Origin of the sequence: Streptomyces dryopteridis, from assembly GCF_049606955.1 — a bacterium.
In the GTDB taxonomy this organism is placed as follows: Bacteria; Actinomycetota; Actinomycetes; order Streptomycetales; family Streptomycetaceae; genus Streptomyces.
Window position 1 is genome coordinate 1440515 of sequence record NZ_CP187114.1, and the last position, 57671, is coordinate 1498185.

Genomic DNA, 57671 nt, shown 5'->3' on the forward strand with positions numbered 1-57671 from the left:
CCCCCACGAACCAGACCGCGCCCTGCAACAGCCCCCAGGCCACCACCGCCGCGATCAGCGTCCGCCCCCACAGCTTCCACTCGTGCACCGCCCGCTCCCGGCCGTACGACGAGCCCGGCGGCTTCGGCCCGCCCCCGAACCGGTACGCGGCGTGCCCGTCCAACCAGTCGATCGTGTACTTGCCGTACGCGACCGTGTACCCGATGTACGCCGCCGCCAGCCCGTGCCGCCAGCTCGGCTCGGCCCCGCCGCGCAGGTCGATCACGCTGACCACCAACAGGGTCAGCTCCAACAACGGCTCCAGCAGCAACACGGCGGCGCCCAGCCGGGGCATCCGGGCGACGTAGCGCAGGCCCAGGCCCAGCGCCAGCAACACCCAGAAGCCGACCTCACAGGCGATGATCAGGGCGACGACCACGACGTACTCCTCTCGGCGGGCCGCCCCGAGGACCCCCGGACGGCACCTCCCCAGCCTCGCCGAGCAGCCCCGCCCACCGCGTCGTCCCGCGTGACGATCCCGCCCGGCCCCCCACTGCATCCTTCGATGTAGCGCCCCGCGAACCGCACCCGCTCAGACCAGGTCGAGCAGGTCCCGGTGCACCCCGCCGAAACCGCCGTCGCGCGCCACCAGGTGCACGTCGAGCACCCAGTGCGCCCGCCGCCCCGCACCGTCCCGACACCGCAACGGCCCGTCGTTCTCCGGCCACAGGTACGCCCCCTCCGGCCCGCCCCCGTACGCCGGCTCCCCGACCAGATGCCCCACGTGCGGCCCGCCCAGCTCCCAACCGGCCTCCGCCGCCCGCGCCGCCACCACCTCGTACAGCCCGCGCCCCGTCAACCCCGGATCGCGCCGGTACGCCTCCCGGCCCGCCGCGTGCACCGCCGGCAGGTCCCGCAGCAGCGCGAGCCGCGCCGGGTTCGCCCCCAGCACGAAGGTCCGCGCGAACCCGCCCTCGTACGCCCCGAGCAGCCGCCCCAGGTCCACGCACACCACGTCCGACTCCGCGATCGGCCGGTCCGCCGCCGGCGCGCCGCCGTCGATCGTCACGGTGTCCGGGCCCGAACGCACCACCCACCGGGGCAACCCGACCGGCACGGGCACCGCCGGCGCCGCCGCGCCCGCCGCGTCGGGCGGGTCGGAGGGACGCGGCACCGGGGCGATCCGCCGGGGTCCGAGCAGCGCCGCCCCCAGGTCCCGTATCCGGTCCGACAACTCCCGCGCGCTCGTGCCCGCCACGACCAGCCCCCGGGCCGCGATCTCCGCGTACAGGCGCTCACCGGCCCGCCGCGCCTCGACGAGCGACAGCGCCCGCAGCTCGTCCTCCATCCGATCCACCGAAGAACCCATGGCCGTGCAGCCCCGCTTCCGCTCGCCGTACGTCGTCACGCCCCGGACGGGACGCCGGCGCCTCCCACCCCCGGCGACGCGGCGACCCCGAAGGGCGGCGGCGGGTCGCGGAGGATCGGGCGCGAGTGCGGCAGGACACCGGGCCGGCGGCCCACGCCGACGGCGCGACCGAACCACTCGCGCGAGCATCCTGCGCCCCCGACCCGGGCCCGCGCAACGTTTCGGACCGGGCCTTGTCACAACCACCATCCGCCGCCCCGGCCGGGCCCCCGGAACTCGGAGAACCCGACAAGCACGTTTGAGTCCGCCCTGCCCGGTCAGACGCGGGAGGAACAGGACGACGCAGGACGGCGGGGAGGTGTCATGGACGTGCGGGTGACGGTCGAGAAGTCCCTCGGGCCGGTGCGGTTGATCCAGTGCGAGGGCGAAGTGGAGCGCGGCGCTCGGACCCTTGGGCGCGATCGGGGAGGAGACCGTGCTCGCGAAGGGCGTCGAACAGCTCGTGCTGGACCTGCGCGGGGTGACGTACGCCGATCCGGAGCTCGTGTCCTGGCTGGTCGAACTGCACCGGATGGTGCCGATCACCCTCGTCGGACCGCTGCCCGGCCATCTGGTGCGGATGCTGGAGGCGGACGGCCCGCAGGCGGGCCCGTTCACGCTGATCGAGGTGGAACCGGAGGACGTGGACGGCATCGGCCCGCCCGAGGCGGGCCCCGACGAGCACTGAGCCCGGCACCCGGGACAAGCCTCGGCGTCACCCGTTCGCGGGACCCGGGGTGCCGTCCCCGCGCCCCCGCACCAGGCTGGAGCCGGGCACGGCGGACGCACGAGCACGGCGGACAAGGCACGGAAACGAGGCAGGCGCGGAGCCCCCGGCCCCGCGCACACACCCGCGAAAGGGAACGAGTCGTGGCGCGAACGAGGATCCTGGTGGTGGGCGCGGGTTTCGCAGGCGTCGAGTGCGTGCGCACCCTGGAGCGCCGGCTGGCACCGGGGGAGGCCGAGATCTCCCTGGTCACGCCGTTCTCCTACCAGCTGTACCTGCCCCTGCTGCCGCAGGTGGCCTCCGGGGTGCTGACCCCGCAGTCGGTGGCCTGCTCGCTGCGCCGCAGCCGCCGACACCGCACCCGGATCGTGCCGGGCGGCGCGATCGGCGTGGACACGGCGGCCCGGGTGTGCGTCGTGCGCACGATCACCGACCAGGTCGTGGACCTGCCGTACGACGTGCTGGTCCTCGCCCCCGGCAGCATCACCCGCACCTTCGACATCCCCGGCCTCGTGGACCACGCGCGCGGCATGAAGACCCTCGCCGAGGCGGCCTACCTCCGGGACCACGTGATCGCCCAACTCGACCTCGCCGACGCCTCGCAGGACGAGGAGGAACGGGCCGCGCGGCTGCGGTTCGTGGTCGTCGGCGGCGGGTACGCGGGCACCGAGACCGCCGCGTGCCTGCAACGGCTCACCCTGAACGCGGTGTCCCGCTACCCCCGGCTGGACGCCCGCGAGATCCACTGGCACCTCGTCGACCTCGCGCCCCGGCTGATGCCCGAACTGGGCGAGAAACTCGGCGCGGTGGCCCTGGAGATCCTCCGCAAACGCGGCATCGAGGTCTCCCTCGGCGTGTCGGTGGCGAAGGTCGACGCCGAGACCGTCGCCCTCACCGACGGCCGGACGCTGCCCAGCCGCACCCTGATCTGGACGGCGGGCGTCGCCGCCAGCCCGCTCATGGCCACCGTGGGCACCGAGACCCTCAAGGGCCGGCTCGTGGTCCGCCCCGACCTGTCCGTGCCCGGCACCGACGGGGTGTTCGCCCTCGGCGACGCCGCCGCCGTCCCCGACCTCGCCGCCGGCGGGGACGCGATCTGCCCGCCCACCGCCCAACACGCCCAGCGCCAAGGCAAGGTGGTCGCCGAGAACGTCCTGGCCCACCTGCGCGGCCGGCCCACCCGGGGCTACGTGCACCGCGACCTCGGCCTGGTCGTCGACCTCGGGGGCCGCGACGCCGTCTCCAAGCCGCTCGGGGTGGAACTGCACGGCACGGCGGCCCAGGCGGTGGCCCGCGGCTACCACTGGGCCGCGCTGCGGACCCCCGTCGCCAAGACCCGGGTGATGACGAACTGGCTGCTCAACGCGGTGGCCGGCGACGACTTCGTGCGCACCGGCTTCCAGTCCCGCAAGGCCGGCACCCTCCGCGAGTTCGAGTACTCCGACGCCTACCTCACCCCGGAACAGATCCGCGAACACACCGCCCCGCTGCGCGCGGCGGCGCCCAAGGGAACCGGCGGGTCCTGACGGGCGCGCGGGCCGGTGCGCTTCCCGGCGGTGTGCTTCCCGCCGGTGTGCTTCCCTGGGAGGGCCCGGGCGCCCGGGCCCGGACCGCAGGAGGACGCGCCGTGACCGACCCCGACCGCCCCCGGCCGCTGCTGCTCGTGGTGTCGGGAGGGCCGGGGAGCGGGAAGACCACCCTGGCGCACGCCCTGGCCGGCGCGTTGGGCTGCCCGGCCGTGGTCCGGGACGAGATCAAACAGGGCCTGGTCGCGGACAGCGGGCCGGGCGCCGCGGGGGACCGGGAGAATCCGGACCTCGTCGCGCTGCGGGCCTTCTTCGACGTGCTGCGCACCCTGCTCGACGCGGGGGTCCGGGTGGTCGCCGAGGCCGCCTACCAGGACCGGCTGTGGCGCCCCGGGCTCGTCCCGCTCGCCGACCGGGCCCGGATCCGGGTGGTGCGCTGCGTCGTGCCCGCCGCCGTGGCGCGGGAGCGGATCGCGGCGCGCGCGGCCCGGGACCCGCACCGCGCGGCCCACGCCGACCGCGCGCTGCTCGCCGCCGTCGACTCCGGAGCCCACGACCTGGACGCCTTCGAGCCGATCTCCCTCGACGTGCCCACGTTCACCGTCGACACCTCCGCCGGGCCCGCCGACCTGGCCGCGCTGCTCGCCTTCGCGCGGGCCGGGGGCGGGCCCGGGGGTGGCCCCGGGGGACGGGCGGGGCTCAGCAGCGGCCTGCCGGACGGGCCCGGGTGACGAGGTCGGTGTGGCCCGTGGTGCCGTCCAGCCAGACGGCCCGGCGGCCGGTGTCGGCGGCCACGCCGAGCTGCTCGCCGCGATTGCACGACAGACGCACGAGGTTCTTGCCGTTCGCGTCCACCTGCACGATCTTCGGCAGCCGCTCGTTGGACCAACGGGGCCCGTCCTGCGGTCCCGTGGCCGGCTGCCACCGCACCAGGTTCACGGCCTCGTCGGTCGCGTCCAGGCTCCAGAAGTGGGCCGCGGGGTCCTGCTCGTCGATCAGGTCGACCAGCCCGGTGCCGTCGACGTTCGCGCGGCGCAGCGCCATCCGGTTGTCGTCCGGGATGTCGTCCACCAGCCAGTACACGTGCTTCTTCGTGACCACCGGGCTCGCGATGCCGTTGAAGCCGCCCTTGGCGGGGACGAGCCGGGCGCGGCCCGTGCGCACGTCGGTGACCTCGACGGAGACCTGCTGCCATCCGTCGGCGTCGGTGTACAGCTTCGCGTAGGCCAGGTTCACGCCGTTCAGCGTCGGCAGCGCCGTCACCACGTCGGCGCGGCCCGCGCCCACCCACCGGGGCGTCCTGTCGCCGGCGCGCAGGTATCCGACGCGGGTGAGCCCCTGCTCGGACACGTGCTGGAAGGCGATCACGTCGCCCGCGATCCGGACGTTGCCGATCCGGCCGTCACCGTTCCACACCGTGCGCACCGGCCCGCCGGTCAGCGACCGGGTCAGCACGGCGACGCCCCGCGGGCCGTACGCGGCCCACGCGGCGGCCTTGCCGTCGGTGTCCGGGGAGACGTGCGCGCGCCCGTCGTCGGGGCTCAGGAGCCTGCGACCGCCGGCGCCGTCGGTGCGGCCGGCGTACACCGAGTAGGTCTCCTCGCCCGATTCGTTCGAATACGAGCTCACCCACCGGCCGCCGCCCGCGCCGGGCTGCGTGCCGGTGGTGTTCACGTCGCCGAGCAGCCGGTCGGAGTCGACGCCGAGGGCCTTCTCCCAGCCGGGCACGATGCCGTGCGCGTCGAAGGCCCGCTGCACGGACCGCAGTCGGGCGCCGGTGACCCCCAGCTCCCTCGCTGCGGCGAGCACGGCGGCCCGGGCCTGCGTGAACCCGTCGAGGGGGGTGAGGTAGGAGGTCAGGGCGCGGTAGACGATCCTGTCGGCGAGGGGGCCGCCGAGGTCCTCGCGGATGTCCCACAGGGCGCCGGAGACGATGGTGGAGTTGAGGTGCACCCCGCCGTTGTCGGTGCCGTAGGAGGCGCCGAGGAAGTCCTTGGCGGTGGTGCGGCCGTCGCCGAGGTCGCGCAGCGCGCAGGCGCGGGGGGCGAGGGTGCGGCACAGGTTCTCGCCGAGCAGGCCGGCGTCCGGGTCGCTCATGGGGGTGCCGGAGGCGGTGACGTCGATGGCGTTGCCGAAGTAGTCGGCGACGGCCTCGTTGAGGGCGCCGGACTGGCCGACGTAGACGAGGCCGGCGGTGTGCTCGACGACGCCGTGGGTCATCTCGTGGCCGACCACGTCGAGGTCCGCCGACAGCGGCCGGTACTCCTCGTCGCCGGTGCCGTACACCATCTTGGTGCCGTCCCAGAAGGCGTTCACGTACGGCAGGCCGTACTCGTCGCTCACGCCGACGAGGGAGTCGATCGGGCCGCCGGCGCCGTCGAGGCTGTCGCGGCCGTGGTTCCTCTTGTAGTAGTCGTACACCTGGCCGGCGGCCCAGTGCGCGTCCACGGCGCCGGAGGCGGTGGCGGCGGGGCCGAGGCTCTTCGTGGCGGAGGAGACGGGGCGGATGCCCTCGGGCCACACGCCGCCCACCTCGTCGGCGCGCTTGCCGCTCGCGTCGTACGTGGTCAGGGGGGTGCGGCCGGGCGGGTTGGTGCGGGCGTGGTCGGCGAGGGTGAACCGGGCGCCGTCGCGCAGCAGGTTGAGGGGGACCTTCTTCCCGTCCAGCCGTGTGCCGTCGCCGACCACACCGGCGGCGGGGGCGGGGGCGGGCTTGGTGGTGGCGCGGTCGGCGGCCTCGGTGACGCTCTGGATGCCGGAGTACGAGAGCACGGGGTACCCGGAGCGGGCGTCCACGTACACCTCGCGTTTGACGGGGGCGCCGGAGGCGGGGCCGGCGCCGGGGCCGGCCTTGCGGGGCGCGGCGCTCGTGCCGGGGCGGCGCGGGCCGGTCGGGTCGGCGGCCGGGGCGAGTTTCCCGGCCGCGAGCTCCTCGCGCACGGCGGCCAGGGCGCGCCGGCCGGCGAGTTCGGGGCCCACGCTCGCCCGGGTGGCCACGTCGAGGCCGGTGAAGTAGCGGCCCGAGGTGCCGGTGACCACGCGTTCGGCGCCGCGTCGTTCCATCCGCACCAGGTACTGCCCGCCCAGCACCGGCACGCCGTGGTGCCGCTGCGCGAACCGGACCGTCTCGGTGTCGCCCTCGCGGACCGTCGCGGCGGCCGTCAGGTCGCGGCGCGGGTCGGCGATGGCGTAGCGGCCCTCGCGGGCGGCGAGGTGGTCGACGGCGGCGTCGGCGGGACTGCCGGCCGCCGGGGCCCGTTCCGCGATGCCCGCCACGAGGGCCGGGGTGGCCGTGTCCCGGCCGGGCACGACCTCGGCGGCGGGCGGGGTCGCGGGCGTGGGCGGCGCGGCCAGGGCGGAGCCCGGGAGGACGCCGGACAGGAGCGCCGCCGCGATCGAGAACGCGGCGGCGCCGCTTATGCGGCCGCCGGGTGTGCGGCCGGTGGGCCGGGGTGTGCTGGACCTGCTCAAGACTGGGGTTCCCCTCCGTGGCCGCGCCGGTCAGGGGGGCGCGGCGGCTGCGGTACGGGCGTGCGCGGGGGCGCACACCGGTGGTCGGTGCCCCATGGAATGTGTTGCGCCCGCGTGGATCAAGGAATAAGCCCTGTTCACAAGTGGGGACGCACACTTGTGGGCAGACCGTACGGACGCCGAGAATCCGGTACATGACCATGAACACGACACTGTGGGCATCGGGTCCGGGGGGAACGGGTCCGGGGGACGACGCGCCGGAGGAGGCGGTGCCGGGGGAGGCGGTGCTGGCGGAGGACGAGGAACGCGTGTACCGGGCGCTGGCCCGGGACCGGTCGGCGGGGGCCGACCGGCTGCGTGCCGAACTCGGCATGCGGCAGCCCGAGTTCACCCGTGCGCTGGAACGGCTGCGGGAGCTCGGGTTCGTGCGCGGCGCGCCGCCCGGCGAACTGCCCCACCCCGTGCCCGCCGACCGGGCGGTGCGCGCCCTCGTGCACCACCGCACCGCCGAACTGCACCGCCGGGCCGCCGAACTGGAGCGGCTGCGGCAGACCGCCGACGCCCTCACCGCGCGGCTCGTCCCGGACCGCACGGCGCTCGGCCCCGATCTGGAACTGTTCACGGGGCGCCCGCACGTGGTGCGGCGGATCGGCGAACTCCTCGCCGCCGCCCGGCACGAGGTCGCCATCCTCGACCGCCCGCCCTACGCCATGCCCACCCGCCCGGAGGAGTACCGCCCCGACGAGGGCATGGACGGGCTGCTCGCGCGCGGCGTCCGGGTTCGCGTGGTGGTCGGGACCGAGGCCCTGGACCGGCCCGGCCGGCTGCGGGAACTCGCCCCGATGATGGCCGCCGGACTGCGGGTGCGCGCCGCTCCCGCCGTCCCCACCAAACTGCTCCTGGTCGACGGCCGCACCGCCCTGCTGCCGCCCACCGGCGACGCCGACCCGGCCGACACCGCCCTCGTGGTCGGCGGCGGTCTCCTCGCCCCCGCCCTCGTGGGCCTCTTCGAGGCGGTCTGGCAGGGCGCGTTGCCCTTCGGCGGCCCGGACGAGGCCCCCGCCGGCGAACCCGGCCGCGAACTGCTCGGGCTGATGGCCGGCGGCCTCAAGGACGAGGCGATCGCCCGACAGCTCGGCGTCCACGTGCACACCGCCCGCCGGCGCATCACGGCGATGCTCGCGGAACTCGGCGCGGAGACCCGCTTCCAGGCCGGCGCCCGAGCGGCCCTCCGCGGCTGGCTCTGACCCCCACCGCCCGGGGCCGCGCGCCGCCCTCGGCCGCGCCGGCGCGGGCGGCTCGGCCCCCGACCCTACGCGCCCCCACCGGGTCCGCCCGGCACACCCGAGGAGTCCACCCGCCCCCCGAACCGCACCGGCACCCCAGGGGACCACAGCACGCTCACCGGCGGTCCCGCGGGCGCGGACAACCCCGCCGCCCGCACCAGGTCCTCCCGGCAGTACAGCAACTCGGCCCGTCGCAACGGCCACCGCGGATGCGTGTTGGGCAGGTACAGGGGTCGGCCGAGCACCGAGGTGTGCATGCCCCAGCGGGCCGTCAGGAAGTGCTCCAGCGGGCTCGGCTCGACCACCGCCTCCCCCGGCCGCACCGCGATCCGACACCGTGCCCCGCGCGGCCCCGGGATCCGTCGCCGGCCGTCGTAGACCACCACGTCCCCGGTCCGCTCCACCGACATCCGCGACCAGGTGTACGGCATCCGGAAGAGGGCCCGCCCGATGGTCGCCGGCAGCAGTCGCGAGGCGTCCAGGGAGCGGAACACCACCCCGCGCCGCCCGTGCTCGTCCACCGAGTACAGCCGCACGTTCGTCTCGGGGAAACTCCCCAGGTACGGCACGCCGGGCCCGCCGAACCACCCCACCCGGTGCATCCGGAACGCGATCAGCCCGACGTACGTCACCCCGTCGAAGGTGTCCGGCACCGTGCCGGCCGGCAGCAGCCGGGCCACCTCCACCGGGTCGGCGGGCCAGTGCAGGAAGGCCAGGTCCAGCCAGTCCTGTGTCAGGTACGCGCGCCGGGTCACCCCGGGCGGTTCCGCCGAAACCCCCTCGACCACGACTGTCGTCCCCGCTCCCTCCCGGCGCGCCCGTGTCACGGCCCGGGTGTCCGCCCGGGTCGGTCCTCCGCGAGGAGGCCGAGGATCACCTCGTCCAGGAACTCGCCCAGTACCCACGCCGCGGAGCGCAGCACGCCCTCGCGCACGAAGCCGTTGCGTTCGGCGGCCCGCAGCATGCCCGTGTTGTCCGCCAGGGTCTCGATCTGGATCCGGTGCAGGCCGCGCACCACGAACCCGTAGTGGCACAGCACGGCGACCACGTCGCTGCCGTAGCCCTTGCCGCGCGCCGCCGGGAAGAGGCCGAGGCCGATGTGCGCGGTCCGGTTGTGGTTGTCGATGCCCCACAAGGTCGCGCTTCCCACCAGGGCCCCGCCCTCCGCCTCCACCACGGAGAACGTCACGTGCGCCGGATCCCCCTCGCCCGGGTCGAGTCGGGAGTCCTTCACCCCGGGCGACACCGGCCGCCAGGGCCGCCCCTCGGCCCGGGACCCGTTGACCACGTCGTCGTACAACTCGGCCCGCAGCGCGGGGACGTCCTCCTCGTGCCGGGCCCGCAACACGACCTTCTCACCTTTCAACATCCGCCCTTCCTATCCACTGCCCCCGGCCCCGGCAACCCGTTTCCCGCGCGGGTCCGTGTCGTGGACGGCCTAGGGTGGGGCCATGACGTGGGACGATGCCGGTGGGGACGATCTCGATGTGCTCGTGCGGACGCGGGTGCGGGCTTTGCGGGTGGCGCAGGGGTGGTCGCTCGCCGAGCTCGCGGGGCGGGCCAGGATCAGCGCGTCCACGTTGAGCCGGATCGAGAACGGGCAGCGCCGGCTGGCCCTGGACCAGCTCGTGGACCTCGCCCGGGCCCTGGACACCTCCCTGGACCAGCTGGTCGAGCGCGCCGACGAGGACGTGATCTCCCATCCCGCGATCGACGCGGCGCACGGGCTGATGCGCTGGCCCGTCAAGGCCGATCCCGGGATGACGGTGGTGCGGCAGCGGATGACGGAGCCGCCGGAGGGGCCGGCCAAGCTGCGGGCGCATCCGGGACGGGAGTGGCTCGTGGTGCTGTCGGGCACCGCGATCCTGCTGCTCGGCAACCGCCGCTTTCGGATCGAGACCAATCAGGCCGCCGAGTTCCCCACCATGCTCCCGCACGCGATCGGCACGGCCGGCGGACCGTGCGAGATTTTGGGGATCTTCGACCGTGACGCGCGGCGCGGGCACCCCGAGGGGGTTTCGGAGCGCACCTGACCTCCCTGGCCCTGACCTCGGCTTTTGCGGATTCGGCAGGGTTCTCGGGCATCGGCTTGCGGATTCGGCAAGGGGTCGTGCCGAATCGGCATTCCGCTCGTACGGTGGCGCCATGACCCAGCACGCTCACGCCCAGCACGCCCACGGCTCGCACGCCTCTCACGCCTCGCACGCTCACCCCGGTCACTCCGGGCACGCGCACGTCGCCGCCGTCGACCACGCCGAGATCCTCGATCTCGACGCCGAGGTCTTCGCCGAGCACCTCGACGAGATCACCGCCGGCCTCCCCCTCGCCGCGCCCCCGCGCCGGATCCTCGATCTCGGCAGCGGCACGGGCGCCGGCACGCTCGCGCTGCTCGACCGCTTCCCCGACGTCCGCGTCACCGCCGTCGACGCCTCCTCCCCGCACCTGGGCCGCTTGCGGGTCAAGGCGCGGGCCGCCGGGGTCGACGACCGGGTGCACACCGTCGAGGCCGACCTGGACGCGCCGTGGCCCGAACTCGCCGTCGACGGCGGCGCCCCCGAACTGGTCTGGGCCTCCGCCTCCCTGCACCACCTCGCCGACCCGCGCGCCGCCCTGCGCCGCGTGCGCGAACTCCTCGCCCCCGGCGGCCTGTTCGTCGTCGTGGAGCTCGCCGGCTTCCCCCGTTTCCTGCCCCCGCACGCCCCCGCCGACCGTCCCGGCCTGGAGGACCGCGCCCACGCCGCGAGCGAGCGCGCCGCCGGCGGGCACCTGCCGCACCGGGGCGCCGACTGGGGGCCGTTGCTGGTCGAGGCCGGGTTCGCCGTCGAGGAGGAACGCGGCATCACGGTGCACGTGGACCCCGAGCGCTCGGCCGCCGTGCGCCCCTACGCCGTGAACAGCCTGACCCGGCTGCGGGCCTCCGCCGCCGAGGCCCTGGACCCCGCCGACCTGGCCGCCCTCGACCGCCTCCTGGACCCGAACTCCCCCGACTCCTTGGGCCTCCACCCCGAACTCGCCGTGCGCACCGAGCGCACGGTGTGGACCGCCCGCCGCCCCTGACGGGCGCCCGCGCGGCGATGGGGTCAAGAGCCGCGAATCGGCCAAGCGGTAGCGGAGGTTCCTATTCGGACATTCGGGGATGCGTTCCGGCCGCGAACAGCAAAGTCGATTGCACGCGGGTTCCGGGGCGCGGGATCGTCACAGGGCGAGCGGGGGACCGGTCGCGAACGGGCCGTCGGACCGACGGGGCCGTGCGTCGTCCCCCGCGCCGTGTCCGCGGCGCGCCCGCCGCGGCCTGCCCGTTCGACACCCGTGTGGAGGAGACCCCGTGATCTCGAAGACGAAGAGGGCCGTGCGTTCGGTGACGGTGGCGGTGGCCGCCGCGGCCGCCCTGACCATGACCGTGCCGGGCAACGCGTTCGCCATCGACCACATCGAATGCCGGGGCGGCGAGAACTACCTGAAGATCTGGTCCCACCTCGACGGCCGGACCAGCGTGGACTGTTACGCCAACAAGGGTCGCACCGACTTCGGCAACTGGTGGGTGGACCGCATCTCCACCGGCAACAACGACCTCATCTACTACGACGCCAACGGCGACTCGGTGCGCGTGAACCGGTGGACCGACATCAGCTTCCCGAACCGCCCGCCGAAGGTGAAGTCCATCGAGATCCTCTGACCCCCGCGGGCACCCCGCCCGTCCCACCGGTGCCGGTCACGCCCACGCGGGCGCGGCCGGCACCGGCCTTCGCGCTTTGCCTGCACCTGCCATCGGGAACGATCGCGGGGCCGATCAGGGGGTCGGGCCGGTCAGGGCAGGACGATCGCCCGCAGGCCGTAGTCCAGCTCCGCGCCGTCCACGAGCAGGGCCTCCACCGCCGGCACCCGCGCGTCGATCTCGGCGACCAGCCCCTCGCCCGCGTAACGCGGATAGCCCGACACCCCGAGCTCCCCCGTGGCCTCCACCACGGCCGTGCGGACCGCCGCGCTCGCCGGCGACGTGCCGCCGTCCGTCAGGTGCTCGGGAACCAGGTGCACGGTGTACCGCCGGGGAGTCGTCGTCATCCCCCCATTCAAGCCGCCCCCGCCCCCGAGACCCGGCAGGCGCCCCGGCGCCGGTCCCGGGACCGTGCCGGGGCGCCCGCCGCCGAGCCGGCCCGCTCAGCCCCTCGCGCGGGCCAGGTCGAAGCGGTCCAGGGTCATCACCTTGTCCCACGCGGCCACGAAGTCCCGCGCGAACTTCTCGCCCGCGTCGTCCGAGCCGTAGACCTCCGCCAGCGCCCGCAGCCGGGAGTGCGAACCGAAGACCAGGTCGACGGCCGTGGCCGTCCACCGCACCGCGCCCGTGGACCGCTCCCGGCCCTCGTACACGTTCTCCTCGGTCTCCGACGCCTTCCACTCCACGTCCGAGTCCAGCAGGTTGACGAAGAAGTCGTTCGTCAACCGGCCCGGGACCTCCGTGAACACCCCGTGCGAGGACTTCCCGAACCCGGTGTCCAGCACCCGCATCCCGCCGATCAGCACGGTCAGTTCGGGCGCCGTCAGCGTCAGCAGGTTCGCGCGCTCCAGCATCAGCGTCTCCGGCGACAGCTTCTCGCCCGCCCGCACCTGGTTGCGGAACGCGTCCGCGGCCGGCTCCAGCACCGCGAAGGACTCCACGTCCGTCAGCTCCTGCACGGCGTCCGTGCGACCCGGCGCGAACGGCACGGTCAGCTCGTGCCCGGCCTCCCGCGCGGCCCGTTCCACCGCCGCGCAGCCGCCCAGCACGATCAGGTCGGCCAGCGAGATCCGCGTGTCACCGGTCTGCTCCGCGTGGAACGCTTCCCGTACCGCCTCCAGCGCGCGCACCGTCCCCGCCACCTCGGGAACCGCGTTCAGCTCCCAGTCCTTCTGCGGCGCGAGCCGGATCCGCGCCCCGTTCGCCCCGCCCCGCTTGTCGGTGCCGCGGAACGAGGAGGCCGAGGCCCACGCCGTGGTCACCAGGTCGGAGACGGAGGGACCGGCGGCCAGCACCCGGGCCTTCAGCGCGGCCACGTCCGCGTCCGAGACCAGCGGGTGGTCCACCGCCGGCACCGGGTCCTGCCACAGCTGCGGCTGCGCCACCCACGGCCCGAGGTAGCGCGACAGCGGCCCCATGTCCCGGTGCAGCAGCTTGTACCAGGCCCTGGAGAACGCCGCCGCCAACTCCTCCGGGTGCTCGTGGAACCGACGCGCGATCGGCCCGTACACCGGGTCCAGCTTCATCGACAGGTCGGTGGTCAACATGATCGGCGCGTGCCGCACCGCCGGATCGTGCGCGTCGGGCACGGTGTCCCGGGCGGCCGGATCCGTCGGCGTCCACTGCCGCGCGCCCGCCGGGCTGGTCGTCAGCTCCCAGTCGTAGCGGAACAGGTTGTCCAGGAAGCCGTTGTCCCACTTCGTCGGCTGGGTGGTCCACGCCCCCTCCAGGCCGCTGGTCAGCGCGTGCGGGCCGACCCCCGAGCCGAAGGTGTTGTGCCAGCCCAACCCCTGCGACTCCACCGGGCAGCCCTCGGGCTCCGGCCCGATGTACTGCGGGTCCACGGCGCCGTGGCACTTGCCGAAGGTGTGCCCGCCGATGATCAGCGCGGCCGTCTCCTCGTCGTCCATCGCCATCCGCGCGAAGGTCTCGCGGATGTCGCGGGCGGCGGCGATCGGGTCCGGATTGCCGTTCGGACCCTCGGGGTTGACGTAGATCAGCCCCATCTGCACGGCGCCCAGCGGACCCGACAGCTCCCGGTCACCGCTGTAGCGGGCGTCCCCGAGCCAGGTGTCCTCCGGCCCCCAGAACACCTCCTCGGTCTCCCACACGTCGGGCCGGCCGAAGCCGAACCCGAAGGTCTTCAGGCCCATCGACTCGATGGCGCAGTCCCCCGCGAACACCAGCAGGTCCGCCCACGAGATCCGCCGGCCGTACTTCCGCTTGACCGGCCACAGCAGCCGCCGGGCCTTGTCCAGGCTCGCGTTGTCCGGCCAGCTGTTGAGCGGCGCGAACCGCTGCGCGCCCGCCCCGCCGCCACCGCGCCCGTCGGCGATCCGGTACGTGCCGGCCGAGTGCCAGCTCATCCGGATGAACAGCGGCCCGTAGTGCCCGTAGTCGGCGGGCCACCACTCCTGCGAGGCCGTCATCACGGCCATCACGTCGCGCTTGAGCGCGTTCACGTCCAGGCCCGCGAACTCCCGCGCGTAGTCGAAGTCCTCGCCCATCGGATCGGCCCGCGGATTGTGCCGGTCCAGGACCGTGAGGTCCAACTGCTCCGGCCACCAGTCCCGATTGGTCCTCGGGCGGCTCGGCGCGGGGGTCGGGGAGGGGATTGCCGGGTTCTCGCTCTCGCTGCCGGACACGTCCGCCCTTCCTGTCGGTGCTGGTGCTGCTCGTACGCGTCGCCGGTGCGCGCACCGGCCCCCGTATGGTCGCGCACCCGCCCGGCGAACGGCCGACGGAACACGCGGGCGGACGCGGCCCGTCCGCGCGATCGCGGCGCCGACCGGACCCGCGCGCCCCCTCGCACGCGGGCCCGCCCACCGGCGCACGCCGCCGGCCGGAGCCTCCCGGAGCCGCGCGGAGCCCGCCGACGCGGCCGCTCAGCCGAACAGTTCGTGCGTGCGGCGGTGCACCTCGTCGGTGTGCCGGCGCACGTCGCGGTGGATCGCCCCCAGCCGCCGGTAGGTCTCGTGCCGCCCCGGATCGGGCGCGAACCGCGCGCCCGTGCGCGTCATCCGCTCCACCGCCTCCTCGAAGGACCCGTGCACCCCCGTCCCCACGGCCGCGCAGATCGCGGCCCCCAGCCCGGCCGCGTCGGTCAGCTCCGGCCGGCGGGCCGGCAGCCCGAACACGTCGGCCAGGATCCCCATCAGCAGGTCCGAGCCGGCGCCGCCGCCCGAGACCACCACCTCCTCGAACCCCGTGCCCAGCTCCTCGCCCATCGCGACCCCCGCGTCCCGCACGGTCAGGGCCAGTGCCTCCAGGATCGAGCGGTACACGTGGAAGCGGCCCTGCCGGCCGTCGAACCCGAGCAGCGCGCCCTTGCGGAAGGGCTTGTCGGCGGGGGCCAGCCAGTCGAGGAGGGTGATCAGGCCCTCGCAGCCGGCCGGCACCTCGGCCGCGCCCCGGTTGAGGTACTCCTCCACCGACAGCCCGGCCGCGCCGGCCTCGCCCGCGACCCCGTCGCCGAGCAGGTCGCGGTACCAGCTGACCGTCCACATGCCGCGCCGCACGCCGTGGCTCTCGTACAGCCAGGCGCCGGGCACGGAGGCGTGGTTGGTCCAGAACGCCTTCGGGTCCGGCACGTCGCACGGGCCGACCGTCATGCCCGCCACGTACGTGCCCAGGGACACCAGCAGTTGGGACCCGGAGCGCAGCCCGCAGCCCAGGGCCTCGACGGCCTTGTCGTTGGCGGTGGCCACCACCGGCAGCCCGACCGGGATCCCGGTGTGGGCGGCGGCCTCGGGGGTGATCCGGCCCAGCACGTCCCCGGGGTCCACGAGCTCGAAGAGCATGTCACGGGGGACGCCGCAGGCCGCGAGGGCCTCCTCGTCCTTCGTCCAGCGCCGGGTGGCGGCGTCCAGGGGCCACATGCCGGCGTGGTTGGCGGAGGTGTCCGCGAACACGCCGGTCAGCCGGGCCCCCAGATACCCGGAGGAGGTGGTGACCCACGCGGCCTCCGGGTTCCCGGGCTCCCAGGGGCGCGAGACCCGCGCGTCCATCCAGCTCATCACCGGCTGCGCGAGGCTCCCGTCGGCCTTCAGCACGGCCCGGCAGAACCGGATCGTGCACAGGCCCACGCCCACGATGTGCGCCGGGTCGCCGCCCCGTGCGGCGAACGCGGCGAGCGCGGCCCGGCTCGCGGAGCCGATCGAGTCCCACAGGTCGTCGTCGGGGTGTTCCACGACGCCGGGGCGCGGGGTGTCGTACGGGCGCAGCGGGGTGCGGCCGGAGGCGAGGGGGCGGCCGTCCTCGTCGAACACGGTCACCTTGGTGCTCTGCGAGCCGTTGTCGATGCCGAGGAGGTAGCGGGGGCGGGCGGGGGTGCTGCCGGTCAAGGTCCACTCCGTTGTGGCGCGGTCCCCGGACGGGCCGGGGGTACGGGGGTCTGGTGGTGCGGGTGCGGGTGCGGGTGCGGGCGTACGGGTGTGTGCGGGCGTGGGGGCGGGCCCGGGGCGGCGGTGTCCCGGGCCCGCCCCCACGCCGCGGGTCAGGCGACGGTGGCCGCGGCGGGCTCGTCCATCGGGAAGATCGTGCCCTTGTTCATGATCCCGTTCGGGTCGAACGCGGCCTTGAGGGTGGTGAGCATCCGGTAGGCGCTGCCGTGCTCCTCGGTCACCCACGGGGTGCGGTACTTGCCGACGCCGTGGTGGTGGACCATCGATCCGCCGACCTTCAGCGCCTCCTCCACGATGATCGCGTTGAGCGGGATGTGGTAGGTGGTGATCTCCTCGCGGGGCTCGCAGGTGATCTTGTAGTCGTAGACGAAGTACAGGTTGGTGCCGGTCTGGTAGCTGTGCGAGGAGTGGGCGCCGAGCATGGTCAGGTCCTCGGCGGCCGGGAACTCGGCGCGGATGCGTCCCATGACGTTGTCGTAGAGCTCGGCGGTGCGCGACCAGTCGACGGAGACCTCGGTGGTGTAGCCGAGTTCGGCCTCCTTCAGCATGTACCGCTGCTCGGCCTCGATCTTGTCCAGGCCCCAGTTGAGGTTCGCGAACCAGTCCTCGATCAGCTTCGGCTCGACCACCTCGTGGGCGTGACCGGCCATGACGCGGCGGATCTCGGCGGAGGTGGCCTCGACCAGGCCCTTGGCGCCCTCGGCGACGAACACGACCACGCACTTGTCGCGGTGGAAGTGGGCGAAGTGCTGGTGGGCGTCCTCGGGGGAGTAGACGCGGACCACGGAGGGCCTGAAGCCGCCGACGACGACCTCGCGGATGGCCTTGATGCCGGTGGCCATGTCGTCGACGAGGAACCCGTGGTACTCGTTGTTGTCCGGCTGGAACGGGAACACCTTGACGGTGACCTCGGTGATGTAGCAGAGGGCGCCCTCGTTGCCGATCACCACGTGCCGGATGTCGGGTCCGGCGGCGCGGCGCGGCACGCTCTTGATCCGGGCCACGTGCCCGTCGGGGAAGACCGCCTCCAGGCCGACGACCATGTCCTCGATGGCCCCGTACAGGGTGGAGAGCTGGCCGATGGAGCGGGTGGAGACCAGGCCGCCCATCTGGGCCAGCGGCTTGGACTGGGGGGAGTGGCCGGTGGTCAGGCCGCGGGCGCGCAGCGCGTCCTCCAGGTCCTGGAGCTTGACGCCGCAGCCGGCCGTGGCCTGCATGTTCTCCTCGTCGATGGAGACGATCGTGTCGAGGCCGGAGCCGTCGAGCACGATGGTGTCCTCCACGGCGGTCTCCAGGCCGCCCTCGGTGCCGGTGCGGCCGGTGCGGGCGACGACGTTGATCCGGTGCTCGTTCGCGAAGGCGAGGACGGCGGCGATCTCCTCGGTGGAGCGGGCGTTGACGATGGCGCAGGGGAAGGGGCCGTCGAAGATGCCGTGCACGGAGGTGTACTTCTTGAACCGGTCGACACTGGCCCGGCGGAGCTTGCCCTCGTCGGTGACGACGCGCTCGGCGGGGACGAGGGCGCGCAGCCGCTCGACGATCTCGTCGCGGTGGAGGGAGGAGGCGGAGGGAGCCACGGTGGTGCCTTTCGGGAGGGGTGCGAAGCGGAGAGAAGGGGGGGAGGGGCGGGCGGTGGAGCGGGGCGGGGTCAGCGGACCAGGTAGCCGCCGTCCACGGGCAGCACGTGGCCGTTGACGTAGTCGGAGGCGCGGCTCGCGAGGAAGACGGTGGTGCCCATGAGGTCGGCGACCTCGCCCCAGCGGCCGGCCGGGACGTGGTCCATGACCCGCTGGTTCGTCGCGGGGTCGGAGCGGGTCTTCTCGGTGATCGCGGTGGCGTAGTAGCCGGGGGCGATGGCGTTGACCTGGATGTTGTACTGCCCGAGCTCGTCGGCGTATGCCTTGGTGAGGCCGGCGATGCCGTGCTTGGTGGCCGCGTAGGCCGGGGACCACTGGCCGCCGAGGAAGGAGAACATCGACGCGATGTTGATGATCTTGCCGGAGCGCCGGGGGATCATGTGCGTGATGGCCTCCTTGCTCAGCTCGAAGGCGGCCGTCAGGTTGAGGGCGACCATCGGGTCCCACTGCTCCCGGCCGAACTCGGTGACCTCGGCGATCGCGCAGATGCCGGCGGAGTTGACCACGATGTCCACCGAGCCGAAGGTCTCCACGCAGGCGTCGACGACCCGGCGCGGGGTGCCGGCGACGGTCAGGTCGCACTCCATGAAGGCGCTCTCGCGCCCGGTCTCGGCGATCAGGCGTTCGGTGGTGCCGTCGTCGGGGGCGACGGACGGGATGAACACGTTCGCGCCGGCCTTGGCCAGGGCCAGCGAGAACGCCCGGCCCAGGCCCGTGTTGCCGCCGGTGACGATGGCGTTCCTGCCGTCGAGGGAGAAGAGGTCGAGGGAGAACTCGGTGATGTCCACGGGGTTACCTGCCTTCGGTGGGGACGAGCTCGGGGGAGGGGGACGGTGCGTCGGGGGTGGAGGAGGGCGCCCGGCCGGCGGGCGCCGGGCCGGAGGCGGCGAGGTCGCGGCGGCGGGAGCGGTCGGTGAGGGTGGTGAGGACCAGGCCCAGCAGGGCGGTCACGACGAGGAAGACGAACAGGCTCTGGTAGCCGCCGCCCCGTTCCGGGACCGCCGGGGTGGCCGCCGGGTCGCCGATCCACCAGGCGCACAGGGAGGGCAGGAACGCGTCGGGGAGGAACGCGATGCCGGAGGCCAGGCCGATCACCCCGCCCCGTTCGTTCTCCGGGATGCCGACCTCGCCGACGGTGGCGAAGTACACGCCGCGGGCGGCGAACACGAACAGGCAGAGCAGGAACATCAGGGCGACGGCCACCCACATCAGGGACGGGGTCGCCGGCATCACGAGGAAGACCAGGGCGACGATCGCGCAGCCGGCGAACATCCAGCGCAGGAACCGCGGCGAGGACCGGGTCACCTTGTCCACGACGATCCCGCCCACCGGGCCGGCCACGAACTGGAACACGTACGTCCGGACCACGCCGATCACGCCGATGAGCGCGGCGGCCATCCCGAAGCGGTACTCCAGCAGCGGCGAGAAGTAGCCGAGGGTGGTGTAGAAGCAGTACATCAGCATCGCGGTGCCGCCGATGAGCCACGTGTACCGGTTGCGCGCCGCCCGCCACAACTGCCCCAGGGTGACGGTGGAGGACTCCAGGGAGTCCAGCCGTTCACGGTCCACCGGGACGAGCAGCCACACCAGCGCGGCGAACAGGAAGCACAGCACCCCGTACAGCCGGATCAGCCACAGCACCCCCGCCGAGGGCACCACGGCCGCCGCGACCATGCCGGTGCCGACGAAACCGAAGACGGTGGACGTCAGCCCCCGGGTGCCCTCCAGGAACCCGAACAACCGGCCCTGTTCGGAGGCGTCGCCGAGCAGTCCGATGGACTTCACCAGCGCCGGCCAGTACAGGCCCATGCCGACGAAGGCCATGAGCACGTGGGCGGCGAGCGTGCCGAGGTATCCGGGCGCCGTCGCGAGGTACAGATCGGCGGCGCCCATCCCGACCAGGGCCCACACGATCAGGCTCCTCGGCAGGAACCGGTCGGCGAACCAGCCGCCGAAGAAGTACATGACCATGGCGACCACGCCGAACACCGAGACGATGTTCCCGTAGTCCTGCGCCGACAGCTCCAGCGCGTCGGCCGTCGGGCCCAGGAACACGAACCGGATGTAGGCGACCTGGAAGATGATCCCGCCGGTCATGGACAGGATCAGGAAGGCGATCCACCGCTTGGTCCGCGTCATCTCTTCGTGCCACCTCTTCGTGGGACCGGGACAAAAAAAGAGAACAGGGATCCCCCGGGTGATGGGGAGTCACTGTTCTCTGGTCTCTGGTAACTCTCCCGGCGGGTCCGGGCACCTGTGCGGTTGTCACGTGCGGAACGCGAGGGCTCGGCGGGCGGCTTCCTCGCCGCCCGTCGGCCCGTGTTCGAAAACTATGCGGAACGGTGGCGTCCGCCCCAGGGCCTTTGGTCCCGCGATCACGGGACCGGCGCGGATCACATCTCCCAGACCTCGCGGTTGGAGGAGGCGATGGCGCTCGCGCCCGCCTTCAACGCCGCGAACACGTCCTCCCGGTCGCACACCAGCCCGCCCGCGATCACCGGCACGTCAAGGTCCGCGACCACCCAGGAGATCACCCGGGGCACGCAGCCCGGCATCACCTCCACGCAGTCCGGCTTCGAACCGCGCACCTGCTTGGCGAGGTTGCGGTACGAGATCGAGTCGATCAGGAAGAACCGGTGCACGGCGAACAGCCCGAGCTCCCGGGCCGCGCGCACGAGCGGGGCCCGCGAGCTGAGGATCCCGTCCGCCTCCGTGTGCTCGCGCACCCACCGCACCACCACCTCGCGGCCGGAGAACCCGTCCACCAGGTCGACGTTCACGAACACCGTCCGCCCGCCCGCCTTCAACCGGGCGACCAGACCCGGCAGCGTCAACACGTCGCCGAACAGCAGGAACACCACCGCGCACTCGGACCGCAACACGGCCCGCAACCCCTCCTCGTCGTTGACCCCGGCGATCACCGGATGGTCCTCCAACAGGGTCGGCAACGAGCCGGCGGCCATGACGCTCCAAAACGGGGGGAAGGGACGAAAGGGGCAACATCCCCATCGTATGGACCACACCCACCCCCCGCCCCGGGCCGACCGGGCCGTGGGCGAAGGGCCCAAGTCCCCCCGCCTCCGGTGTCCTTGGTCCCGCGCCTCGTCCTGACGGCGTGTCGGGTGGGGTCAGGGGGTGGGGGGTGGGGTGTCCAGGGTTTCTCGGAGCCGGCCGGCCGCTCGGGTGAGGTGGTCCACCAGGGCCTGGAGGGCCGGGGTGCGGGTGCGGCCGGCGGATTCGGTGGTGCCCACCGTGCGGCCCACCGAGGGGAGGTCCACCGGGAGGGCGCGCAGCCGGTCGTCCTCGCGGAGCACGAGTTCCGGCAGCAGCGCCACCATGTCGGTCTGGAGCAGCAGGGCCCGCATGGTGAGGATGGAGGTGCACTCGACGCGGTTCACGGGCGGGGTCAGGCCCCGGTCGGCCAGCAGGGCGCCCAACTCGCGGCGCAGCGCGGTCTGTTCCACCGGCAGGATCCACGGGTGGTCGAGGGTCTCGGCGAGGGTGAGCCCGCCGGCGTCGAGCAGGGGGTGGCCGGCGCGGACGGCGAGGCGGATCCGTTCCCGGTACAGGACTCGCTGGTGCAGGCGGTCGTCGGCCTCCGGGGCGGGGCCGACCCGGCCGACGATCACGTCGAGTTCCCCGGCCTGGAGCGCCGGGTGCAGCACGTCCGGGGTGCCCTCGCGGACCACGACGGTCAGCCGGGGCCGTTCCGCCTTCAGCGCGGCCACGGCGCGGGGGAGCAGCACGTTCGCGCCGGCCAGAAGGGTGCCGACCGTGACCGTGCCGTCGTGGCCGCTGCGCAGGCCCTCCAGGTGTTCGGCGGCCCGCCGCATCTCGGTGAGGACGGCGCGGGCGTGTTCGGCGAGGGCCTCTCCGTAGACGGTGGGGCGCATCCCGCGCGGTTCGCGGACGAACAGCGGCAGGTCGGCGACCGCCTCCAGTTCGCGCAGGGTGCGGGTCGCGGCGGGCTGGGTCAGGTGCAGGGACTCGGCGGCCCGGCCCACCCCGCCGTGGTGGACGATCGCGACGAGCAGGGTCAGGTGGCGGAACTTCAGCCGGCCGTCCAAGAGGTCCACGGCGGGGCTCCTTCCCGTGACATGTCGAGCTCGGTATGGGAATCGCTTGTTTCGGCATTGGTTCGGTATGGCCCGGTGGGCGCATGATACCGGCACGAGCCGGAGGCAGGACCCGAACTGCCCGGCCAGGCAAGGGAGGTCAGCACGGTGCGTTCACCTGTGCGGCACTACGTGGACGGCGGGTTCGACGCGAGCGGCGCGCCGTTCCCGCTCGTCGACCCGATCACCGGACGGACCGTCGGCGAGGTGCCCGCCGCCCCGGCCGAACTCGTCGACCGCGCCGTGCGGGCCGCGCGGGGGGCGCTGCGCGGCCCCTGGGCCTCCTGGGGGCCGGCGGAACGCTCCCGGCTGCTGCACCGGATCGCCGACGGCATCGAGGACCGGTTCGAGGAGTTCGTCAGCGCCGAGTGCGCCGACACCGGCAAGCCCCGCGAACTCGCCTCCACCGTGGACATCCCGCGCGCCGTCGCCAACTTCCGGTCCTACGCCGACCTCCTGGTCGGCCGCGCGGAGCGCTCCTGGCACACCCCCACCCCCGACGGGCGCGGGGCGCTGAACTACACCGTGCACAAGCCGCTCGGCGTGGTCGCCGTGATCTCCCCGTGGAACCTGCCGCTGCTGCTGCTCACCTGGAAGGTCGCGCCGGCCCTGGCCACCGGCAACACCGTGGTCGCCAAGCCCTCCGAACTCACCCCCGGCACCGCCTGCCTGCTCGCCGAGGTGATCGCCGGGGCCGGCGCCCCCGCCGGGGTCTTCAACCTCGTGCACGGCGCCGGCGCCGGAGCGGCCGGGCAGTGGCTGACCGAACACCCGGACGTGGACGCCATCGCCTTCACCGGCGAGTCCCGCACCGGCACGACGATCATGCGGGCCGCCGCGACCCGGCTGGCGCCCGTCTCCTTCGAACTCGGCGGGAAGAACGCCGGACTGGTCTTCGCCGACGCCGACCTCGACGCGGCCGTCGCCGGCACCCTGCGCTCCTCCTTCACCCACAGCGGCCAGGTCTGCCTGTGCACCGAGCGGCTGTACGTGGAGCGCCCGGTGTTCGACGCCTTCGCCGAGGCCCTCGCCGCCGGCGCCCGCGCCCTGACCGGCTACGGCCCGATGATCTCCGCCGCCCACCGCGACAAGGTGCTCGGCCACCTCGACAAGGCCCGCGCCGACGGACGGGTCCTCGCGGGCGGCGGGGCGCCGCGGTTCGACGACGAACGCGACGGCGGGTTCTGGGTGGAGCCCACCGTGCTCACCGGACTGCCCGAGGAGCACCCGGCGGTCCGGGACGAGATCTTCGGCCCCGTCGTGCACCTGGCCCCCTTCGACACCGAGGAGGAGGCCCTCGCCCTGGCCAACGCCGGCCCCTACGGGCTGGCCGCCACAGTCTGGACCGGGGACGTGAGCCGCGCCCACCGCGTGGCCCCCGCCCTGGAGGTGGGCATCGCCTGGGTCAACACCTGGAACCTGCGCGACCTGCGCACCCCGTTCGGCGGGGTGAAGGCGTCCGGGATCGGGCGCGAGGGCGGCGAGCACTCCCTCGACTTCTTCTCCGAGCCCATGAACGTGTGCGTGAAACTGTGACCCGACCCGAGAACCAGAAGGCGTATCCCGGGCTCGCGCCCGACCTCGCCGAGGCCGCCGCCCGGATCGAGGCCGCGCACCGCACCGGGGTGCCCTGCGCCCCCGTGCGCGACCTGATCCCCGCCGGCGACCTGGCCGCCGCGTACGCCGTGCAGTCCGCGCTCACCGCCCGCCGGCTCGCCGAGGGCCGCCGGATCACGGGCTGGAAGACCGGCCTGACCTCCGCCGTCGTCCAGGCCCAACTCGGTGTGAACCAGCCCGACTTCGGCGTGCTGCTCGACGACACGGCGTTGGCCGACGGCGCCGAACTGTCCTGGGGCACGGTCCTGCAACCCAAGGCCGAGGCCGAGATCGCCCTCGTCCTGGAGCGGGACCTCACCCACGAGCGGCACACCCTCGCCGACGTGATCCGGGCCACCGCCTTCGCGCTGCCCGCCATCGAGATCGTCGGCAGCCGGATCCGCGACTGGGACATCACGGCCGTGGACACCGTGGCCGACAACGCCTCCAGCGGCGCCTACGTGCTCGGTGCCCGCCCCGTCCCGCTGACCGACCTCGACCTGCGGACCGCCGGGATGGTCCTGGAACTGCGGGGCGAACCCGTCTCCACCGGCGCCGGGGCCGCCTGCCTGGGCCACCCGCTGAACGCCGCCGTCTGGCTCGCCGACACCCTGGTCCGGGTGGGCAGCCCGCTGCGCGCCGGCGACACCGTCCTGACCGGGGCCCTCGGACCGATGACGGCCGTCGCCCCGGGCGACGTGCTCGAAGCCCGCATCGCGGGACTCGGCAGCGTCCGGGCCGCGTTCGGACCCGCCACCACCGACCGGGAGGACTCCCGATGAGCACCGCGCACGACCCGCGTCCCCCGTCGGCCCGCGTCGAGCACCTCGCGAGCGCCCTCGACGAGGCCGCCCGCCTGGCCCGCCCCCTGCCCGGCGGCGACACCGGCCTCGCCGACGACGGCACCGACACCGCCTACGCCGTCCAGGCCGCCCTCGTGGCCCGCCGACTGGCGCGCGGCGAACGCGCCACCGGCGTCAAACTCGGGTTCACCAGCCGCGCCAAGATGCGCCAGATGGGCGTCTCCGACCTCATCCACGGCCGGCTCACCGACGCCATGGCGATACCCGACGGCGCCGTCCACCCCGTGGACGACCTGATCCACCCCCGCGTCGAACCCGAGATCGCCTTCCTCCTCGGCCACGCCCTCACCGCCGACGGCGACCCGGCCGCCGCCGTCGCCGCCGTGGCCCCCGCCCTGGAGGTCATCGACTCCCGCTACGACGGCTTCCGCTTCTCCCTCGCCGAGGTCGTCGCCGACAACACCTCCGCCGCCCGCTACGTCCTCGGACCCTGGCGCACCCCCGGCGACGGCCACGAGCTCGGCAACCTCGGCGTCCTCCTCGAACTCGACGGCCGGCTCGCCCAGTCCGGCTCCACCGCCGCGATCCTCGGGCACCCGCTGCGCGCCCTGGCCGCCGCCGCCCGCCTCACCGGCCCGCTGCCCGCCGGCACGGTGGTCCTCGCCGGCGCCGCCACCGCCGCCGTCCCCCTGCCGCCCGACACCCACGTGCGCGCCACCGTCGCCGGCCTGGGCAGCGTCCGCTTCACCACCGCCCCCGCCGACCCGCACCGCGACCGCGAGGGGGACCCGAGGTGATCGTCCCCGGCGCTGCCCCGCCGCGCGGCCGCTTCCCGCACCTGCGCCGCGCCGGCGACCTCCTGTTCGTCTCCGGCACCAGCTCCCGCCGCCCCGACGGCAGCTTCGTCGGCGCGCGCGTCGACCCGATGGGCGTCACCGACCTCGACGTCCGCGCCCAGACCCGCGCCGTACTCGACAACATCGCCGCCCTCCTCGAAGCGGCCGGCGCGAGCCTCGCCGACCTGGTGTCCGTCACCGCCTACCTCGTCTCCATGAACGACTTCGGCGGCTACAACGAGGTCTACGCCGAATACTTCGACGAGACCGGCCCCACCCGCACCACCGTGGCCGTCCACCAACTCCCGCACCCCCACCTGCTGATCGAGATCAGCGCCATCGCACACGTCCCGCACCCGCGCGACCGGCCCCAGGAGCAGCGCCCGTGACCATGACCCCGTTCAACCTCCACGCCTGGATCGACGAACACCGCCACCTGCTCAAGCCGCCCGTCGGCAACGTGCAGATCTGGCAGGACGCCGACCTCATGGTCACGATCGTCGGCGGCCCCAACCGCCGCACGGACTTCCACGACGACCCCATCGAGGAGTTCTTCTACCAGCTCAAGGGCGACATGGTGCTGCGCGTCATGGACGCCGAGGGACAACCCCCGCGCGACGTGCACATCCGCGAGGGCGACGTGTTCCTCCTCCCGCCGCACGTGCGGCACTCCCCGCAACGCCCCGAGGAGGACAGCATCGGCCTCGTCGTCGAATTCGCCCGCCCCCGGGGGCAGGTCGACGCCTTCGAGTGGTACTGCGTGGAATGCCACCACCTCGTGCACCGCGCCGAGGTGCGGCTCGTCTCCATCGTCGAGGACCTGCCGCCGCTGTTCGCCGCGTTCCACGAGGACGAGGCCGCCCGCACCTGCGGCCACTGCGGCGCCGTCCACCCCGGCCGCGACTGGCCCGAACACCTGCGGCCCCGCACCCGCCGCGACGAGGAGGCCGGCGCGTGACCGTCGTCGACATCCACGCCCACGTCTTCCCCGAGATCGGCCGGGCCGAGTCCCGCCTGCTCACCGGCAGCGCCGACGGCCCCTGGCTGCGCACCGGCGACGGCGAGGACGCGGGCATGATGATGGCCGGCTCCGCCGAGTACCGGCCCGTCACCCGCACCCTGTGGGACCCCGCCGCCCGCGTCGCCGACCTCGACCGGCTCGGCGTGGACGCCCAGGTCCTCTCCAGCACCCCGCTGCTGTTCGGCTACGGGCTCGACGCCGAACGCGCCGCCGAATGGTGCCGCGTGGTCAACTCCCGCATCCTCGCCTACGCCGCCCACGCCCCGCACCGCCTCGCCCCCCTGTGCCAGGTGCCCCTCCAGGACACCGAGGCCGCCTGCGAGGCCCTCACCGAGGCCATGGCCCAGGGCTTCCACGGGGTGCACATCGGCAACCACCTCGGCGACCGCGACCTCGACCACGGGGCCCTCGTCGAATTCCTCGCCCACTGCGCCCACGAGAACGCCGCCGTCCTCGTGCACCCCTGGGACCTGCCCGCCGGGCCCCGGCACAAGCGGTACATGATGGCCTGGCTCGCCGGCATGGCCGCCGAGACCCACCTGACCATCCTCTCCCTGATCCTCTCCGGCGCCTTCGAACGCCTCCCCGCCTCCCTGCGCCTGCTGTTCGCGCACGGCGGCGGCAGCTTCCCCTACCTGCTGGGACGCGCCGAGAACGCCTGGCACCGGCGCGACCTCGTGCGCGCCGACAGCCCCCACCCGCCGTCCCACTACACCGACCGCTTCGCCGTGGACTCCGCCGTGTTCGACCCCGGCGCGCTGCGGCTGCTCGTGGACGTGATGGGCGCCGAACGCGTCCTGCTCGGCTCCGACCACCCCTTCCCCCTCGGCGAGGAGCAGATCGGCCGGCTGGTCCGGGAGAGCGCCCTGACCGACACCGAACGCGCCGCCGTCCTCGGCGGGAACGCCGTCCGCTTCTTCGACCTCGACCGGATCCTCAAGGAGGCCGTGCGATGAAAGCCGCGATCATCGGCTCGGGCAACATCGGCACCGACCTCCTCGTCAAGATCGTCCGCGGGCGCGGCACCGTCACCGCCGCCGCGATGATCGGCATCGACCCCGGGTCCGCGGGCCTCGCCCGGGCCCGCCGGTTCGGCGTCCCCACCAGCGCCGACGGGGTCGAAGGACTCATCGCGATGGACGGGTTCGACACGATCGACCTCGTCTTCGACGCCACCTCCGCCGCCGCCCACCACCACAACGCCGCCGCCCTGGCCCCCCACGGCAAGATCCTCGTGGACCTCACCCCGGCCGCCCTCGGCCCCTACGTGGTGCCCGTCGTCAACCTCGACGCCCACCTCGACGCCCGCAACCTCAACATGGTCACCTGCGGCGGCCAGGCCACCGTGCCCGTCGTGGCCGCCGTCTCCGCCGTGACCCCCGTGCACTACGCCGAGATCGTCGCCTCCATCGCCTCCCGCTCCGCCGGCCCCGGCACCCGCGCCAACATCGACGAGTTCACCGAGACCACCTCCCGCGCCCTCGAACAGGTCGGCGGCGCCGCGCGCGGCAAGGCCATCATCGTGCTCAACCCCGCCGAACCCCCGCTGCTCATGCGGGACACCGTGCACTGCGTCGTCGGTGACGCGGGCAGCGACACGGGCGGAGACGCCGGCGGCGACACGGGCGAGGACACCGAGGCCCTCATCGCGAAGATCGGCGCCTCCGTGCACGCCATGGTCGACGCCGTCGCCGGCTACGTGCCCGGCTACCGGCTCAAGCAGGAACCCCAGTTCCGCGTCCTGGCCGACGGGGACCCGCTGATCCCCCTGGCGGGCGGCGGCCGGCTGCTGGTCTCCGTCTACCTGGAGGTCGAGGGCGCCGCCCACCACCTGCCGGCCTACGCCGGGAACCTCGACATCATGACCTCCGCCGCACTGCGCACCGCCGAGCGCCTGGCCGAACGGACCCCGCCGCGATGACCCCGCCGCAGCCCACGACACCGCAGACCCCGCCCCCGCCCCCGCACCGGCTCTACATCCAGGACGTCACCCTCCGCGACGGCATGCACGCCGTCTCCCACCGCTACACCCTCGACCAGGTCCGCGCCATCGCCGCCGCCCTCGACGCCGCCGGGGTCGACGCCGTCGAGGTCGCCCACGGCGACGGCCTCTCCGGCTCCTCCGTCACCTACGGACCCGGAGCCCACACCGACTGGGAATGGCTGGAGGCCGCCGCCGACGTACTGCGCCACGCCCGCCTCACCACCCTCCTGCTCCCCGGCATCGGCACCGCCGCCGACCTGCGCCGCGCCCACGCCCTCGGCGTCACCTCCGTGCGCGTCGCCACCCACTGCACCGAGGCCGACATCTCCGCCCAGCACATCGGCCTCGCCCGCGAGCTCGGCATGGACGTCTCCGGCTTCCTGATGATGTCCCACCTCGCCCCGCCCGCCGAACTCGCCGCCCAGGCACGGCTGATGGAGTCCTACGGCGCCCACTGCGTGTACGTCACCGACTCCGGCGGCCGGCTCACCATGGACGGGGTCCGCGACCGGGTCCGCGCCTACCGCGACGTGCTCGACCCCGACACCGAGATCGGCGTGCACGCCCACGACAACCTCGGACTCGGCGTCGCCAACAGCGTCACCGCCGTCGAGGCCGGCGCCCACCGGATCGACGCCTCCCTCGCCGGGCAGGGCGCCGGCGCCGGCAACGCCCCGCTCGAACCCGTGATCGCCGTCCTGGACCTGATGGGACCCGAACGCGGCTGGGCCCACGGCTGCGCCCTCTTCCCGCTCCAGGACGCCGCCGAGACCCTCGTCCGCCCGCTCCAGGACCGGCCCGTCCGGGTGGACCGCGAAACCCTCACCCTCGGCTACGCCGGCGTCTACTCCAGCTTCCTGCGCCACGCCGAGACCACCGCCGACCGGCACGGGCTCGACACCCGGGACCTGCTCGTCGAGGCCGGCCGGCGCCGCCTCGTCGGCGGCCAGGAGGACCTGCTCGCCGACATCGCCCTCGACCTCGTCCGCGACCGCGAGGTCGCGGCACCCGACACCGCCCACCCCACCACCGAGGGAGCTCCCGCATGCTGACCGAACGCGCCGCCGCCCTCGACGCCGCCGACCCCCTCGCCCACGTCCGCGGGCGCTTCCTGCTCCCCAAGGGCGTCACCTACCTCGACGGCAACTCCCTGGGCCCCCTGCCCGCCGCCGTCCCCGCCGCCCTCCAGGACGCCGTGCACCGCCAATGGGGCACCGACCTGATCCGCTCCTGGAACGGGAACGGCTGGTGGGAGGCCCCGCTGCGGACCGGCGACGCGCTCGGCCGGCTGATCGGCGCCGCCCCCGGACAGGTGGTCGTCGGCGACTCCACCAGCGTGCAGCTCTTCAACACCCTGCTGGCCGCCGCCCGGCTGCGCCCCGGCCGCCGGCTCCTGCTCACCGACCCCGACCACTTCCCCACCGACCAGTACATCGCCGACTCCGTCGGCCGACTGCTCGGCCTGGAGGTCCGCAGGGTCCCGGCCCGCGAGGTCCGCGCCGTCCTCGCCGCCGAGGGCGAGCACGTGGCCGTCGCCGCCTACGCCCCCGTCGACTACCGCACCGGCGAACTCCACGACGTGGCCGCCCTCACCGCCGCCGCCCATGCCGCCGGCGCCCTCGCCCACTGGGACCTGTGCCACGCCGCCGGCGCCCTGCCCCTCGAACTCGACGCCGTCGAGGCAGACTTCGCGGTGGGCTGCGGCTACAAGTACCTCTCCGGCGGCCCCGGCGCCCCCGCCTTCGCCTACATCGCCCACCGCCACCAGGCCGAGTTCGACCAGCCCGTCACCGGCTGGCACGGCCACGCCGAACCCTTCGCCATGTCCGGCACCTACACCCCCGCCCCCGACATCACCCGCGCCCGGATCGGCACCCCGCCCCTGCTCTCCCTGCTGGCCCTGGAGGCCGCGCTCACCGCCTTCGACGGGGTGGACATGCGGCGGGTGCGCGCCAAGAGCCTCTCCCTGACCGCGTTCTTCCGCGAGTGCGCCGACACCCTCCTCGCCGGCCTCGGCTTCGAGATCGTCACCCCCGAGGACCCGGACCGCCGGGGCAGCCAGATCGCCCTGCGCCACCCCGAGGCGTACCCCCTGGTCGCGGCACTGACCGCGCGCGGGGTGATCGGCGACATGCGCGCCCCCGACCTGCTCCGGTTCGGCGTCAACGCCCTGTACGTGAGCCACGCCGACGTGCTGCACGCCGTCACCGAACTGCGCGAGATCGCGAGCACCGGGGCCCACCGCACCCCCGAGTTCACCACCCGCCCCACCGTCACCTGACCGCCCCCACCCCGATCCCGCCCGGGGCCGCCGCCGACCCCCACCGGCCCGGCCCCGCACGGGCCCGGCCCCGCACCGGTCGCCCCGTCCGGCACATCACGCACGTCCCGCACGCCTCGCCTGTCCCTCCCCCGACACCGAGATCCCCCCAGAGGACTGCCCGATGAGAATCACGCCCCGCCGCACCGCCCTGGCCGCGGTGGTCGCCGCGGCCACCGTCACCACCCTCCTCACCCCCGGCGCCTCCGGCGCGCCCCGGGCCGCCGCCGACCCGAACGTCCGCGAGGTCTGCGAGGACCGCCGTCCCGCCGCCGCCGACCCCGGCGCGTACGGCATGCAACTCGACGGAACCTTCCGCCACCCCGCCCTCACCCCCGTCGACGAGGAGAACGAACACTCCTTCCCCGGCCGCAACAAGGATTACGACACCCGCTCGTACATCAAGAACATGAAGGTCGAGGCCGCCTACGAGGGCGCCGAGTTCACCCCCGACTTCTTCCACACCTGGCAGAACATCGTCGACTTCGACGGCCGCCGCTACCTCTTCCAGTACGACCGCTCCGAAGGCCGCGTGTACGACGTCACCGACGTCAAGAAGGTCCGCGTGGTCGAGAAGCTCGGCCGCGGGGACGTCGGCGGCGACGAGACCAAGGCGAACGGCGACTGGGCCGCGCACGACTACTGGGGCGCCTCCACCATCCAGTGGAACGCCAAGCTCCGCGCCTACGTCATGGTCCAGAGCTTCGAGAGCAAGCGCCAGATCTCCGAACTCACCGACGACCCCGCCCACGACAAGTTCCACAACCCCGCCGGCGTCGCCGTGCTCCGCGCCAAACCCGGCCTCAAGGGCTTCAAGGTCTACCGCCTCGACGGCCCCCGCAAGAAGGACTGGAAGCTCCTGGCGACCGTCTCCACCGACGCCGGCCAGGCCGATCCCCTGAACAGCGACCCGGCGAAGGCGCAAGCGGGTTCCGGCTCCCTCGACGTGCCGTACTGGACCGGCGAGCGCTACATGTTCCTCGCCACCGCCCCCGACGACACCTACTCCGGCAGCGAGTACCCCACCAACCTGCACTCCGCCGGCTACCAGTCCTGGGACATGTCCGACCCCGCCCACCCCAAGCTCCTCGACACCTGGCACCTGCCCGGCCAGCGGACCGGCGAGGACGCCGCCTACCGCGCCAACCCCCGCTGCGGCAACCGCACCAGCTGGATGGGCGCCCGGATGCCCCTGTTCATCCCCAAGCCCATCGAACGCGGCGGCCGGTACGCCTTCGCCGCCATGGGCGGTTACGGACTCGCCGTCCTCGACATCTCCGACCCCGCGAACCTGCGCACCGTCGGCCGGCTCACCCTCCCGCAGTCCGCCGCCGGCACCGAGGGCGACAACATCGACGTCTCGCAGTACGAGAAGACCGGAATGATCTACTTCTCCGGCTACCCCCTCACCGAGGACTGCTACGAGCCGTACAAGGACGTCTACCAGATCGACGCCCGCGACCCGAAGAACCCCCGCGTCGTCGGCACCCTCCCGCGCCCCACCCCGCCCAAGAGCGCCGGCTTCACCGACTACTGCCAGCGGCGCGGCAGCTTCGGCCCCAAGCGCACCGGCTACTACACCAACCCCGGCAAGCACGACGCCGGCCTCCTCACCTACGGGTTCTACAACGCCGGCGTGCAGTTCTTCGACGTGACGAACCCGAAGAAGCCCGAGATCAGCGCCTACTTCGTGCCCAAGGCACACGGCACGGACACCCCCGAATACGCCTACGGCAACCAGACCCACGGCGTGTACGTCGAATGGGACCGCAACATCGCCTGGGCCCTCACCAACCACGGCATCTACGCCCTCTCCGCGCCCGGGGTCCTCGGCAAGCCCAACCTGGGCCGCCCCGCGAAGCCCTTCCGCACCAGCGAGTTCTGACCGGCGGGGCCGGCCCGCCCGGCACCGCCCGCTCTCGTACCTCCCCTCACCCGCCACAGAAGGGCCCGCAGCCATGGCCGCACCGGAGACCAGCAGCCCCGACAGACCCACGCCCGAGAACGACGGCCCGCAGCACGGGGGCCCGCGCCACGACGGTGCCGAGAACGACGGCCTGGTCCGCTCGCTCACCCACCGCCAGACCACCATGATCGGCCTGGGCTCCGCCCTCGGCACCGGCCTCTTCCTCGGCTCCGGCTCGGCGATATCCGCCGCCGGCCCCGGCGTGATCGTCTCCTACGCCATCGGCGCGATCCTCGTCGCGATCATCGCGATGCTGCTCGGCGAGATGTCCGCCGCCCACCCCGTGCGCGGCTCCTTCGGCGCCATCGCCCACCGCTACCTGGGCCCCTGGGCCGGGTTCCTCACCCGCTGGCTGTACTGGTTCAGCGCGGTCGTCGTCATCGGCACCGAGGTGGTCGCCTCGGCCCTCTACCTCCGCTGGTGGTGGCCGCAGGTCCCGATGACGGCGGCCATCCTGGCCGTCGCCGCGATCGTGCTCACCGTCAACGTCATCAACGTGAAGTCCTTCGGCACCACCGAGTTCTGGCTCTCCACCGTCAAGGTGACCGCCCTGTGCGCGTTCATCCTGTGCGCCGCCCTCCTGGTCTTCTTCGGCCTCCCCGGCACCGAGGCCACGGGCCTGGCCCACCTCACCGACGACGGCGGCTTCCTCCCGCAGGGTGCCTCGTCCATCTGGCTCGCGATGGCCGTGGTCATGTTCGCGTACGCCGGTTTCGAGGTCGTCGCCATCGCCTCCGCCGAGGCCGCCGACCCGCAGCGCACCATCCGCACCGCGATGCGGCAACTCGCCTGGCGGCTCAGCGTCTTCTACGTGCTGGCCATCACCCTCGTCCTCGCCCTCATCCCGTGGCGCCGGCTGGCCGCAGGTGACGGCAGCGTCGAGTCCAGCCCCTTCGTCCGCGTCTTCTCCGACGTGGGCGTCCCGGCCGCCGCCACCCTCACCAACGCCGTCGTCCTGATCGCCGCCGTCTCCGCCGCCAACGCGCACCTGTACGGCGCCTCCCGCCTGCTGCACTCCCTCGGCGGCGACGGACTGGCCCCCGCCCCGCTGGCCCGCGTCAACTCCCGGGGCGTGCCGGTGGGCGCGCTGGCCGCGTCCACGGTGGGCATCGCCGTGGCCGCCCTCCTCGCGTTCTACGACGTCAGCGGGCTGTTCGGCATCATGATGTCGATCGCGCTGTTCGCGGTGCTGCTGGTGTGGCTGCTGATCCTCGCCACCTACATCGCCTTCCGGCGGGCGCGGGCCGCGCGGCCCGCCGAACCGGGCGCGTTCACGGTGCCGGGCGGCGACAAGCTCGCCGTGCTCGCCGGCCTCGGGGTGCTGGCCGTGGCCGCCACCGCGATCGAGATCCCCGACATGCGGCAGGCCGCCGGCGTCGGCCTCGCGTTCACGGTCGCCCTGCTGGTCTGCCACGCCCTCACCACGGCCCGCTCCCGCCGCCGCTGACGCGGGCTGTCGAGCGCGCGGTCGCGCCGTGGTCGTGCCCGCGCGCGCGGCCAGGGCTGCCCGCACCGCCGACAGCCGCTCGATCTCGGCGTCGAGCGCGGCGAGCCGCCGGCCCACGACCCCGCCCATGATCCCGCTCGCGACCCCGTCCGCCGCTTCGGCGGGCGGGGTCGCGGCGCAGTTCGGGGGCTGTCCGGGGGCGAGCAGGTGCAGGCGATGGGCGTGGGCGCGCAGGTCCTCCACCGTCAACCCCAGGGCCAACAGCTCCCGCACCACCCGCACCCGAAGCACCGTCTCGGGCCCGTACTCCCGTTGCCCCGACGCCGTGCGCACGGGCGCCGGCAACAGCCCGCGCTGCTCGTAGAACCGCAACGCCCTCGGCGTCGTCCCCGCCCGCGCCGCCGCCTCGCCGATCCGCACCCCGACCACCCCCGTGCCCGTCTCCCGCCTACACCGCCACGACCACCGCCCCGAAGTGCCGGCCGGCGATCGTCTCCTCCAACGCTCGCGGCGCCCGTTCCATGCCCGGGATCCGCACATGCGGGAAACCGATCCGGCCCGCGCGCAGCCGGTCCCCGAACCACGCCGTCCACTCCGCGTCCACCTCCGGATGGTCCGCGCCCCGGTACCCGCGCAGGGACACCCCCGAGAGCACCAGCCGCAGCACGTCGACCCCGGCCGGCGCGCTGCCGCCGTCCCGGTCCGCCGCCAACTGCCCGGCCAACGCGCCGACCAGCGCGAACCGGGCCCCGGGCCGGGCCGCGTCCACGGCAGCCGTCAACTGCTCGCCGCCCACCGTGTCCACCAGCACGTCGACGCCCTCGGGCGCGACCCGGGCCAATTGGTCCGCGATCGGCCCGGCCCCGCGTATCACGACCGCGTCGTAGCCGAGTTCGTCCCGCAGCCGGGCCGCCTTCGCCGGGGAGCCCGTGCTGCCGATCACCTTCGCCGCCCCCGAGAGCCGGGCGACGGGTCCGGCCATGGAGCCGACGGCGCCGGCCGCCCCCGTCACGAACACCACGTCCCCCGGCCGCACCCGGGCGATCCGAGAGAGCGCCCCGTAGGCCGCGGACCCGTGGGAGAGGTACGCGGCCGGGTCCGGCAGGGCGCCGTCCGTCGGGACGCAGTCGGCGACCGGCACGAGGGCGTACTCCCGCCACCCGTGCAGGTGGACCACGGTGCGCCCGAGCGGCAGGGGGCCGCCGGTCGGCGCGGCCACCACCTCGCCCACGGCCGGACCGAACAGCGGGTCCCCCGGGTGCACGCCGGGCAGCGGGGTGCCGGGGACGCCGCCGCCGAGCAGGGTCCGCAGGCCGGGGGAGACCAGGAAGAAGCGGTTGCGGACCAGCACCTGCCCGGGCCCCGGGGTCGGCAGGGGCACGTCCACGAGGGCGAAGTGCTCCCGGCGCGGCAGCCCCTCGGGGACGGCGCGGAGGCGGACCTCGCGGGCGGTGCGGGGCAGGGCGTGGCGGGACGGGGCGGTGGGCATCGGGTGTCTCCCCGGAGCATGTGACGGACGGGACGCCGCCCATGCTCACCCCTGACCCGCGCGTCAAGGTCAAGCCCCGGGCCCCGGGGGGCGGGGGAGATGGGGGAGCGGGGGAGGGCGCGGGGTGTACGCGGCGTGATCCTGATGCTTCTCGCGAGCCCGTCCCGTGCGCACCGTGCGCCGGGCCTCGGGCCCTACGCTGCGGGTCCCGCCGTGTCCGCGCCGGCGGCCCGCCCCACCCCGCGCCACCCCTTCGCCTCCCGTGTCCTGAAAGGGCTCCGCCCGTGCCCCTGTCCCTTCCCCTCCCTCGTAGCTCCCGTGCCTCCCGTGCCTTCCGTTCCGCGTCCTCCGGTGTGCGGGAGTGGGACCACATCGTGATCGGCGCGGGATCGGCCGGGGCGGTGGTGGCCGCCCGGTTGTCCGAGGACCCCGGCCGCCGGGTCCTGCTCGTGGAGGCAGGCGGCACCGACCGGCGACTGGCCGTCACCGCCCCGCTGCTCTTCCGCACCCTGTTCGGCGGCCCCGCCGACTGGGACCTGCGCACCGAACCCGAGCCCGGCTGCGCGGACCGCCGGCTCACCCAGCCCCGGGGCCGGATCCTCGGCGGCACCTCCTGCCTCAACGCCATGGTGTGGGTGCGCGGTTCGGCCGCCGACTACGACGGGTGGGGCCCGGCCGGTCGCGGGCTGCCGGGCTGGTCCTGGCGCGAGGTCGAACCCGTCTTCCACCGGATCGAGGACCACTTCCTCGCCCGTGAACACGCCGCCCGCGCCGACCCGGGGGCGCGCCGACACGGCACGGGCGGCCCGATCACCGTGACCCACGCCGTCCCCCACCCGCACGCCCGCGCCTTCGCCGACGCGGCCGGCACGATCGCCGCCCGGCTGGGCATCGGGCCCACCCGGGACATCGGCGGCCCGGACCTGGCCGGCGTGGCCCCCACCCCGGTCTCGGTGCGCGACGGACGCCGCCGGCACACCGCGCACGCCTACCTGCGCCCGGCCCGCCGCCGCCCCAATCTGACGGTGCTGACCGGCACCCTCGCGCACCGGGTGCTGGTGGAGGACGGGCGGGCCCGCGCCGTCCTCCTCGAAGGCCCGCGCTCCGGGGGCCGGCCGGAGCGGGTCGAGGCCCGGCGGGGCGTGATCCTCGCCGCCGGCGCCTTCCACACCCCCTACCTGCTGCAACTCTCCGGCATCGGGCCGCGCGAGGTGTTGGACGCGGCCGGGATCCCCACCCTGCTCGACTCCCCGCACGTCGGCGCCCACCTCGTCGACCACCCGCTGGCCGTCGTCAACTGGGAGCTCGCCGAGGGCCTGACCGGCCTGGAGACCCTGGGGCGGGCGGACGTGCTGCGCTGGCTGCTGCGGCACGACGGCCCGGTGGCCTCCACCGGCTTCGACGTGATGGGCCACCTGCCCTCGGCCCCCGACCGGCCCGCCGGTGCGGCCCCCGACCTGCAACTGGGCTTCGCACCCGCCTACTTCGCGGACGAGGGCCGGGGCACGCACCCGCGGCCGGCCGCGACGGTCGTCGCCTCGCACTGGGAGCCCCGCAGCGAGGGCCACGTCCGCGTGGCCGGCGCCGACGCCCGCCGGTCGCCCGTCATCACCCTGAACCTGCTCACCGACCCCGAGGGCGCGGACCTCAGGGCCCTCACCCGGGCCTTGGCGCTGGTCCGCGAGATCGCCGGCACCGAGCCCCTGGCCGGGATCCTGGGCCGCGAACTCAACCCCGGCCCCGAGGTCCGCACCCCCGCGCAGGTCGGCGAGTGGTTGCGGCGCACCGCCCAGACCACCTACCACCCGGCCTGTTCGGCCCGGATGGGCCGCCCCGGGGAAGGTGTGCTGGACGAGCGCCTGCGGGTGTGCGGGGTGGACGGCCTGCGGGTCGCGGACGCCTCCGCGTTCCCCGTCATCCCGCACGCCAACACCAACGCCGCCGCGATCATGCTGGGCGAACGCTGCGCCGAGTTTCTCCGCGAGGAGGACCCCGTCTGACCACACACCCGACCGCTCGTCCGGTCCACTGTCGTTGGGTCAAGTCCTCCTTCACGCAACATCGTTGGGCCTCGCCCCTCTCGTGGCCCGGGCCCGAGCTCGTCACCGGCGGGTGGGGCGGGGGTCGCGGGGGCGTTCGCGGCGGCGGCCGGATGGCAGGCGTTCGGGTCGGTGGGGCCCGTGCGGTACGTCATGGCGGGGGTCACGGCGCTCGCGGCCGGTTCGCCGGCCTGGGTGCAGGCGGGCAAGGCGCCGGACCGGCCGGCCCCGAGCGGCCCGGATACCCCGGACGCTGCCCCGGGACACCGCCGATTTCACCGGCCGCGCGGCCTCCCCGGCCCGCCTGGACGCCCTGTTGGCCGGTCCGGTCGAGGCCCCCCGGCCGATCGTGGCGATCATCGGCAAGGGCGGACCGGGCAACACCACCCGCGCGATCCGGGCCGCCGGCACCCTGATCGAGGCGGCCCGGCGCCTGGACGCGGCGGGTGATCGGCGGCCGGCCGCGCAGGCCCGGCGCGGCCTGGCCGTGGTGCGCTGGGGACAGGGCCGGTTCCGGGCGGCGATCCCGCTGTTCCGGGAGGTGGTGGGGGAGTTCCACGCGCTGGGTGACCGGCGTGCCGAGGCGTACGCCTGGCGCGGGCCGGCGCAGGCGGAACCGGACGCGGGGGATCCGGCGGTCGCGGCCTCCTTCGAGCGGAGCCTGGAGATGACGCGGGGCCTGCGGGACCGGCGTGGCGAGGGCCTTGCGGGGGTTGGGCCGGGTGCACGCGGCGGGCGGGGTCGGAGCGGCGGCGCTGCGGGAGTTCGCGCGCTCGCGGCGGATGGCGGAGGAGATCCACGACCACCCGTTGGTCCGCGAGTCGGAGGCCGACGTGGCCGCGCTGCCACGCCGCTGAAGGGCGCGCGGAGCGGGGGCGTCGCCCGTAGGGGCGACTTGGGTTCGTGATGGGGTGGTTGGGGCGCCGTCGACCGGCTCTTGACCGGTGCTTGGGGGCTTGCCGGGCATCCCTTTGCGGAGGGCCGGACGGGCATCCGTTGTTCGCCTTCCGTTCGCCCGTTCGGGGCCGGTGGCGGTCGGGCCCGTCGGTAGGGTGCGTCCGCGCCGCCACCCCGACACCCCGTCCCACCAGGGAGAACGTCATGACCGCCGAGACCCCCGACCCTTCCGTTGCCATGCCCCTGACATCCTCGGGTACCCGTCGCCGTGCCCTCCTCGCCGGCGCCGGGGCCCTCGCGCTCGCCGCCGCCGGACTGTGGACCGGCCTCGGCGCCGCCCAGGCCGCCCCCGCCGCGAGCGCCCTGCCCGCGCCCGACCACGTCCTCGTCGTGGTCTTCGAGAACCACGCCTACAACCAGGTGATCGGCAGCTCCTCCGCGCCCTACCTGAACTCCCTCAAGGCCGGCGGTGCCAACCTCACCAACTCCTACGGCGTCACCCACCCCAGCCAGCCCAACTACCTGCAACTGTTCTCCGGCTCCAACCAGGGCGTCACCGACGACTCCTGCTACACCCCCGGCTTCTCCTCCGCCCCCAACCTCGCCTCCGAACTCGCCGCCGCCGGCAAGACCTTCGGCAGCTTCAACGAGGGCCTGCCCGCCCAGGGGTCCACGACGTGCTCCAGCGGCAAGTACGCGCGCAAGCACAACCCCTGGTTCGCGTTCTCCAACGTGCCCACCAGCACCGCCAAGACCATGAAGCAGTTCCCCACCGACTTCACCACCCTGCCCAAGGTCTCCTTCGTCGTCCCCGACCTCTGCAACGACATGCACGACTGCTCGGTGGGCACCGGCGACACCTGGCTCAAGAACAACCTGAAGGCGTACGCGGACTGGGCCAAGACCCACAACAGCCTTCTCGTCGTCACCTTCGACGAGGACAACCGCCTCGCCGGCAACAAGATCCCCACCGTCCTCTACGGACAGCCCGTCACCCCCGGCAGCACCGCCGCCGGCACCTACAACCACTACGACGTGCTGCACACCCTGGAGACCCTGGCCGGTCTCACCACCCACGCCGGCAACGCCGCCGGCGCCCAGGACGTCACCGGGATCTGGGCGAACTGACCATGTACGTCGCGGACAGTCGCGGAACCCCCGCACCCACCGTGACGCGAGCCGAACCCACCGCCCCGGACCAGTCCCCGGCCCCCGCCGGCGACACCCCGCGTCCGGGGCGGCGGGCCCTCGCCCCCACGGTCCTCGCCCTCGGCACGGTCAGCCTGCTCACCGACGTCTCCTCCGAGATGGTCACCGCCGTGCTCCCCCTCTACCTCGTCGCCGGCCTCGGCCTGTCCCCCCTCGGCTTCGGGCTCCTGGACGGCGTGCAGAACGGTTTCAGCGCCCTCGTGCGCCTCCTCGGCGGACACCTCGGGGACCGGCGCGGCGGCCACAAGACCGTCGCCGGTCTCGGCTACGGGCTCTCCGCCCTCTGCAAACCCCTGCTCCTGCTCGCGCACACCGTGCCCGCCATCGGCCTCGTCCTGGCCCTGGACCGCACCGGCAAGGGACTGCGGACCGCGCCCCGGGACGCCATGATCTCCTTGGCCGTGCCGGCCGCCGACCGGGGCCGTGCCTTCGGCGCCCACCGCGCCATGGACACCACCGGCGCCCTCCTCGGCCCGCTCCTCGCCTTCCTCGTGCTCGCCGTCGCCCCCGGCGGCTGGGACGCCGTGTTCACCCTCAGCGCGTGCACGGCGGTGCTCGGGGTGCTCGTGCTGGTGCTGTTCGTGCCGGCCCGCCCCGCCCCGATCGCCGGCCCGGCAGCCGCTGCCGCTCCCGCTGCCGGGGTCGGACGTTCGCGCGCCGCCTTCGGGCTGCTGCGGCTGCCCGCCCTGCGACGGATCACGGTGGCCGCCGCCCTGCTGGGGCTGTGCACCGTCAGCGACGCCTTCGTCTTCCTCCTCCTGCAACGCACCGCGGGCCTGCCCGCCCAGTGGTTCGCGCTGCTCCCGCTGGGCACGGCGGCCGCGTTCCTCGCGCTCGCCGTCCCCCTCGGCCGCGTGGCCGACCGCCTCGGCCGGCTCCCCGTGTTCCTCGCCGGCCACCTCGCCCTCCTCGCCGCCTACGCCCTCCTCCTGTGGGGACCCACCGGCCCCGTCCTGGCCCTGCTCGTCCTCCCGCTGCACGGGGCGTTCTACGCGGCCACCGACGGCGTGCTCGCGGCGGCCGCCGCCGACGTGATCCCCGAGGACCGGCGCGGCGCCGGCCTCGCCCTCGTGCAGACCGGCCAGGCCCTCGCCCGTTTCCTGTGCTCCCTGGCCTTCGGCGCGGCCTGGACCGCCTTCGGCCCCCGCCCCGCCCTCGCCGTCGCCGGCCTCGCCCTGGCCTGCGCCGCCACGGCCTGGCCCCTGCTGCGTCCCCGGCCCGGGGCCGCCGCCCCCGTCCCCGTTTCCGTCGAGGACGCCCGTACCCCCGAAAGGCCGCCCGCCCGATGACCGCCCGCTCGATGACCACCCGCCCGCGCGTCGCCCTGCTCGCCCTGGCCTGCCTCCTCCTCGCCGCCGGCGCCGGCGGCGTGCTGTGGCGCGCGGCGGACCGCGCGGCCGCCAAGGACCGGCCGCGCGCCGGCGGGCCCGTCCTCACCGAGGGACGCGTCACCCTCGACCGCCCCACCGAGCCCGGCGGGCTGATCGTCCTGCGCAACATGGCCTGGGGACCGCACCGCGACGAACTGGCCACCGTCCACGCCGACGACCCCACCGGCCCGCGCACCGTGTCCGGCGTGAAATGCCTGCGCTTCCACGCCGCCGCCGGCACCGGCGTCTGCCTGCGCGCCGTGCCCGGCGCCCTCACCGAGTCCTACGAGGCCGTCGTCCTCGACTCCCGACTGCGCCCCCGCGCCACGAAACCCCTGGCCGGCATCCCCACCCGGGCCCGGGTCGCGCCCGACGGCCGGCGGGTGGCCTGGACGGTGTTCGTCGGCGGGGACAGCTACGCCGGCACGAACTTCTCCACCCGCACCTCGATCCTCGACCTCGACACCGGCCGCTACGACGCCTCCCTGGAGGAGTACGCGATCGTGAAGGACGGCGCCCCCTACCGCGCCGCCGACGTGAACTTCTGGGGCGTCACCTTCGCCGCCGACGGCCGCACCTTCTACGCCACCCTCGCCACCGGCGGCCGCACCCACCTCGTGCGCGGCGACCTCGCCGCCCGCACCGTCACCACCCTGCGCGAGAACGTCGAATGCCCCTCCCTCTCGCCCGACGGACACCGGATCGCGTTCAAGAAGCGCGTCCCCGGACTGCCCGCCGAAGCACCCTGGCGGCTGTACGTGCTCGACCTGCGCAGCGGGGCCGAGACGGCCCTGGCCGAGACCCGCAGCGTGGACGACCAGGCCGTGTGGGTGGACCCCGACACCCTGGAGTACTCCCTGCCCGGGGACTCCGGCGCCGACCTCCTGACCGTCCCCGCCGACGGCACCGGCAGCCCCCGCGTCCTCACCCGGGCCGCCCTCGCCCCGGCCTGGCTGCGCTGACCCCGTAGACTCGCCCGAGGTCTCGCACGCATGTGCGAGGCGGGCAGGGCGACACACGGCGGTACGGGCGGGGCGGGGCGCATGGGCGGTTGGCGGCGGGCGATGGACGCGGCGGGCATCCGCGACCCGCGACTGCGGGAGGACTACACGCGCCAACTGCGCCGGATCACGCGCTACCGGCGCGAGGTCGCGCTCGCCTCCCGCGTGCTGCTGCCCCTGGCGACCCTGCCGCACGTCATCGCCGCCGCCGCGTTCATGCACCACACCGACACCCTCCTCGACAGCGGCCCCGCGCACGCCCGCCACGAGGCCGCCGCGCGCTGGGCCCGCGACACCACCGAGGCCCTCGACACCGGCCGCACCGACCACCCCGAGCTGCGACCCCTGCTGCACAGCGCCGCCGCCCACCCGTCCCTGCGCGCTCACGTCCGCGCCCACCTCGACGCGGCCCCCGTCGACCTCGACTTCGCCGGGTTCACCGACGAGGCCGACCACCGGGGTTACGTGGACGCGTACTCGCTGCCCGGGTTCATGGTCGTCGCCGGGGTCCTGGGTCCCGCAGAGGACCCGGACGGGGCCTTCCGTGCGGCCTGCCGCGAGTACATCGACGCCGCCCAACTCCTCGACTTCGTCAACGACCTCTCCGAGGACCTGGCCGACGACCGCCTCACCCTGCCGACCGCGACGCTCGCCCGGCACGGGGTCACCCGCGCCGAGCTCGAAGCGGGCGCCGACACCCCCGCCGTGCGCGCCCTGCTCACCGAACTCCTCGACCGTGTGGACGCCGGGCTGCTCGCGAGCCGGCCCGTGGTGGACCTCGTGCCGCCGGCGCACCGGCCCATGGTGCGCTGCCTGCTCGGCGTGGACGCGCTGACGAGCCGGGCCGCGCGGGCCGCCGGGCCGGCCCTGCTGCGCGGCCCGGCCTCCCCGGGCAAACCCGCCGCCGTCCGCCTGCTGTGGCGCGAGCTGCGCGCGAAGCGGGCGGGCCTGCGGGAGTCGGGCGGAAACCGGTTGCCGGGGCGGGCGGGGTCCTGAAACCCTCGGGCGCATGAACGGCACCGAATCACAGCCCTTGGACCGCCTGCTCGCGGAACGCGCCATGGAACGCGTCATCCTCGACTTCGTGCACCACCTCGACCTGGGGGAACCAGGGGACGTGGCGGAGCTGTTCACCGAGGACGGCGTGTGGGAATGGGCGCACGACGGGCGGCGGTCGACCGGTCGGGACGCCCTGCGCGCGTACTTCGGCTCGCGCCCCGCGGACCGGCTCTCGCGCCGGGTCTGCACCAACCTCCGGGTCACCCTCGATTCCGATCACACCGCCCACGCCACCACCTACTTCGCCACCTACCGCGTCGACGGCCACGAGCCGGGCACGATCCCGCTCTCCGGGCCGCCGGTCAACGTCGGGCACTACGAGGACCGTTTCCGCAAGGTGGACGGCACGTGGCTGATCGCGCGGCGGAGCCTGTTCCTGGCCTTCGGCAGCCCGACGGAGCGCCTCAAGCCGGTCGTCGCCCCGGCCTGAGGTGGGGTCCGCCCCCGTGTCGCGCGGAACCGAGGCCGTGCGGGGCGGCGTGATCACGGGCATGGACTCCACGGAACGGGCGGGGCGGGCGCGGCGGACGGAAGAGGCGCGGCGGGGCGCGGGGGCGCGGGAGGACGAGGGGTCGGGGCGCGCGGTTGCCGTGCACCTGGCGGCCGTGTGGGTGCTCGGGTGCGTGCTGACCGGCGCTGAAACGATCCTGCTGCTCGCGTCCCTGTTCGGCGACGATCTTGGCGTGGTCGTCGCCGTCGCGCTGCTCGCCCTGTGCGCGGGGGTGGCCCTGACGGCGTGGCTCGGGTCGGCCGCCCGGTCCCACGTGCCGTTCACGCGCGGCGTGCGCGGTCTGTGGACCTGGGCGGTCCTCGTGCACGTGGCGGGTGCGGCGGCCGCGTTCGGGGCGGTGCTGCTCGACCGGGCCGCGGCCCGGTCGGGGGGCTCCGGCCCGTCCCACCTCCTCGTCGGCGGCACCGCCTGCGCGCTCGTGGCCGCGTTCTTCGTCCCCCGCACCCGGGTGCGGACGAGCGCCCTGGCCCTGACGGCGGTGCTCGCGGCCGGTGTGGGCTGGTCCGCGTGGACCGCGTCCCGGCCGCCGACCCTCGACGCGTGGCTGACCTCGCACCGCGTCGATCGTGCCCTGGCCCGGATCGGCGAGGCGCCTCCGGGACACACCGCGCACGTGCGGGGCGCGAGCGAGGACGCGTTCGGCGTCGAGTACACGAGCGACGGCGGCGGCCCCGGGTTCTCCCTGCGGGTGGAACGCGAGGGCCACGACACCCGGCGGGCCGACGCCCGGGGCTGCCCCGTGCCCCTCGGCGACCCGGTCCGCTGCGTGGACGACGGCGAGGGCCGACTGCTGATCACGTACGGGGGCGGGGGAGCGCCGGTGCGGGAACTGCGCCTGCGCCGGGCGGGACTGGTGCACGTCGTGAGCCTGCGCGAGCCCGCCGCGCTCGGCCCGGCACGCCGCGTCCTGGCCACCCTCCGGCCCGCTACCGACGCCGAACTGGAGCCGCTGCTCAGCTCGCCGTGAACGAGTGGCGGAAGGTGAAGGCGTGCTCTGTGGGGCCGTGGTGGTGCAGGTGTTCCAGCCGGGACACCCCGTCCCGCCAGGTGGGTGTGGTGTCCTCGGCGGCCCACCAGAACACGTGCTTCGGGTGCTCGGCCCGCTCGAACCAGTCGTGACGCCTGGCCAGCGCCTCCCGGTGCGGTCCGGTGTGGACGGCGTCGAAGGCGTGCCGCAGCTCGGTCCAGAGCGAGAGGGTCGTGGCCAGGGCGGTGGCCTGCGCCGTGCGGCCCTTGGCGTACCAGGACGGCACGACGAACTCCCCCCACGCGCCCCAGTCCAGGTCGAAGTGCGTGCCCCGGGCGCCGTCGGCCGCTTCGGCGTGGCCGAGGTAGCCGGGATGTCGGCTGATGCGGCGGTAGACCTCCGCGCCGCTGTCGTGGAGTGCACGGGTGAGGGGCGAGGGATCGGCGAGGGGTGCCTTCAGGGTGCCGAACGTGTACAGAGCGAGCCGGGGCATGGGTGTCTCCCTGGTCGGATGCCTGGTGGGGGCCCGGTTCGAGCGCCGGACCAGGCGAAGGTAGCCGCCCCGGAGAGCCCTGTCGACGTTGTGTTCTCCCGCCCGATGTGGCCTCCCACGCCGACCGTCGAGTCGGGGTGCTCGGCCGGTGAGGTCAGCCGGCCTGCTCCTCGTGGGCCTGCCGGCACTCCACGCACAACACGGAGGCCGGCATCGCCGCCAGGCGCGCGGCCGGGATGGGGCGCTCGCAGTCGGCGCACACCCCGTACGTGCCGGCCTCGATCCGGTCCAGGGCCACCTCGATCCGGGCCAGGGTGCGGGTCTCCGATTCGGAGAGGGTCTGGAGCACGATGGCGTCCTTGTCGGCGCTCGCCACGTCGACGGAGTCCCGCGGTCCGCCCTCCGGGGTGATGGCCTGGGTCATCTCGCGCCGTTGCCGGTCCATCGCGGTGAGGATCTCCTCCCGAGCCGCCCGGAGCTCCGCCGCCACCGTGTCCGTCGTGTTCGTGCTCGTGCCGCTGTTCGTCACGTTCCCGCTCCCGTCCTCTCGCTGCGCCCGACCCGGTCGGGCCGACAGGGCGCCGCGTACCCGGTGGGGCCCGGCGCATGCGGTGACCGTCGTCACGGGGGTCGGGCGCCCGGGACCGTCCGGTACGGCCCGCACGGGCGTCACCCGTTTCGTACGATGGCTTGCGTTCGGTGACGTCGAAGGCTCGACGGCACCGGGCGGACCACCCGTGACAGATCCGAGGAGAAGATTCGTGAGCAGCAGTGTCGAGACGCTGGAATTCCAGGCCGAAACACGCCAGTTGCTGCAGTTGGTGATCCACTCGATCTACTCGAACAAGGACATCTTCCTGCGCGAGTTGATCTCCAACGCCTCCGATGCCCTGGACAAGTTGAGACTGGCCGCGCTGACCGACCCGGACCTGGGCGCCGACACCGAGGACCTGCGGATCTCGCTGGAGGTGGACCGCGAGGCCCGCACCCTGACCGTCCGGGACAACGGCATCGGCATGTCCCGTGACGAGGTCGTCGAGCTCATCGGCACCATCGCCAAGTCCGGCACCGCGAGCCTGCTGGAGAAGATCCGCGAGGCCCGGGACGCGGAGGCGGCGCAGACCCTCATCGGGCAGTTCGGCGTGGGCTTCTACTCGGCGTTCATGGTCGCCGACCGGGTCACGCTGAGCACCCGACGGGCCGGCACCGACGAGGGCACCCGGTGGGAGTCCGACGGCGAGGGCAGCTACACGATCCGGTCCGCCGAGGGCCTGGACACCGGCACCTCCGTCACCCTGCACCTGAAGCCCGCCGACGGCGAGGACGGCCTGGCCGACTACCTGGCCGAGTGGAAGATCCGCCAGATCGTCAAGCAATATTCAGATTTCATCCGCTGGCCCATCACCATGGCCGCCGAACGGCCCGTCTCGAACCCGGACGCGGACACCGACTCCGGGTCCGACGCGGACGCCGAGCCCGCCACCGTCACCCTCAACTCGATGAAGGCCCTGTGGGCGCGGCCCCGCAGCGAGGTCTCCCAGGAGGAGTACGACGAATTCTACCGGGGCCTCGCGCACGATCCGACCGCCCCGGCCCTGACCGTCCACATGCGGGCCGAGGGCACCTTCGAGTACGAGGCGCTGCTGTTCGTCCCCTCCCGCGCCCCCTTCGACCTGTTCTCCCGCGACAGCCGTCCCGGGGTGCACCTGTACGTCAAGCGCGTGTTCATCATGGACGACTGCGACGCGCTGATGCCGAACTACCTGCGGTTCGTCAAGGGGGTCGTGGACGCCCACGACCTGTCCCTGAACGTGTCCCGCGAGATCCTCCAGCAGGACCGGCAGATCCGCGGGGTGCGCCGCCGACTGGTCAAGAAGGTCCTGGGCGCCCTGAAGGACACCCGCGCGAAGGACACGGAGACCTGGGCGACGCTGTGGGCCGAGTTCGGTCGGGCGCTGAAGGAGGGGCTCATCGAGGACCCCGACAACAGCGAGGCCCTGCTCGACCTGGTGTCCGCGTCCTCCACCCACGACCCGGAGGGGACCACCACCCTCGCCGAGTACGTCGAGCGGATGAAGGAGGGCCAGAACGCCATCTACTTCCTCACCGGCGAGAACCGCGCCACCGTCGAGAACTCCCCCCACATGGAGGCGCTCGTCGCGAAGGGGTACGAGGTGCTGATCCTCACCGACCCCGTCGACGAGGTCTGGACCGAGCAGGTGCCGGAGTACTCCGGGCACCGCTTCCAGTCCATCGCCAAGGGGCAGGTCGACCTCGACGAGGACACCGCCGAGGACGAGGCCGCCGACACCGACCGGGCCGCCCGGGAGGAGGAGTACGCCGCCCTGCTGCCGTGGCTGCGCGGGGCCCTGTCCGAGCAGGTCAAGGACGTCCGGCTGTCCACGCGCCTGACCACCTCGGCGGCCTGCGTGGTCGGTGACGCCCACGACATGACGCCCACCCTGGAGAAGATGTACCGGGCCATGGGCCAGGAGATGCCCCCGGTGAAGCGGATCCTGGAGCTCAACCCCACCCACCCGCTGGTCACCGCCCTGCGCGAGGCCCACGCCCGGGACGCCGCCGATCCGGCGCTCGCCGAGATCGCCGAACTGATCCACGGCGGCGCCCTCCTCGCCGAGGGCGGTGAACTCCCCGACCCGGCCCGGTTCACCCGCCTGCTGACCAGCCGCCTGGGCAACGCCCTCTGACCCGCCCCCGATCAGCCGGCCCGGCCCTCCCGCCCCCGGGAGGGCCGGGCCGCGCCCCGCGGTCACCGTTCCTCCGATCGTCCGAGGACGGCCAGGCCGTGGTGGTAGGCGTACCGCACGGCCTGGGCACGGGAGGCGGCCCCCGTCTTCGCGAAGATGTTGTTCACGTGCGTCTTCACGGTGGCGGTGGAGATGTGCAGGGCCCGGGCGATCTCCGGGTTGCCGAGCCCGTCCGCGATCAGCCGCAGCACCTCCACCTCCCGGGCCGTGAGCCCGTCGGGCGGCTCCACCGGGGCCGACGCCGGGGCCGCCGCCGGCGGAACGGCGCCGGTGACCCGTTCCAGCAGCCGGCGTTGGATGCCGGGCGCCAACCCCGCCTCCCCGGCCAGCACGTCCGTGATCGCGCGGGCGATCTCCTCCCCGCCCGCGTCCTTCGTGAGGTAGCCCCGGGCCCCCGCCCGCAGCGCGGGGAAGAGGGAGTCGTCGTCGGCGAAGGTGGTCAGGATCACGACCTCGGTGCCCGGGTGTTCGGAGCGGATGCGTCGGGTCGCCTCGATGCCGTCACAGCGCGGCATCCGCAGGTCCATCAACACCACGTCCGGCGCGAGCGCGGCCGTCAGCTCCACCGCTTCCACGCCGTCCCGCGCGGCCCCCACCACCTCGATCCCGGGCAGGAATCCCAGCAGCATCACGATGCCCTCGCGGACCACGGACTGGTCGTCCGCCACGACCACCCGCACGGGGGACCCGTCCCGCCCGCCGTCCGACCCCGACCGCTCCACGCCCATCGTCTCCGCCCCGTTCACGTCGGCACCCGCAAGCTGACCACGAACCCGTCCTCGCACGGGCCCGCCTCCAGGGATCCGCCGAGCAGTTCGGCCCGCTCCCGCATCCCCACCAGACCGTAGCCGGCCCCGGCCCCTCCCGTGTCACCGCCACCACCACCACCGCCGCCGCCCGCGTCCCGGACCTCCAGGCGCACCTCGTCCGGCAGGTAGGACAGGTGCACGGTCACCTCGGCCCCCGGCGCGTGCCGTCGCACGTTGGTCACGGCCTCCTGCGCCACCCGTCGCACGGCCTGCGAGGTCTCGGCGGGCAACTCCCGCCGTTCGCCCGTCACCCGCACCCCTTCCGGGGCCCGGAAGCCGCCGCCCCCGCCCGCCGGGTCCAGCAGCCCGGACAGCCACTCCTCCAGGGGGGTGAGGTCCCCGCGCAGCGCGGACAGGGCCTGCCGGGTCTCGGTCAGCCCCTCCCGGGCCAGCCCCCGCACCAGCACCACCCGTTCCAGCACCCGGTCGCGGAACTCCCCGGGCGGTTCCCGCTCGATCAGCATCCGGGCCGCCTCCAGGTGCACGAGCTGTGCCGACAGGCTGTGGGCGAGCACGTCGTGGATCTCCCGGGCGATCCTGGACCGCTCCTCCAGGGCCGCCGACTCGGCCCGGGCCCGCGCCGCGTCCCGCTCCCCGGCGAGCAGGGCCCGCTCCTGGGCCAGCAGCCGGGCCGTGGTGGCCCGGGCCTCGGCGTCCAGCCGCAGCACGTACCCGACCAGTCCGAGACCCGCGGCGGTGGACAGGATCGTCGGCCAGGTCGCCGGACTCGACCAGGCGTACGCGGCCAGGGCCACCGCCGTGCACGGCAGGGCCGCCGCCAACGGGAGCCGCCGGAGCGCCATCAGCGCGCAACAGCACCACACGATCACCGCCCCGGTGCGCCACCCCAGGGCCGAGAGGGCGGGACCGGCGGCCAACAGCGGCAGCATCGCCGCCATGGCCGGCCCCAACCGGTGCGCCAGTGTGGTCCGCCAGTACACCCGGACCAGGGCCGCGCACCCGATCAGGATTGCCGCGATCCCGATCCACGCGAGCCGCCCGGGACCGTGCGCGTCACCCACCGCGGACCACACCAGCACCCCGGCCACGATCAGACGGATCGCCAGGTTCAGGCCACGCCGGGCCCGCGTCGAGGGCTGACGGGTCAGCGCCTCGATCGAGGGCCAGCCGGTCCAGATGTTCGCCGTCACCGCAGCCCCGGTCCTTCCGGCAGGGTCGCGGACCGCCGGCCGACGGCCGCGTCGCGACCACGGTACGACGCGTGGACCTCCGGGTGCCGCAGCACCATCACTCCCGACCGGACCAACAGGGAGGCGGCCAGGGCGAGCAGCATGGCGCCCGTGCCCAGGTGGAGACCGAGCAGCACACCGAGACCGGCCAACCCCAGCCGTATCACCAGCCCGCCGACCCACACGGCCGCCGTGGCCTTGGTGCCCCGGGTCCACACGCTGCCGTCCTCGGCCTTCCACACCCGTGTGGTCCAGGCCCAGCCCACGCCCATCAGGGCACCGGTGACGATCTCGGCCGCGAGCAGCGCGATCGACAACCCCGTGTGCCCGGAGTCGATCAGACCGCCGCCGCGTACGGCGAACACGCCCAGGACCACGGGCACCAGCCACCAGCGACGCGAGGGGTCCCAGCGCTGGGGCCGGAACTGTCGTACGAGGATCAGGGCCACGACGGCGATGATCACGAGAATGTTGAAGGCGGACACGGAAACCTCCGGGAGGGACGGAGAGGACTACGGGGACGGGGCGGAGAAGGAGAACCGCCGGCGATCCCGTCGTCGCTCTCCGACTCCTCCTCGAAGGTACGGAGAACCCCAGGTCGGAGGCATCGGCGCCAGGGTTGATCACGGGTGGAGAACGGGTGGAGTCCCTCTCTCCACCCACGGGTGGAGACTCCCTCCCGCGCGCCGCTCACGCCCGGCCGATCGCCCGCGCGCTCAGTGCACCGCGAACGTCCACTTCCGGACCTTCTCCAGGCTCCGGTTCCAGTACGTGACCGAGACGTTCGCGTCGATGTTCACGAAGCTCCCGCCGTCCGGGAAGGCGACCTTCAACGGTTTGCCGACCACGGTGTTGGCCTCGGCGCTGTGGAAGCGCAGGGTCATGGAGGTGACCGCGTCGGTGGGCACGTCCTTGCCCTCGCCCTCCCGGAAGAGCCGCACCCCGGCGTAGGCCCTCTCGCCCGGCTTCAGCACGACCGGCACCATCTCCGACTCCATCGGGACGGCCTCCTCGGGCCGGGAATCGAAGCGGATCAGGGGGTGGAAGTACAGCGTGCAGGTGGTGCGGCCGGTGTTGGCGGCGGTGAGGAACAGGTTGCGCAGGCTGTCCTGTCGCTCGGCCGCCGAGGTGACCGACAGGTTCGCCCCCGTGCACGGCGGGGCCGCGTTCCCTCCGCCGCCGGAGCCGCCCGAGCCCGCTCCCTTGCCGGGGCTCGCCGTGCCCCGGCCCGGGCTCGGGGCGGTGGTCCCGCCGGACGGGGGCGCGGGCTTCGCGGACGTGGGCGCCGGGGACCCCGGCGCCGTCGGGTCCGGTGCCGTCGTGCCCGGTGCGCTCCCCGAGGGCGCGGGGGCGTCGGCGGAGCGGGAGGGCACGGTGCCCCTGTCGCGTCCGCCCTCGCCGTTCTGGCAGGCGGCGGCCGTGGTCAGGGCGAGGACGACGAGGGCGGCGGCCCCCAGGAGCCGGCTCCGTCGGCCGGTGCGGGCTGATTCGTGAGCGGTGCGCATGGTGGATCCCCCGTGTGGTCGGGGCGGGTCCGTCCCCGCCTCCCGGCGCGGGCGGGCGGCCCTGTGCCGGGACGCCCGCCGGCGTGTCATCGACGCTAGCGAGCCGGTCCCCGCGCCCACAGTCACCGCGGGTGGGGATGTGCCCGGAACCGACCCCACCCCAGGGCGGTGCGCCCCCGTCCCCGGATGGGGGCGGGGTGGGGGCGGAGCGCGGCCCGTCGCGGTGTCCCCGGCCTCCGCTTCCGGGCCCGTGACCGGCCGCCGAGGCGCTCGCGGGGGAATCCCGCACACGCGTTCTGGCATATTCCGTTCGAACATTCGGCGACTCGCGGCCGCAAATCTCCGAAATTCACTCGTCGAACAGTTGAATGCCGCACGGCTTTCCTCGGCCGGAAATCGCCCGGAGCGCACCCGTCTCACGCGCCCGGCGTGCGCGCTTATCGCGCCCTTTCATGCCCCCATGTGCCCTCAAATCGGCACGAGTCAAGCGGAGTTGATCATTCCGGGCGCAGGCGTCCGGCGGAGTGCCGCCGTCGTGGCGAGTAACGCGTGGCGAGAATTGCATCTGTCACCGATTGGTAATGCCTTGGTAAATTGAATTCGCGGCAGCCGGCACGACCGAACGCGTCGAACGGATTCCCGGGGACCGACGCCGTTCCCCCACCACCCCGTTCCGGACGTGCTCCCCCTTCCGGACCCGTCCCGAGCCGATCGCCGCGCACGACCCGACCCGACCACACCGCGCCCCGGCCACCGCCGGACGCAGGAGGCAGGCCCTCATGCAATCGCTCATCGACCAGGCCCGCGCGTTCCCCACGCGCCACGTGGCCGATCCCCGACACGCCGACCGCTTCCGCGCGTTGGCCGCCGGACAGGCCCCGGAGGCCCTCTTCATCACCTGTTCCGACTCCCGCGTGGTCCCCACGCTGATCACGGGCGCGGAACCCGGCCGACTCTTCGAACTCCGCACCGCCGGCAACATCGTCCCCCCGTACCCCCACGACGGCCCCACCGGCGGCGAGGCCGCCACCATCGAGTACGCCGTGCGCGCCCTCGGGGTCGAATCGGTGGTCGTGTGCGGCCACTCCCACTGCGGCGCCGTCGGCGCGGTGGCCCGGGGCGAGGACCTCTCGGCCCTGCCCGCCGTGCGGGACTGGCTCGACCGCTCCGTCCCGCCCCGCTCCGCCGTCCGCGCCCCCGCGCCGGACCACGACCGCCCGGACGTGGCCGCCGCCGTCCGCGCCCACGTCCTCGAACAGGTCGACGTGCTCCGCGCCTACCCCTGCGTCCGCGAACGGCTCGCGGCCGGCCGGCTCACCCTCCACGCCTGGTACTACGAGGTGCACACGGGCGTCGTCAGCGCGCACCGCCCCGACCTGGGCGACGGCACGGTCTTCAGCAGACTCTGACCGGCCCGGCGACACCCTCCGCGCGCACCGCTCGCGCGTCCCGCCCCACCCCCGGCCCGCCCCGCCCGTGCCCCGACGCGTGCCCCGGCACCTCCGCGCACGGCCCCGGGCCCCACACCCTCGACGAACGGGACACCACAGCCATGCCCCGCACCCCCGCCCCCACCGGCACCGCCCCACCCGGCGGCCCCGACCCCCACCCCACGCCCCTGAGCACCGCCCTGACCGCCCTGCGCCGACCCGCGCTGCTGCGCCGCGAGGCCCTGGCCTCCCTGGTCGTCTTCCTCGTGGCGCTGCCCCTGTGCGTGGGCGTCGCGGTGGCCTCCGGCGTACCCGCCGAACTCGGCCTGATCACCGGCATCGTCGGCGGCATCGTCGTCGGCATGCTGCCCGGCAGCACCCTCCAGGTCAGCGGCCCGGCCGCCGGCCTGACCGTCCTCGTCCTCGAAGCCGTCACCGACTTCGGCCTCGGCATGCTCGGCGCGATCGTCCTGGCCACCGGTCTGCTCCAGGTCGGCCTCGGCGCGGCCCGCTGCGGCCGCTGGTTCCGCGCCATCTCCGTCTCCGTCGTGCAGGGCATGCTCGCCGGCATCGGCCTCGTGCTGATCGTCGGCCAGCTGCACACCCTCGCGGGTGCCCGACAGCCCCGTTCCGGACTCGACAAGATCCTCGGCCTGCCCGCCCTGGTGATCGAGACGGCCGGGTCGCGGGCGGCCCTGACCGCCGCCGGCGTGGGCGTGTTCACCCTCCTCGTGCTGGTCCTGTGGCACCGGGTCCCGGCCGTGCTGCGCACCGTGCCGGCCCCGCTGGCCGCCGTGGCCCTGGCCACCGCCGGGGTCCTGGCGCTCGGTCTCGACGTGCCCCGGGTCGAGGTGCGCGGTCTTCTGGACGCCGTGCGCCCGCCCGGGCTCGACGACCTCGCGGGCCTGGGCTCGGCCGCGGTGCTGGGCACGGTCCTGGCCTTCACCCTGATCGCCTCGGCGGAATCCCTGTTCAGCGCGGCCGCCGTGGACCGGATGCACGACGGCCCGCGCACCCACTACGACCGCGAACTCCTCGCGCAGGGGGTCGGCAACACCGTCTGCGGGGCCTTGGGCGCCCTGCCCATGACGGCGGTCATCGTGCGCAGTTCGGCCAACGTCCGGGCCGGGGCGAGCACCGCGCTGTCCCGGATCCTGCACGGGGTGTGGCTGCTGCTGTTCACCGCGCTGCTGCCGGTCGCGATCGGGGTCATCCCGCTGGCCGCGCTCGCCGCCGTGCTGATCCACGCGGGGGTGAAGCTGATCCCGCTCACCGCGATTCCCGCGTTGTGGCGGGCGCACCGGGGCGAGACGGTGATCCTGCTGGTCACGGCCGTGGCGATCGTGGTGACGAACATGTTCGAGGGGGTGCTGCTCGGGCTGCTGATGGCCGTGGTGAAGGCCGCGTGGGAGACCTCGCACGTGCACGTCTCCGTCCGCGAACTCAGCGGCGGGCGGGCCGTGGTCAGTCTCACCGGCAACGCGACCTTCCTGCGCCTGCCGCACATCCTGGACACACTGGAGGCGCTGCCGGAGGAGCGGCCCGTCGAACTGGACCTGAGCGGCCTGCGGCATCTGGACCACGCCTGCCGGACCGCCCTGGAGGGGTGGGCGGCGCGCCGGCGGGACGTGGGGTCCTCGCCGGTCCGGGTCCGTGAACCGTGGGAACCGGCGCCCACGACGGCGGCCCCGCCGGGCTGAGCCGGTCGCAAGGGGGTGTGTTCGGCCCGTCACGGACGGATTCCGGTCAGCCTCTTGGTGATCCATTGACCTTCTCTTGGTGATCGCTTTACGTTTCTCGTGGCGGCGAACACCGCACAAGGTGTCGAACCGCCGCGAGCAACCCGAAAGCCCGTGAACCACCCCCCTCAACGGAGGCACCCGTGGAACAGGTCATCCGCAGGCTCACGACGGACGAGGTCTGGCAGCGCTGGACCGAGGCCAACTCGCCCACCACGACCGCCGCGAAGAGCGGCTGCATCAGCGCGCACACCGGCGCCCGGGGCGCGGCCCCGGCCGGCAAGTCCGGCTGCATATCCTGAGCCACCCGCGGGGCCGGACCCTCCCGCGGAACCGGCCCCGCGGGCACCCCCGCGCACCCCTGTCCCCCCACCCAGCCCCGCCCACCCCGCCCCCGAAACCGGAAACCGGCCATGAACCCCACCGGCACGGACGACCCGGGCCCCGAGGGCCGCGCCTGGCCCGCACCCGAAGTCGTCGATTTCGTCCGCGACATACCGCTCTACCGCCCCGCCCTCGACCGCGGCCACTTCCCCGTCCTGGAGAAACCCGAGATCGCCTGCGGCTTCCCCGACAACTGGATGACGCCGAGACTCGCCGCCGCCCTCGCCGCAGGCGAGGCCGAATACGTCCTGTCCACCGGCACCAACCACGCCCGGATGCGGCTCATCCGGCCGCCGTACTTCCTGCTCCACTCCTACTACCGGCTGTGGAGCGAACACCCGGCCATCTCGGCGACCTGGCGGGCCGGTTGCCAACGGGTCTCCCTCACCACCGTCCTCGCCACCGAGCACGTGGCCCGCGTCAACGCCCGCCGGCGCACCGGGAATCCCACGCCCGACCCCGACCCCGGCCCTGATCAAGGCCCCGACCAAGGCCCCGGACCGGCCGCGATCGAACACCTCACCCTCGAAGAACGCCGCCTCGACGAACGCACCGTCTACCTCAACCGCCGCCTCGACCCCGGCCGCGACTGGGACCGCGCCGAGGTCGTCCGCATCCTCGCAGAGATCCGCCGGGTCGCCGCCGCCCACCCCGAGGGCGCCTACCACCTCGACTGCTCCGGCTACCACCTCGCCCACCTCGTGCGGCACGCCCGCGCCCTCGGCCTGTGGGACCCCGCGCGGTTCCCGCGCCCCGCGAGCATCGTCCACGCCTACGAGTACACCCCGCTCACCGTCCGCCGGTACCTGCGCCGACACTTCGACTGCCCCGTCGTCGACCTCTTCGGCAGCACCGAACTCGGCTACCTCTTCCACGGTGACGGCGAAGGCCGCTACCACCCCCACCTGGCGGACATGAGCGTGGAACTCCTGCCCGTGGCCCCGGGCAGCGGCATCCACAGCCTGATCGTGACGAGCCTGCGCAACCCCCACATGCCCCTGGTCCGCTACCGGTCCGGCGACTGCGTGCGCACGGAAGACGGCAGCGCCGACCCGACCCGGATCGTCTCCTTCTGCGGCCGGGAGAAGGAACTCCTCGCGGGCCCCGACGGCCCCGTCGCGCACGGCGACCTCGACGCCCTCGTGGCCGAACACGCCCCCGGCACCTTCCTCGCCCGACTCGACCTGCCCGCCGACGACGCCCCGCGCGGCACTCGGGCCGTGCTGCGGCACACCACCTTCGACGGCGCCCCCACACCCGCCGGGCCCGCCGACCGGCTCGCGACGGCGGTCGGCGCCCTCATCGGCCGCCCCACCACCCTCGCCCACCACGAGCACCTGCCGATCGGCCCCTCCGGCAAGTACCCGTGGCTGCGCCGCACCCCCCGAGGAGACACCGCGTGACCCCACCCCTGGCCCCCACCGCCCCGCCCGTCACCCCCGAGGCACTGCGCGCGCTGCTCGACCCCGACCTGCACGAGGAGACGGTGGGGGCCGCCCTCGCAGCCGATCCGGACCCCGAACCGAGCCGGGCCGTCGCCGAACGGCGCGTCCTGGAAGCCCTGCGCTACCTGTGGCTGGTCTCGGCCCACCCCGACCGGCTCGCGGGCCTGTTCCTGCCGGTGGAACAGGCCGTGGACGAGGTCTGGCACCACCTCATCCTCCAGACCCGCGAATACCGCGACCTGTGCGAACAGCGCCTGCCGGGAGGCTTCTTCGTGCACCACCGGGGCATCGCCTACACCGCCTACACGGACACGGCGGTACGCGGCGGCGGCCCGGACCGGCGACGCGGCGCGGAGGAGGCACTGCGCTGGATCCCGCCCTACGTCGCCGCGTTCGGCCCCTTCGACGAGGGCGCGCTGCCGCACTGGACGATGGTCCGCTTCCTCCACGAGGAACTCGGCCTCTCCCTCGCCGAGATCTCCGCCCTCGAACCGCCCCCGCCCACCCCGTGAACCCATGACGAGGGCGCCCGATTCAGGGCCGCATCAAAGCGGTCAGACGGGTGCGCAGGCGGGTGAAGGCGGGGGAGGAGCGCAGGGCCGTGACGTCCGTGTCCGGGTCCCGGTCGAGATCGACCGGCAGCTCCGCTACCACCCGCCCCGGGCCCGCCGCCAGCACCACCACCCGCGAGCCCAACAACACCGCCTCCTCGGCCGAGTGGGTCACGAACAGCACCGTCGTCCCCGAGCGGCCCGCGAGCGCCCGCACCTCCTCCTGGAGGCGCTCCCGGGTCAGGGCGTCGAGGGCGGCGAACGGCTCGTCCATCAGCAGCAGTTCCGGTTCGGCGGCCAGGGCGCGGGCGATGGCCACCCGCTGCTGCTGACCGCCCGACAACTCCCAGGTCCGCCGATCCGCCAGCCCCGCCAGCCCCACGCGTTCCAGCAGCTCCGCGATCCGGGCGGCCCGCTCCGCACGCGGCACCCCGTGCCGGGCCAGCGCGAACGCGAGGTTCCCGCCCACGGTCCGCCACGGGAACAGCCGCGGCTGCTGGAACACGACCCCGGCCCCGGCGCCCGGCCGGGGCGCCGCGCCCCGAACCGAGGCCCGGCCCGAGGAGGGCCGCTCG

At 74.4% G+C, this 57671-nt stretch carries 53 protein-coding genes and 1 pseudogene (2 of these 54 running past the window's edge); 32 read left to right on the forward strand and 22 right to left on the reverse strand.

The genetic code is table 11. From position 1 onward, the window contains the following. Both ACN20G_RS32895 and ACN20G_RS32900 read right to left on the reverse strand, forming a co-directional pair. Positions 1 to 418: the 5' portion of a hypothetical protein gene (locus ACN20G_RS32895; protein ID WP_424216898.1), read on the reverse strand. Its footprint begins 281 nt before the window's first position; the window shows 418 of its 699 coding nt (coding positions 1-418); its start codon is at positions 416 to 418; its stop codon lies off the left edge, out of view. A gap of 153 nt (positions 419 to 571) precedes the next feature. Beyond that, positions 572 to 1387: a M24 family metallopeptidase gene (locus ACN20G_RS32900; protein ID WP_424216899.1), complete on the reverse strand. Its 816-nt coding sequence runs from the start codon at positions 1385 to 1387 to the stop codon at positions 572 to 574. Positions 1388 to 1823: 436 nt separating this feature from the next. On the opposite strand from ACN20G_RS32900, the gene ACN20G_RS32905 reads away from it, so the two are divergent. The 3 genes from ACN20G_RS32905 (at position 1824) to ACN20G_RS32915 (ending at position 4371) form a co-directional block, all read left to right on the forward strand. Continuing rightward, positions 1824 to 2075: a hypothetical protein gene (locus ACN20G_RS32905; protein ID WP_424216900.1), complete on the forward strand. Its 252-nt coding sequence runs from the start codon at positions 1824 to 1826 to the stop codon at positions 2073 to 2075. A 182-nt stretch (positions 2076 to 2257) separates the two neighbouring features. Then, on the forward strand, positions 2258 to 3640 hold the full coding sequence (locus ACN20G_RS32910; protein ID WP_424216901.1) for an NAD(P)/FAD-dependent oxidoreductase: 1383 nt from the start codon (positions 2258 to 2260) through the stop codon (positions 3638 to 3640). A 101-nt stretch (positions 3641 to 3741) separates the two neighbouring features. Further along, a complete protein-coding gene (locus ACN20G_RS32915) occupies positions 3742 to 4371 on the forward strand; it encodes an AAA family ATPase (protein ID WP_424216902.1) in 630 nt (209 codons plus the stop codon). On the opposite strand, the gene ACN20G_RS32920 is transcribed toward ACN20G_RS32915, so the two are convergent. Further along, positions 4340 to 7111 (reverse strand): M4 family metallopeptidase, encoded by a 2772-nt coding sequence (locus ACN20G_RS32920; protein WP_424216903.1) that lies wholly within the window; start codon positions 7109 to 7111, stop codon positions 4340 to 4342. The genes ACN20G_RS32915 and ACN20G_RS32920 overlap by 32 nt on opposite strands. Before the next feature lie 194 nt (positions 7112 to 7305). Here ACN20G_RS32920 and ACN20G_RS32925 point away from each other — a divergent pair, with 194 nt between their 5' ends. Next, positions 7306 to 8358: a hypothetical protein gene (locus ACN20G_RS32925; RefSeq protein ID WP_424216904.1), complete on the forward strand. Its 1053-nt coding sequence runs from the start codon at positions 7306 to 7308 to the stop codon at positions 8356 to 8358. A gap of 65 nt (positions 8359 to 8423) precedes the next feature. On the opposite strand, the gene ACN20G_RS32930 is transcribed toward ACN20G_RS32925, so the two are convergent. Both ACN20G_RS32930 and ACN20G_RS32935 read right to left on the reverse strand, forming a co-directional pair. Beyond that, the gene (locus ACN20G_RS32930; protein WP_424216905.1) at positions 8424 to 9152 is read right to left on the reverse strand and encodes a YqjF family protein; all 729 of its coding nucleotides are present in this window, start codon (positions 9150 to 9152) and stop codon (positions 8424 to 8426) included. 68 nt (positions 9153 to 9220) lie between these two features. After that, positions 9221 to 9766 (reverse strand): GNAT family N-acetyltransferase, encoded by a 546-nt coding sequence (locus ACN20G_RS32935; protein WP_424216906.1) that lies wholly within the window; start codon positions 9764 to 9766, stop codon positions 9221 to 9223. Positions 9767 to 9848: 82 nt separating this feature from the next. Here ACN20G_RS32935 and ACN20G_RS32940 point away from each other — a divergent pair, with 82 nt between their 5' ends. From ACN20G_RS32940 to ACN20G_RS32950, 3 genes are all read left to right on the forward strand, one after another. Further along, a complete protein-coding gene (locus ACN20G_RS32940; RefSeq protein WP_424216907.1) occupies positions 9849 to 10430 on the forward strand; it encodes a helix-turn-helix domain-containing protein in 582 nt (193 codons plus the stop codon). A gap of 112 nt (positions 10431 to 10542) precedes the next feature. After that, positions 10543 to 11454: a class I SAM-dependent methyltransferase gene (locus ACN20G_RS32945; RefSeq protein ID WP_424216908.1), complete on the forward strand. Its 912-nt coding sequence runs from the start codon at positions 10543 to 10545 to the stop codon at positions 11452 to 11454. Positions 11455 to 11722: 268 nt separating this feature from the next. Further along, positions 11723 to 12073, forward strand: a complete 351-nt coding sequence (locus tag ACN20G_RS32950; protein ID WP_424216909.1) for a beta/gamma crystallin domain-containing protein — start codon at positions 11723 to 11725, stop codon at positions 12071 to 12073. 131 nt (positions 12074 to 12204) lie between these two features. Here the strand turns inward: ACN20G_RS32950 and ACN20G_RS32955 are convergent, their stop codons facing one another. From ACN20G_RS32955 to ACN20G_RS32990, 8 genes are all read right to left on the reverse strand, one after another. Beyond that, positions 12205 to 12459, reverse strand: coding sequence for a hypothetical protein (locus ACN20G_RS32955; protein ID WP_424216910.1), 255 nt, complete (start codon positions 12457 to 12459; stop codon positions 12205 to 12207). Positions 12460 to 12555: 96 nt separating this feature from the next. Next, entirely contained in the window at positions 12556 to 14889 is a 2334-nt protein-coding gene (katG, locus tag ACN20G_RS32960) for a catalase/peroxidase HPI (protein ID WP_424217431.1), read from the reverse strand. 108 nt (positions 14890 to 14997) lie between these two features. Beyond that, a complete protein-coding gene (locus tag ACN20G_RS32965) occupies positions 14998 to 16455 on the reverse strand; it encodes an FGGY-family carbohydrate kinase (RefSeq protein ID WP_424216911.1) in 1458 nt (485 codons plus the stop codon). A 152-nt stretch (positions 16456 to 16607) separates the two neighbouring features. Continuing rightward, positions 16608 to 18092, reverse strand: a complete 1485-nt coding sequence (locus tag ACN20G_RS32970; RefSeq protein WP_424216912.1) for an FAD-binding oxidoreductase — start codon at positions 18090 to 18092, stop codon at positions 16608 to 16610. A gap of 71 nt (positions 18093 to 18163) precedes the next feature. Then, the gene (locus ACN20G_RS32975) at positions 18164 to 18940 is read right to left on the reverse strand and encodes an SDR family oxidoreductase (protein WP_424216913.1); all 777 of its coding nucleotides are present in this window, start codon (positions 18938 to 18940) and stop codon (positions 18164 to 18166) included. Between the two features lie 4 nt (positions 18941 to 18944). Continuing rightward, positions 18945 to 20291 carry an MFS transporter gene (locus ACN20G_RS32980; protein WP_424216914.1) on the reverse strand — a complete coding sequence of 449 codons (1347 nt, stop codon included), beginning with the start codon at positions 20289 to 20291 and terminating at the stop codon, positions 18945 to 18947. Between the two features lie 254 nt (positions 20292 to 20545). Continuing rightward, positions 20546 to 21115 (reverse strand): glycerol-3-phosphate responsive antiterminator, encoded by a 570-nt coding sequence (locus ACN20G_RS32985; protein WP_424216915.1) that lies wholly within the window; start codon positions 21113 to 21115, stop codon positions 20546 to 20548. A 165-nt stretch (positions 21116 to 21280) separates the two neighbouring features. Continuing rightward, positions 21281 to 22228 carry a LysR substrate-binding domain-containing protein gene (locus tag ACN20G_RS32990; protein ID WP_424216916.1) on the reverse strand — a complete coding sequence of 316 codons (948 nt, stop codon included), beginning with the start codon at positions 22226 to 22228 and terminating at the stop codon, positions 21281 to 21283. 147 nt (positions 22229 to 22375) lie between these two features. Between ACN20G_RS32990 and ACN20G_RS32995 the strand changes: the two genes are divergently transcribed. From ACN20G_RS32995 to ACN20G_RS33045, 11 genes are all read left to right on the forward strand, one after another. Beyond that, entirely contained in the window at positions 22376 to 23803 is a 1428-nt protein-coding gene (locus ACN20G_RS32995) for a 2-hydroxymuconic semialdehyde dehydrogenase (protein WP_424216917.1), read from the forward strand. Next, entirely contained in the window at positions 23800 to 24645 is an 846-nt protein-coding gene (locus ACN20G_RS33000; RefSeq protein WP_424216918.1) for a 2-keto-4-pentenoate hydratase, read from the forward strand. Before ACN20G_RS32995 ends, ACN20G_RS33000 begins: the two co-directional genes overlap by 4 nt. Continuing rightward, on the forward strand, positions 24642 to 25463 hold the full coding sequence (locus ACN20G_RS33005) for a 2-keto-4-pentenoate hydratase (RefSeq protein WP_424216919.1): 822 nt from the start codon (positions 24642 to 24644) through the stop codon (positions 25461 to 25463). Before ACN20G_RS33000 ends, ACN20G_RS33005 begins: the two co-directional genes overlap by 4 nt. Next, the gene (locus tag ACN20G_RS33010) at positions 25460 to 25891 is read left to right on the forward strand and encodes a RidA family protein (RefSeq protein WP_424216920.1); all 432 of its coding nucleotides are present in this window, start codon (positions 25460 to 25462) and stop codon (positions 25889 to 25891) included. Before ACN20G_RS33005 ends, ACN20G_RS33010 begins: the two co-directional genes overlap by 4 nt. Before the next feature lie 2 nt (positions 25892 to 25893). Further along, positions 25894 to 26460, forward strand: a complete 567-nt coding sequence (locus ACN20G_RS33015) for a 3-hydroxyanthranilate 3,4-dioxygenase (protein ID WP_424217432.1) — start codon at positions 25894 to 25896, stop codon at positions 26458 to 26460. After that, positions 26457 to 27479: an amidohydrolase family protein gene (locus ACN20G_RS33020; protein ID WP_424216921.1), complete on the forward strand. Its 1023-nt coding sequence runs from the start codon at positions 26457 to 26459 to the stop codon at positions 27477 to 27479. The genes ACN20G_RS33015 and ACN20G_RS33020 overlap by 4 nt, the downstream gene beginning before the upstream one ends. Next, complete coding sequence (locus ACN20G_RS33025) at positions 27476 to 28444, forward strand: acetaldehyde dehydrogenase (acetylating) (RefSeq protein ID WP_424216922.1); 969 nt, start codon at positions 27476 to 27478, stop codon at positions 28442 to 28444. Before ACN20G_RS33020 ends, ACN20G_RS33025 begins: the two co-directional genes overlap by 4 nt. Further along, positions 28441 to 29559 (forward strand): 4-hydroxy-2-oxovalerate aldolase, encoded by a 1119-nt coding sequence (gene dmpG / locus ACN20G_RS33030; RefSeq protein WP_424216923.1) that lies wholly within the window; start codon positions 28441 to 28443, stop codon positions 29557 to 29559. Before ACN20G_RS33025 ends, dmpG begins: the two co-directional genes overlap by 4 nt. Further along, a complete protein-coding gene (kynU, locus tag ACN20G_RS33035) occupies positions 29553 to 30788 on the forward strand; it encodes a kynureninase (protein WP_424216924.1) in 1236 nt (411 codons plus the stop codon). The genes dmpG and kynU overlap by 7 nt, the downstream gene beginning before the upstream one ends. 163 nt (positions 30789 to 30951) lie before the next feature. Then, positions 30952 to 32712, forward strand: coding sequence for an LVIVD repeat-containing protein (locus tag ACN20G_RS33040; protein WP_424216925.1), 1761 nt, complete (start codon positions 30952 to 30954; stop codon positions 32710 to 32712). A gap of 73 nt (positions 32713 to 32785) precedes the next feature. Continuing rightward, a complete protein-coding gene (locus ACN20G_RS33045; RefSeq protein WP_424216926.1) occupies positions 32786 to 34240 on the forward strand; it encodes an amino acid permease in 1455 nt (484 codons plus the stop codon). A gap of 288 nt (positions 34241 to 34528) precedes the next feature. Here ACN20G_RS33045 and ACN20G_RS33050 read toward each other — a convergent pair. Both ACN20G_RS33050 and ACN20G_RS33055 read right to left on the reverse strand, forming a co-directional pair. Beyond that, positions 34529 to 34780: pseudogene (locus ACN20G_RS33050) on the reverse strand (MerR family DNA-binding transcriptional regulator); the annotation flags it as partial. Beyond that, a complete protein-coding gene (locus tag ACN20G_RS33055; protein ID WP_424216927.1) occupies positions 34689 to 35729 on the reverse strand; it encodes an MDR family NADP-dependent oxidoreductase in 1041 nt (346 codons plus the stop codon). The pseudogene ACN20G_RS33050 and the gene ACN20G_RS33055, both read right to left, overlap by 92 nt. Positions 35730 to 36103: 374 nt before the next feature. Between ACN20G_RS33055 and ACN20G_RS33060 the strand changes: the two genes are divergently transcribed. From ACN20G_RS33060 to ACN20G_RS33095, 8 genes are all read left to right on the forward strand, one after another. Then, positions 36104 to 37729: a GMC family oxidoreductase gene (locus ACN20G_RS33060; protein ID WP_424216928.1), complete on the forward strand. Its 1626-nt coding sequence runs from the start codon at positions 36104 to 36106 to the stop codon at positions 37727 to 37729. 731 nt (positions 37730 to 38460) lie between these two features. Further along, entirely contained in the window at positions 38461 to 38625 is a 165-nt protein-coding gene (locus ACN20G_RS33065; protein WP_424216929.1) for a hypothetical protein, read from the forward strand. A gap of 277 nt (positions 38626 to 38902) precedes the next feature. Then, positions 38903 to 39793 (forward strand): alkaline phosphatase family protein, encoded by an 891-nt coding sequence (locus ACN20G_RS33070; protein ID WP_424217433.1) that lies wholly within the window; start codon positions 38903 to 38905, stop codon positions 39791 to 39793. 2 nt (positions 39794 to 39795) lie between these two features. Beyond that, positions 39796 to 41163, forward strand: a complete 1368-nt coding sequence (locus ACN20G_RS33075; RefSeq protein ID WP_424216930.1) for an MFS transporter — start codon at positions 39796 to 39798, stop codon at positions 41161 to 41163. A gap of 11 nt (positions 41164 to 41174) precedes the next feature. Further along, complete coding sequence (locus ACN20G_RS33080) at positions 41175 to 42206, forward strand: TolB family protein (protein ID WP_424216931.1); 1032 nt, start codon at positions 41175 to 41177, stop codon at positions 42204 to 42206. Positions 42207 to 42287: 81 nt separating this feature from the next. Then, positions 42288 to 43241, forward strand: a complete 954-nt coding sequence (locus ACN20G_RS33085) for a phytoene/squalene synthase family protein (protein ID WP_424216932.1) — start codon at positions 42288 to 42290, stop codon at positions 43239 to 43241. Between the two features lie 13 nt (positions 43242 to 43254). Continuing rightward, positions 43255 to 43734 (forward strand): nuclear transport factor 2 family protein, encoded by a 480-nt coding sequence (locus ACN20G_RS33090; protein ID WP_424216933.1) that lies wholly within the window; start codon positions 43255 to 43257, stop codon positions 43732 to 43734. 16 nt (positions 43735 to 43750) lie between these two features. Further along, a complete protein-coding gene (locus ACN20G_RS33095; protein ID WP_424216934.1) occupies positions 43751 to 44782 on the forward strand; it encodes a hypothetical protein in 1032 nt (343 codons plus the stop codon). Here the strand turns inward: ACN20G_RS33095 and ACN20G_RS33100 are convergent. Further along, positions 44769 to 45275 (reverse strand): DUF3291 domain-containing protein, encoded by a 507-nt coding sequence (locus tag ACN20G_RS33100; RefSeq protein WP_424216935.1) that lies wholly within the window; start codon positions 45273 to 45275, stop codon positions 44769 to 44771. The two genes, ACN20G_RS33095 and ACN20G_RS33100, sit on opposite strands and share 14 nt — an antisense overlap. A gap of 154 nt (positions 45276 to 45429) precedes the next feature. Next, positions 45430 to 45804: a TraR/DksA family transcriptional regulator gene (locus ACN20G_RS33105; protein WP_424216936.1), complete on the reverse strand. Its 375-nt coding sequence runs from the start codon at positions 45802 to 45804 to the stop codon at positions 45430 to 45432. A 232-nt stretch (positions 45805 to 46036) separates the two neighbouring features. On the opposite strand from ACN20G_RS33105, the gene htpG reads away from it, so the two are divergent. Continuing rightward, positions 46037 to 47983: a molecular chaperone HtpG gene (gene htpG / locus ACN20G_RS33110; protein ID WP_424216937.1), complete on the forward strand. Its 1947-nt coding sequence runs from the start codon at positions 46037 to 46039 to the stop codon at positions 47981 to 47983. A 62-nt stretch (positions 47984 to 48045) separates the two neighbouring features. Here htpG and ACN20G_RS33115 read toward each other — a convergent pair whose 3' ends face one another. The 4 genes from ACN20G_RS33115 to ACN20G_RS33130 all read right to left on the reverse strand — a co-directional run bounded on the left by ACN20G_RS33115 (position 48046) and on the right by ACN20G_RS33130 (position 51547). Beyond that, positions 48046 to 48771 carry a response regulator transcription factor gene (locus tag ACN20G_RS33115; RefSeq protein ID WP_424217434.1) on the reverse strand — a complete coding sequence of 242 codons (726 nt, stop codon included), beginning with the start codon at positions 48769 to 48771 and terminating at the stop codon, positions 48046 to 48048. A 14-nt stretch (positions 48772 to 48785) separates the two neighbouring features. Then, positions 48786 to 50003 (reverse strand): sensor histidine kinase, encoded by a 1218-nt coding sequence (locus ACN20G_RS33120; RefSeq protein WP_424216938.1) that lies wholly within the window; start codon positions 50001 to 50003, stop codon positions 48786 to 48788. Continuing rightward, positions 50000 to 50527: a DUF1453 domain-containing protein gene (locus tag ACN20G_RS33125; RefSeq protein ID WP_424216939.1), complete on the reverse strand. Its 528-nt coding sequence runs from the start codon at positions 50525 to 50527 to the stop codon at positions 50000 to 50002. The genes ACN20G_RS33120 and ACN20G_RS33125 overlap by 4 nt, the downstream gene beginning before the upstream one ends. 231 nt (positions 50528 to 50758) lie before the next feature. Further along, positions 50759 to 51547: a DUF4232 domain-containing protein gene (locus ACN20G_RS33130; RefSeq protein WP_424216940.1), complete on the reverse strand. Its 789-nt coding sequence runs from the start codon at positions 51545 to 51547 to the stop codon at positions 50759 to 50761. 779 nt (positions 51548 to 52326) lie between these two features. Here ACN20G_RS33130 and ACN20G_RS33135 point away from each other — a divergent pair. The 5 genes from ACN20G_RS33135 (at position 52327) to ACN20G_RS33155 (ending at position 57057) form a co-directional block, all read left to right on the forward strand. After that, complete coding sequence (locus tag ACN20G_RS33135) at positions 52327 to 52956, forward strand: carbonic anhydrase (protein ID WP_424216941.1); 630 nt, start codon at positions 52327 to 52329, stop codon at positions 52954 to 52956. A 143-nt stretch (positions 52957 to 53099) separates the two neighbouring features. After that, positions 53100 to 54677: a SulP family inorganic anion transporter gene (locus tag ACN20G_RS33140; protein ID WP_424216942.1), complete on the forward strand. Its 1578-nt coding sequence runs from the start codon at positions 53100 to 53102 to the stop codon at positions 54675 to 54677. Positions 54678 to 54859: 182 nt separating this feature from the next. Further along, a complete protein-coding gene (locus ACN20G_RS33145; RefSeq protein ID WP_424216943.1) occupies positions 54860 to 55018 on the forward strand; it encodes a hypothetical protein in 159 nt (52 codons plus the stop codon). Between the two features lie 111 nt (positions 55019 to 55129). Next, positions 55130 to 56503 carry a hypothetical protein gene (locus ACN20G_RS33150; protein WP_424216944.1) on the forward strand — a complete coding sequence of 458 codons (1374 nt, stop codon included), beginning with the start codon at positions 55130 to 55132 and terminating at the stop codon, positions 56501 to 56503. Further along, a complete protein-coding gene (locus ACN20G_RS33155; RefSeq protein WP_424216945.1) occupies positions 56500 to 57057 on the forward strand; it encodes a hypothetical protein in 558 nt (185 codons plus the stop codon). Before ACN20G_RS33150 ends, ACN20G_RS33155 begins: the two co-directional genes overlap by 4 nt. 22 nt (positions 57058 to 57079) lie before the next feature. Here the strand turns inward: ACN20G_RS33155 and ACN20G_RS33160 are convergent, their stop codons facing one another. Next, a protein-coding gene (locus tag ACN20G_RS33160; protein WP_424217435.1) for an ABC transporter ATP-binding protein crosses the window boundary here: on the reverse strand, positions 57080 to 57671 show its 3' portion. It continues 176 nt past the right edge of the window; the window shows 592 of its 768 coding nt (coding positions 177-768); the start codon falls outside the window, past its right edge; it ends in the stop codon at positions 57080 to 57082.

Bases quoted from the DNA above. Each gene is read 5' to 3' on its own strand.
- ACN20G_RS32925 (WP_424216904.1), top strand. From the start codon at position 7,306: ATGACCATGAACACGACACTGTGGGCATCGGGTCCGGGGGGAACGGGT.
- ACN20G_RS32935 (WP_424216906.1), bottom strand. From the start codon at position 9,766: ATGTTGAAAGGTGAGAAGGTCGTGTTGCGGGCCCGGCACGAGGAGGAC.
- ACN20G_RS32940 (WP_424216907.1), top strand. From the start codon at position 9,849: ATGACGTGGGACGATGCCGGTGGGGACGATCTCGATGTGCTCGTGCGG.
- ACN20G_RS32945 (WP_424216908.1), top strand. From the start codon at position 10,543: ATGACCCAGCACGCTCACGCCCAGCACGCCCACGGCTCGCACGCCTCT.
- ACN20G_RS32955 (WP_424216910.1), bottom strand. From the start codon at position 12,459: ATGACGACGACTCCCCGGCGGTACACCGTGCACCTGGTTCCCGAGCAC.
- ACN20G_RS32980 (WP_424216914.1), bottom strand. From the start codon at position 20,291: ATGACGCGGACCAAGCGGTGGATCGCCTTCCTGATCCTGTCCATGACC.
- ACN20G_RS32985 (WP_424216915.1), bottom strand. From the start codon at position 21,115: ATGGCCGCCGGCTCGTTGCCGACCCTGTTGGAGGACCATCCGGTGATC.
- ACN20G_RS33005 (WP_424216919.1), top strand. From the start codon at position 24,642: ATGAGCACCGCGCACGACCCGCGTCCCCCGTCGGCCCGCGTCGAGCAC.
- ACN20G_RS33015 (WP_424217432.1), top strand. From the start codon at position 25,894: ATGACCCCGTTCAACCTCCACGCCTGGATCGACGAACACCGCCACCTG.
- ACN20G_RS33025 (WP_424216922.1), top strand. From the start codon at position 27,476: ATGAAAGCCGCGATCATCGGCTCGGGCAACATCGGCACCGACCTCCTC.
- dmpG (WP_424216923.1), top strand. From the start codon at position 28,441: ATGACCCCGCCGCAGCCCACGACACCGCAGACCCCGCCCCCGCCCCCG.
- kynU (WP_424216924.1), top strand. From the start codon at position 29,553: ATGCTGACCGAACGCGCCGCCGCCCTCGACGCCGCCGACCCCCTCGCC.
- ACN20G_RS33040 (WP_424216925.1), top strand. From the start codon at position 30,952: ATGAGAATCACGCCCCGCCGCACCGCCCTGGCCGCGGTGGTCGCCGCG.
- ACN20G_RS33045 (WP_424216926.1), top strand. From the start codon at position 32,786: ATGGCCGCACCGGAGACCAGCAGCCCCGACAGACCCACGCCCGAGAAC.
- ACN20G_RS33055 (WP_424216927.1), bottom strand. From the start codon at position 35,729: ATGCCCACCGCCCCGTCCCGCCACGCCCTGCCCCGCACCGCCCGCGAG.
- ACN20G_RS33070 (WP_424217433.1), top strand. From the start codon at position 38,903: ATGCCCCTGACATCCTCGGGTACCCGTCGCCGTGCCCTCCTCGCCGGC.
- ACN20G_RS33075 (WP_424216930.1), top strand. From the start codon at position 39,796: ATGTACGTCGCGGACAGTCGCGGAACCCCCGCACCCACCGTGACGCGA.
- ACN20G_RS33080 (WP_424216931.1), top strand. From the start codon at position 41,175: ATGACCACCCGCCCGCGCGTCGCCCTGCTCGCCCTGGCCTGCCTCCTC.
- ACN20G_RS33085 (WP_424216932.1), top strand. From the start codon at position 42,288: ATGGGCGGTTGGCGGCGGGCGATGGACGCGGCGGGCATCCGCGACCCG.
- ACN20G_RS33090 (WP_424216933.1), top strand. From the start codon at position 43,255: ATGAACGGCACCGAATCACAGCCCTTGGACCGCCTGCTCGCGGAACGC.
- ACN20G_RS33100 (WP_424216935.1), bottom strand. From the start codon at position 45,275: ATGCCCCGGCTCGCTCTGTACACGTTCGGCACCCTGAAGGCACCCCTC.
- ACN20G_RS33115 (WP_424217434.1), bottom strand. From the start codon at position 48,771: ATGGGCGTGGAGCGGTCGGGGTCGGACGGCGGGCGGGACGGGTCCCCC.
- ACN20G_RS33130 (WP_424216940.1), bottom strand. From the start codon at position 51,547: ATGCGCACCGCTCACGAATCAGCCCGCACCGGCCGACGGAGCCGGCTC.
- ACN20G_RS33135 (WP_424216941.1), top strand. From the start codon at position 52,327: ATGCAATCGCTCATCGACCAGGCCCGCGCGTTCCCCACGCGCCACGTG.
- ACN20G_RS33140 (WP_424216942.1), top strand. From the start codon at position 53,100: ATGCCCCGCACCCCCGCCCCCACCGGCACCGCCCCACCCGGCGGCCCC.
- ACN20G_RS33150 (WP_424216944.1), top strand. From the start codon at position 55,130: ATGAACCCCACCGGCACGGACGACCCGGGCCCCGAGGGCCGCGCCTGG.